Source organism: Anaerotruncus colihominis, from assembly GCF_010206195.1.
Lineage (GTDB): Bacteria > Bacillota > Clostridia > Oscillospirales > Ruminococcaceae > Anaerotruncus > Anaerotruncus colihominis_A.
Map to the genome: position 1 here is coordinate 57,672 of NZ_VIQT01000018.1, position 51,912 is coordinate 109,583.

Sequence of the window (51,912 nt, forward strand, 5' to 3'; positions counted from 1 at the left end):
ATTCTGGGCGGAGGCGATGAGCGGGGTCCATTTCGCGCGGGAAAAGCTGTTGCCGTTCGGCGTCGAGCTTGCGGTCGAAACGGTTTCTACCTACTCCTTCCGTGATCAGAAGGAGGCGCTTCTCCAGCTGCTTTCACAGGGGGTGAACGCCCTTGTGCTGCTGCCGGTGCAGGGGCGTGAATCTCAGCTTGACGAGCTGATCCCCCCCGAAATCCCGTATGCGACTGTGATTGAGGATGTGCCGAATTCGCGCCGCCTGTTTCACGTTGGCCCTGACGATTATGCGATGGGGCTGCTTGCGGGGCGCCTGGCTCTGCTCTATAAGGGACCCGGCATCCGGTGCGTCGTGCTGGCGGCCAATCAAATGTTTTATGGCACGCAGCAGCGTGTCGCGGGGTTTGAGGACTTTTTGAAAAAGCACGACCCCACGGCAAAAATCCTTGAGGTCTGCGATATACCAATCGAATCGGAACGCATCGCCTATCAAAGCATCTACGAAATCGCTGAACAGCAGATGCAGGCGCACGCGGATATGAACGTTTTTTATGTCACCAACGGCTTGACACAGTGGGCGGCGGCGGCCGTCAAAAATAACCACCGCGTCGGTTCGACCCTTGTCTTTGGCTATGAGCGCACGGAAATGACGTATACCTATATCCGTGAGGGAATCATCGGCGCAGCCATCTGGCAGGGTCCCGCCCAGCAGTGGTACAACGCGATCAACCTGATGAACGAATATCTCGCCGGAGAACGGACCATGGACGAACCTATCTTTACCGCCGAGTGCCGTATCCTGATCGAGGAAAGCCTGCCCTTCGTGCGTTTTGACAGCATTTCGGATATGTAAGTCACAGACGGATCAGCGTGGTAATATTGACTCCTTCCACGGCCGGACGGGCCAAGGCCCGTCCGGCCGTTTATATAAAGCCGCTATCCGTGTCGAAAGCCGTTTTGCCGGCCCTCCAAACAGTTGTTTCTATACTTTATATCGTACAATTTTTTTGTCAAGAGCCGATCGTACCTGGATAATAATTCTACTTGCTTTTACAATAGAATTAACAATTTCGAGGAGGAATCACTGTGGAATCAAAAGACATTCTGGCGAACAATCTGCTTTGTTTCCGCTCTGACAACAATCTGTCCCAGGAAGAATTGGCTTGGAAAAGCGGATTAAGCGTAAGCGGCTACACCAAGATAGAGCGTGCGGAGATCCAATCCTCCCTTAAAACGCTTGATAAGCTCAGTCGAGGGACCGGATTACCCGCCATGGACTTGCTTACCCCTCACATCTAGCAGATGGTCTGCGTTGCAGCAATTTTAAGCATGTCATTGCTGTTTCCTGCGCCCTTGTGAAGAAGCAGCCCCGCTATGCGCAGCCGGATAGGCTGCGCATAGCGGGGCTGCTTCGATTGGGCCAGTACGCGTCGGGCGTATCCGTATTTTCCCAGCCCTTGGGCAGGTTTGTTCTGATAATCTACAGCGTCGCTCCACCAGTACGCCCCCCAGTCAAGCTCCATGGCCAGCACTGCGGGCAGGTATTTTTGATGAAACGTCCCCATCTCCCAAAGGCCCTGCCTGGCCTTTATGATCACAAAACGGACGCTGGCCGCTTCCACGCGCTCAAAATCAGTCTCTCCCTGATGCGACGAGATATCGATGCCTTTAATCTCCATGCTTTATTACTCCCTTCTGCATAAAAAACCGCCGACCGTTTCCGATCAGCGGTTTATACAAATTTGGAAATTCTCGATCGTATCAGTCGTGAAACAGGCATGACGCCCACCCAACTATTGACGCCCTTCTATCAAAGCATTCCCCTGGCTTCCAATCAATAAGCCGCGGGCCAAAGGCCAGCGGCTTGACAGATAAAATCGCGAGCAACAACTCAACCATACATATTACGATATCCAAAGAATGGCCATAAAAGCATATAAACCCCCGCAGGCAGCTAAACAAGCTGTTTGCGGGGGTTTGTTCTGGCAAACCTGCCCAGCTTGGAACCACTCCGGACGCGGGCATTTGCTTTGGACATAAGAAAAAGCCTGGAGCGCGAAATGGCTCCAGGCCCTTGCCTGGTGGCTGGGCCAGTAGGATTCGAACCTACGAATGCAGCAGTCAAAGTGCTGTGTCTTACCGCTTGACGATGGCCCAATAGATACGGCGCGCAGGCCGCTTTGAAAAAATCCCCGCCCGCTGCGCGGCCGGGGACGATCCGTCTGGTGGGGTGGGTAATGAGATTCGAACTCACGGCCTCCAGAGCCACAATCTGGCGCTCTAACCAACTGAGCTATACCCACCATCTCGGCATTTATAAAAACCCATCCGCGCCGGCCTAAAAAACTGGCGCGCCAGGAGGGACTCGAACCCCCGACCTACTGCTTAGAAGGCAGTTGCTCTATCCGGTTGAGCTACTGGCGCAAAGCGGCCGCGCGCCGGAAGCGAGGGCTTGGAGCGGGTGATGGGAATCGAACCCACGTGTTCAGCTTGGAAGGCTGACATTCTACCATTGAACTACACCCGCAGGCTTTAAACGACGCATTTTATTCTAACAAATTTCCCCTGCATTGTCAATACCATCAGGCTATTTTCACGACAATAATTTACGCAATACGAGCAGGCCGCTTTGTGTGAAAACGTTAACGACCTGTGAATTCTGTCATGCCGGGGCCGATTTCCTTGCAATCCACGACACGTTACGATATAATATGAGGGCAAACGCAATTCGCCCGCGCGGCTGGCAGAGGACGCCGCGCACCTGGGAGGTTATGAATATGATGAAAATTGCCCCATCTATCCTCGCCTGTGACTTTGCCGCGCTTGGAGCCGAGGTCGCCGCCATGCACAACGCGGGAGCCGATCTCATCCATGTCGATGTGATGGACGGCCATTTTGTCCCGAATATTTCGCTCGGGCTTCCGGTTGTCGCGTCGCTGCGCAAGGCAACAGACGCCGTGCTCGACGTACACCTGATGATCAGCGATCCGCTGACCTATGCGCCGCAGTTCTGCGACAAGGGAGCCGACATTGTCGTATTCCACGTGGAAAGCGGCAGCGAACCGCAGGCCGTCATTGACGCCATCCGCGCAAAAGGCAAAAAATGTGGTATTTCGATCAAGCCTAAAACGCCTGCCGACGCTGTTTTTCCTTATCTTGGCCAGCTTGACATGGTGCTCGTTATGACTGTGGAGCCTGGCTTCGGCGGCCAGAAGTTTATGGAGGATATGTGCCCGAAGATCGAAGCTATCCGCCGTGAGTGCGACCGGCGCGGCCTTTCAACCGACATCGAGGTTGACGGCGGCATCGATCTGCCGACCATCGGCAAAACAGCACGCGCAGGCGCGAATGTTTTTGTCGCCGGCAGCGCGCTGTTCAATAAGCCCGATTACGCCGTGGCCGTGCGCGATTTGCGCGCCGAAGCGCAGCGGGGCTGATCTCTCATCCGAAATACGCGCAGAGCAGCCCGACCGCGTTATCGTCGACAACGGTCTGGGCGTGTTCGCTCAGCCACGCCTTGGCAAGCGCGCCCTCGCCGCAGCGCTGTGCGAATTCGTCAAGCAGCATCAGCGTGTCGTCCTGCCGTTCCTGTTCCGGATAAATGGCCAGCACCCAGTTTTTTCCGGTATGGTAAAGCGCGCTTTTTTGGATGCGCTGGGCGCAGCGGCCAAACAGCTTGACAGCGCATGCTATCAGTGTATTCACATCGTCAAACGCGTAGATCACCGGAAGCTGCGTGCAACGTTTGACACGCCATCGCCGCGCCGCGCCGACGCTGCCCGAAAATTCGATCCGGCATCCCCCGCTTTCGTCGGGATATGCCTCCACCAGCACACGGCCGGCCGGTTCAAACCCAGTGTCCACACAGGCTTTTTCCAGGAGGGAAAAGAGCAGCGCGCGTGTACGCGCGCTGCTGTAATCGAGCGTATCGTAGCTGAGTCCCATTGTGTCAAGTTCATCCCGCGACAGGTTAATCCGCACCCGACGTGGGCCGAGCTTTCTGAATTCCATCCCCAACACCCCCACCCCTACTATATGTGCACAGCCATTTTTTGATTATCGGAGGTCCCACATGGCAGGATTTTTATATAAAGGAATACTGCTCCAGCAGCACAAGGAACCGGCGCTTTCGCGCGATCTGCGCGAATTTCTCAATGCCGACACCATCGGCGTGCTGATGGACCGCCCCGCCGTCGAGGACCCGGACGCACTGACGCCGGATGATATTATCGCAATCGCGCGCGACGCGCACATTATCGACGAGCGCGACGGCCGGTCGCTCCATGAGAAGCTTGAGGGATTCCGTGCCGCGCCGGCGCGCCTGCTTGTCGCTGACGCAATCGACGACGAACCGTATATTTCCAGCCAATTAAATCCTATGCTAAAAAATTCTGCGCAAAGCGTCAGCGGCCTGCGCCTCGCCCAGAAAGCGACCGGCGCGGCCAAGGCGCAGTTCGCCGTATATAAAAATCTGACCGATCTCGACATCCGTATCCCCAGAAAGCTCGGCGGAGTCCGCGTCCAGCGCATCCGCGGCCGTTATCCGGCCGAGTATCAGGCGTCGATGTTTTTTGCTGCTAAGGAAGATGTCGCGATGGTCGGCGTCGGCGCGTTGATCCATCTTGCGCGGGCGGTCGCGTTCAATAAGCCTCAGACCACCACTTTTATCACCGTCGCCGGCGACTGCATCGGCAATCCCACCAATCTTGAGGTTTCGCTCGGTATGACGGTCGGCCAGGTGCTTGAGCGGTGCGGACTCATTGAGGACCCCGCGCGCGTCGTTGTCGGCGGCTCCATGACTGGATTTTCCGTCATGGATACCGACAATACGCTTGTCACACCGGCCACCCGCGCCATTTTAGCGTTTCATGAGGATTTCAAGAGCCTCAATATCGGCTGTATTGGCTGTTCCCGCTGCGCGCACGCATGTCCCAAAGGGCTGAACCCCTTCTATCTCTACCGCAGCATTCAGAACCGCCGGTATGGCCTGTTTCGCGTACTCGACGCGCAGATGTGCATTGGCTGTGGGACATGCAGCTATGTCTGTCCGTCCAAGCTTGATCTTTCTGAAACCATCCAGCGGGCGGCGCGCGAATACCGGCCGATGATCGGTTCCATGCGTACGGCGTCCGCGCTCCAGGCGAAGGAAAAAACAGCCGAATATGAAAGCTATATGGCTGATTACCGCCTGCACCGCGCACAGATCACGCATCGCCGCGCGCTCAAGGCGGCGGACCGTGATCTACGGCGCAGCCAGACGCAGGCGAAGGCAGCGCATACGGCGGCTGTCGCAGCGGCAGACGGCGCACTGGCTGAAGCCCTGCGCCGCCAGCAGGCTACAAACCGTGAGATTGACGCCGCGCTCGCCGCGGCGCAGAACGCCCGCCAATCGCAGGAGCAGACCGCCGACCGTGCGCTGGCCGATGCAAACCGCGCAAAGCTTGACGCTGAAAGGGAGGCCGACCGCATCCTTGACGCAGCGGATGCGGCGCGCCGGACCGCAGAAAAGCAAGCGGACCAGCGGCTGGCAGAGGCGCTGCGCGCCAGGCAGGACGCTGAAAAAGAGGCCGGCCGCGCGCTCGGCGCGGCCGGAGCAGCGCGGCAAGGGTCCGAAAAAGCGGCCGATCAGACGTTGGCGGCGGCGTTGCGCGCCAGGCAGGACACTGAAAAGGAGGTCGACCGCTCTGTTGAACACGCGCGCAAGGCCAGAGACGCCGCTCTGCGCGAGGCTAATAAGGCTTTTGAAGCTGCGCTGAAAGCACACGAAAACGCCGAGCGCGACGCGCAGAAGGCGCTCGACCGCGTTATGAAGCAAAGCGGCGCGACCGCAGAAGCGCGCACATCCGCACAAAACGCGCTCGAGAGCATCAAGGCGGCCGGACCCGGCCGCCGGGAAAGCGCGCAGAAAGCGCGCGACGCCGCCAGACAAGCGGCGGCCAACGCACTCAAGCAGGCGGAGGACGCCGCCGGGCAGGCAAAGGAGCGCGCAGCCCGGCTTTACGAGGAAGCGCAGAAGCAGAACCGCAGCGCAAAGGTACAGGCACAGGCCGGCCTTGAGGGCGCGCAGGAGCAAAACCGCATAGCCAAGATCAAAGCGGAGGCGGCTTACGAGTCGGCGCAGGCCAAAAACCAGCAGGAAAAGTTGGATGCGCAGGGCGTCTTTGAAGCGGCGCGGGAGCAAAACCGCACAGCCAAGGCGCAGGCGCTTGCCGCGCTGGAATCAGCGCAGGAGCGCGACAAGCAGCTTCGCGTGCAGGTGATTGCCGTTTACCGGGAGGCTGAAAAAGCCGCCGCCCTGGAGCGCGCCGAAGCGCAGACCATATATGAGGCAGCGCAGGCTGTCCACGCCAAGGCGCTTACGCAGGCGCAGGCGGACTATGACGCGCGGCAGAAAGCGATTGCAGACAACGATCGCGATACCCGCGAAAAGATTGAGCAGGCGCTTGAGGACGCGCGCGTCGAGGCGCGCGTCTACCGCGGCGAGATGGAGGACGCGCGCGCGGCCGTCACCGGACGTGCTGTTTTGGTCCCGTCAATGCGGCAAAGCCCGCCGCAGGATAACGGCGCATCTGCACAGGGCATTTTCGCGGACAGACCGGACGAGCCTGTCGTAGCGGCTCCCGTGCAGGCGCCGCAGACGCAGCTCCCGGTTGAGCCCTCCACGCCTGAGCAGACGGAACCTGAACAAGCGGACAGCGGGCCGCGCCTCGATCTCGATATCGACAGCCTGTTCCGCGAGGCCATGCCCCCGCCGCCGCTGACGGCCGATATGGCGGAAGACGGCGCGGACGACGCTGTGGCGCCTGTTCTGACCTACGAGCAGGCGTCCGGCGAACCGGAGCCAGCCGCCATGCCAGAGCAGGCCGGCACGCCTGATCATGAGGATGCCGCGCGTATGGACGGCGCGGATGAACCTGCGCTCGCCGCCAGCGGACGGTATAGCTGGCAAAAAAATGATGAACCGTCTGCCGAAAAGGGGGAGGACGACCGTTGAAACTGAATCGAAGGGCAGCGCCCCACATCCGGCATCAGGAGAGCAGCCGCACCCTGATGAGCGATGTTATCTTACTGCTGCTTGTGCTGTGCGCGCTCGGATTTTTGTATTATGGACCGCGCGCGCTAATGGTCTGCGCAGCCGCCGTCGTCCCGGCTGTCATCACAGATGCAGTGTGCACGCTCCTGCGCGGGCGGACGCCAAACCCGCGCGATTTATCCCCTATTGTCACGGGACTGATCATCGCAATGATGATGCCTGCGGCCGTTCCCTATTATGTACCGGCCGCCGCGTCGGTCTTTGCGATTACAATTGTCAAACATCCATTCGGCGGGACAGGCCACAACCTGTTCAATCCCGCGGCCGCCGGCTTTTCTTTCGCGGCGATCTGCTGGCCCGGGCTTGTGTTTATGTACCCGATGCCCTTTGACCGCCTGCCTCTTTTCGGCGACGTCACAGCCACGCTTTATCAGAATCCGGCATTTGTAATCAAGCTCGGCGGCATCCCTTCAAACGACATCACCTCGATGCTGCTCGGCAACTATCCCGGACCGATGGGCGCGACCAATATCCTGGTTGTGGCCGCGTGTCTTGGATATCTTCTGTTCCGGCACACCGTGCGCTGGCAGCTTCCGGTTCCGTTTCTGGCCACCTGCGCGCTGATCGCGTTTTTATTTCCGCGCGTTGCGGGCGACGGGATACAATCCGTCATCTATGAGCTGATGTCCGGCGCTATGCTGTTTGGCGCCGTGTTCTGTATCACAGACCCAGTCACAAGCCCCAAGCGGGATACTTCGCTGGCCGTTTACGGCGTCTTTGCCGGAGCGATTACCATGCTGTTCCGCTATGTCGGTGGTTATGAGGAGAGCATGTCGTTTGCTATTTTGTTTTCAAACGCGTTCGTCTCCCTGATTGACCGCTATAATGAATCCCTGCACCGGATGGTAAGGAGGAAGCATCTTGAAGCTAGAAAGAGTAAGGGCAGTGCGAAAACGCAGCCGTTGGTTTGACGGCCTGCTGACGCGCAACCCTGTGCTTGTCGGCGGGATGGCGATACCATTTGCGGTTGTGATCACCACCAGCCTTAAAAACAGCGTCTCCATTTCGATTCTGCTGGCCTGTTCGCTAATCCCAACAGTTCTGCTCGCGTCGCTGGTCGGCGCACGTCTGCCGCGGTGGGGCGCGCCGATTCTTTACACGCTGTTTTCCCTCGCGCTTATCGTTGCCTGCGTGCCGCTGATCCTGCCGATTTCGCCGGAGGTCGCCGATTCGCTCGGCATCTTTGTGCCGCTTTTGTCGGTCAACACGCTGCTGCTGACGCTCTGTGGACGCTACGCCGGCAGACGCAGCAAGCCCTTGTTCGCGCTTGTGGACGCCGTTTCCTACAGCGTCGGCTTTGCGCTTGTCATGTGCCTGCTGGCGCTGCTGCGCGAATGGTTCGGCACGGGTACTGTCTGGGGCGTACTGGCGCACGCGCCGTTTACACTCGGCGGCGTGCAGATGACCTTTGCCGGTTTTATTCTGTTGGCGCTGCTCAGTGCGGCGGCGCGTTTTCTCCGGCGCGCGGTGCTGCTTTTGATCTATCGCAGCGACAACCCGCGCACCGCGCCACCATCCGCATAATCCGCCGCGATGCGGCGCCGCCCGCCTTTTCGCCGCGGCCTGTCAGTCTCCTTTTGAAAACAAGCCCTGCTCCACGGGAGGAACACGATGACTTATATCTCCGAATTTTTGATCGCCGCTTTTACCGCGGCCATATTACAAAACGCTGTTTTTGCCCGCGGCCTTGGCGCGAGCGGTGAAACGCTTGGGCTGAATACGCCGCGCGGCATTCTGCGGTTCGGCGCGTTTCTGACGTACATTGTAACGCTGTCCGCGGCGCTGGCGTGGCCGCTCAATCATCTGCTGCGCCTTTACCGCCTCTCTTCACGGCTCGGGATCCGTTACCTTTCAAGCATTACAACGCTGCTGTGTATCTGCCTTGTATTCGCCCTGACATATGTGATCACACGCGCCTGGCTGCCGCGCCTGCATTATGCGCTGCGGCCGCTCGCGCTTACCGCGGCGCTCAATACCGCTGTTCTTGGCGCAATCCTGCTGGCCTTTTCAGGCGGGTATGGCTATCTGAAAACCTGCGGCTTTGCCTTTGGCTCGGGCGCGGGGTATACGCTTGCCCTGCTGCTGATCAGCGAGGGACGCAAGCGTATCGCGCTTTCAGATGTACCGCGCGCTTTCCGGGGGCTGCCTGTGGCGCTTCTGTATATTGGGATCCTCTCGCTTGCAATCTATGGCCTAATCGGCCATCAGCTTCCAACATAAAATTTGCTCCCAGCCCACAATGAGAACCTGTCTTCGAACCTGTATTCACAGCCGGAGGATGCTGGGCAGGCGAGGAGTTTTATACCTGATCCAGGCGAATTTTTGCAGGAGGGCTGTCGCCTGGCAAGAAAATTTAACACCAGCGGATAAAACGAAAAGCGTAGGCAAGCCTTTGAGGATTCACGAGTATTTTTGTGAAAGATGCCGGAATAAAGCGCCGCTGTCTAGAGTGCGGCGACTTTGTCAACAGGCCCAAGGGCGCTGAAGGGGACTTCCCCGCATATACCCGCCGCATGAAGCGGCGCGAAAGATGGTGGTGAAACGATGGCAAAAAATTATAAGATAAAGCGTTACAACCATATTTACCGGGGAAAGCAGCCGCTACGCGCACGGCTGCTGCGCTGGACCGCGACGATCGCCGTTGCGGCGGTGTTTGCTTTCATCGGATGGAACGCCTATGGGCCGATCCGCGACTATTTCGCCGGTACGCTCCTGTCCGCGACGGCCGATGACGAATCTTCCTCCAGCGTGCCGGAGGAAGACGCGTCCGCAAGCAGCGGTCAGGCGGCCGCAGAGCCTGAGCCGCCCGCCGCGCCTGTGCTGCCGGCGGAGCTGCACGCCGTTTATCTGCCGGTTTCCATCATTCTTGACGAGGCGCGGCTCGATAGTATGCTCGACGCGCTTTCGCGCACGGATACAAACGCCGTTTTGTTTGATCTGAAGGACACAAACGGAACCGTGCTTTACCGCTCGCAGCTTGAATTGGTCGCCCAAGCCAAGGCACAGGCGCAAAATCCCTATGATCTTGGGCAGCTCTGTGAAAAGCTGGAGAAGAAAAGCCTCGTACCGATCGGCCGGCTCAATGCTTTTCGTGATCCGACTGCGGCCAACCGTGTTTCCGAGGCATGCGTTAAATATATGAACACCGACACCACCTGGCTTGACAATTCGCCTGAAGCGGGCGGCAAACCGTGGCTCAACCCTTACTCCGAGCTCGCGCAGGCCTATATCACGGACATTGCCGCCGAGAGCGTCTCAATGGGCGTGCGCCGCGTGATGCTGGATAATGTGAGCTTCCCCGTCGGCTACGGACTCGAGCTGGCAACGTATGGGCCGAACGCGTCCGGCAAGACGCGTTCCGACGTGCTGGCTGAATTTATCGACGCGGCTGACGCGCGCGTTGAAGCGCTTGGGGGTGAAGTCAGCGTATACATCACAGGGCTGGCCGCGCTTGGCGCAAACAACACCTATTACGGTTCCAACCCGCTCGCGCTTGCGAACGACAACGTCACAATCGGCGTGATGCCGGCCCAGTTCGGCGACGCCTTCACGCTGGAAAGCTTTGCGCTTGAGGCGCCTGTGCTTGATCCGGGCGGTACCGTCGATTCCCTGCTCAAATTTATTGCGCCCGACCTGTCCGGCAAACAGGTTACTGCCATGGTCCAGGCGTATCCGGCCGACTACACGCTGACGAATAATAAAATGTACACTGCGGAAGATATAAAAGCGCAGACCGGCGCGGCCGCCGGCAACAATGTCGGCAGCTACATTATTTACCATCCAGACGGCGCCTATCCGGCGCTGTGACAAAACTGCTTACAGGAGGTGCGGGCCATGTCCTTTAAAGTCCGCCTGTTTTCGGGCGCGCCTGATTTTGAAACTCTGCATGTTGCCAAGCTGCGCGATTATCCGCTTGAACCGCGCGACTACAAGCCCTATGCGCAGGCGCGCATTTGTTTTGCTGCGGACGGGCTGCATGTCCAGCTCCTTTCGTTCGAGTCGGAGCCGCTGCCACAAAGCGAGGCGCGCGCTGTCCTTGCGCTCACGCCCAGCGCGCCGCCGCTGATTGTTTCCCTGCGCGCCGACGGCGTTTTTTCCATCCGACGCGGCGGCGCCGATCTGTTGGACAGCGGCCGGGCCTTTGTGCATCCCTTCCAGGGTGAGGATTTACAGGGCGTTTACTGGGGTGGAAATATCCATGTGGAGCCGGCTGCATATGCCGGGGACTTTGTCCCGCATAAGGACGCCGCTTTTTTCGGGAATTTTTACAAGCTCTGCGAGCATTCAAAGCGCCCGCATTATGGCAGCTTTTATCCCGCTGACTTTTCGCAGCCGCTCGATTGTGCCGCCAACCTCGGTCCCTTTATCGTAATCGACTATTGACAGCCGGGAGAGGACCGGCAAATATGAGATGAACAGGAGATGCTCCGCACGGCGCATCTCTTTTTTTGGAAAATTTGGGGGCAATCGGTGCAAACTACAGAACAGGGAGGCCGGAGCACACATGAATGTATTTGATATCATTGGGCCGATCATGATTGGCCCGTCAAGCTCCCACACGGCGGGCGCTGCGCGGATCGGCAGGATGGCCGGCGCGCTGCTGGGCGCGCCGGCCGTGCAGGCAGAAATACGCCTGCACGGCTCGTTTGCCAAGACATATCGCGGACATGGCACCGATAAGGCGCTGATTGCGGGTATCCTTGGAATGAAACCGGACGACGCCCGTCTGCGCGACAGCCCCGCGCTTGCAAAGCAAGCAGGGCTGTCAGTCACCATCATTCCCGACCATATTGAAAGCGCACATCCAAATACAGCGCTGATTGCACTGACGGCGGCGGATGGACGCCGCGTCAGCGTACAGGGCGCATCGGTCGGCGGCGGAAACATCCTGATCACAAGGGTCAACGGCATGCCGGTGGAAATCACCGGGCAATACGCCTCACTGATCGTGCTGCACCGCGACGCGCCGGGCACCATAGCCGCCGTGACGGATTGCCTTGGCAGCTATGGCGTCAATATCTGCAATTTCAGACTGGCGCGCGAGCAGAAGGGCGGCACAGCCGTGATGACAATTGAAACGGATGGCAGTATCGACCGCGCGCTCAACGAAAAAATCCGCGCGCTGCCCAACATTATCGGCTCCACACGTCTTGAGCCTGTATGAGCAGCCGTGGAATTTTTTCAAGTTCTGCTTATGCCGTGCACCGCGGCGGAATGGGGGATTTATATGGAACTGCGATACAATAACCTTGCGGGCCTTGTCTGTGCGGCGACAGAAAGCGGCCGGCAGATTTCAGAGCTTGTGCTGGCCGATCAGGCGGAGCAGATGGAAAAGGACCCGGAATTTCTTTTTCAGGAGATGGACCGCCGGCTCACAGTGATGGATGAGGCAGCCGACCAGGGTGTACAGCCCGATCTACGCTCCACAAGCGGACTGACCGGCGGCAGCGCCTATCTGCTGCGGCTTGCCGCCGGCAGTGGAAATACGCTCTGCGGCAGCGTTTTCACACGCGCGCTGGCGCGTGCGCTTGCCGTTTCAGAGCTGAATGCCGCGATGGGGCGCATCGTAGCCGCGCCGACCGCCGGCTCCTGCGGGATTCTGCCCGCTGCTGTTCTGACCATGCTGCACGACCGCAGCGTACCGCGCCGTGCGTGTGTTATGAGTCTATTTACGGCGTCCGCTGTTGGAATGGTGATCGCCAACAACGCATGTCTTGCCGGAGCGCAGGGCGGCTGCCAGGCGGAGTGTGGTTCCGCCTCAGCGATGGCGGCCGCAGCGCTTGTGGAGCTGGCGGGCGGTTCTCCAAAAATGGCCGCGCACGCTGTCGCCATCGCGCTGAAAAATATTCTTGGGCTTGTCTGCGACCCTGTAGCGGGACTGGTGGAAATCCCCTGTATCAAACGCAATGCGTCCGGCGTTGCAAACGCTTTCACAGCCGCTGAATTGGCGTTGGCCGGCGTCACAAGCGCCATTCCTGCCGACGAGGTCATCGTCGCCATGAAGCATATCGGCGACGCGATGCCCTCCGCCCTGCGTGAAACGAGCGAGGGCGGGCTTGCGGCAACACCCACCGGCCGCCGCCTGGCCGCTGAATTATTTGGCATGTGAACAAAAAAGCCCGGCGTCACAGAAAATCCGTATCAGCGCTAAAATTTGTAACGGTACAGGCCGATTATTGAATGTGCGGGGGCGTTCATGAGGAAATCTGTCACTTAAATTCCTTTTATCTCCATTTTTCTCGCCAATTTACCATTATATGTAAAATTCATGACAAAACGGTAACAAAATAAAAAGAAAAAGTTACAAACTGGTTACAAAAACACTTGACATTTCCTTTTCGCTACGCTATAATTGGTAACAGTTAAGGGATTGGTTGGAGGACCACCCGCAACAAACCAATTTTAGAAACTGATTTTTGCAAGGAGGATATTTGCAATGAACATGAAAAAGGTTCTTTGCGCGATGCTCGCCGGCGCTACCGTCCTGAGCATGAGCGCAGTCTCCGTGTTCGCTGCCACTGTTGGGATGCGGAATGCATATGACGGCGACGGCGAGGTGAGCGATAAGGTGCCTAACGGCCTTGGCGCTTGGAACGGCCTGCTTTCCTCGACTCTGTCGATCGATCCGATCCGCCCCGGCTCCACGGTTTATATCCCGCTGTATGGGAACATGAATGATGCGCTTAGAGCCAGCGGCGGTTTCCTCGCTTATTGCGAAGACATCACCGATACGGATTACTTCAAGTACAGTCTCAAGAAGGACACCAACGGCAAGCTCATCAAGAACATCACCGTTGTCGACGACAAGAAGCTCGGCGATTATGACCGCGCCGCTTATCTGAAGATCGAGGTGGCCGACACGACCGCTACCAGCGAGAACAAGACCACTGGTACAATCGAGTTCAAGGCCAAGAACGATCTGAGCTACTATGCTAATAAGAACAATAAGCCGCGCAGCTCTGGCGCAAATTCTGGCACTATTCCCTTCAATTGGACCAAGAACGACACTCTGTCCATCAAGTACACCATGTGGGTTTCCAACGAGACCGTCGGCAACGATGACAACCCGGATACGGGCGACGGCATCGTGATGAAGCCGGATTCGAACGACACGAACGTCCTCATTTGGGGCGATGATCGTGCGGCGCTCGAGTTCGAGTCTGACGACGACGCTTCGAAGTTCTATGCGAAGCTCTCCACGAAGTCCATGGGCGACATCTACACCGAGTACGGCGATCCTGCCGATGCGGATCTGTGGTTCTATGACTTTGTCGGCAGCTCCACAATCCCGTCCACTTCCCGCGCTTGGCTGACCCTGGGTGTTCCGTGGGATGACAACGATGATTACACCCCGGATCCGGACGCTTGCTATATCTACGAGCTCAATGCTGACGGCTATCTGGTCGACGTGACCCATAAGTTCAGCTTCAGCGAGGATGCTCGCGAGATCCCTGGCTGGTCCATCCAGACCCGCACGCTCGGCACCTATATCATCTCCGACACCGAGCTTGATGTTGACAACTCCTATGTTGATCCCGGCGAGACTGGTAACAGCAATGCCCCGACCACCTCTACTCCGGACAAAAACATCCCGAACACCGGTTCCAGTGACATGGTGAACGTGGCCGTTATGGCTGGCGTCCTCTCTCTGGCCGTTGCCGGCGCTGTTGCGTTCCGCAAAGCGAAATAATCTATCCTAGTTTAGATTCTTTCTGAATAAAATCCCCGTCGGTTGCCTCCACAACCGGCGGGGATTTTATAAATGATCCGCAAAGCATAAAAGCCGCCCAAGCCAGGCGGCTTTTATGCTTTGCGGATGCTGCCCGTGCTGTGAGGCAAAACGAAAATGGCGGGGGGCGCCAAATCAATTTAATGTAAACATATCGCCTCTGTAAAACAGCCCCGCGACAATCCCAGGCTTGCCGCGGGGCTGTTTAAATGGCATTCAGCGCGCCAGCGCAGGACCAAGCGTATCCTCCAAAAGGGCGCAAACGCTCTCATCCGTTCCATCATAAGACGCAATCAAATTTCCATTGCAGTAAAATGTACTAAGCTCCGATCCATGCATATCCGATACAAACCGGCTGGCTGCTTGCGCCGCTTCGGCAGCATCTGCATATTCATACAGGGTAAGCTCTCCATTTTCGCCCAAATTAGCCTCATATCGGGTGCCGCCACCGCGCCAATGGAACACGGCCTGTCCAAGCTCACCCGAAGCAAGCAAACGCGAGGCAAGCTGTTCGGCGGTTTCACCTGTATCCGGGCTGTTGTCGGATGACCCGGACAACAGCGCCAATTCAATATAAGATGACGTCGCCGACATGTCCACATCAGATACGTCTGAAGCACATCCCACAAGAAGCAGCAGCGCCGCAAGTGACGCCGCAAAAATTATTTTACAATTCACCGGCCGATTCCCTCCCCTTTGACCGGCTGGTTAGGGCTTGTTTGAAAGCAGATGAATCACCATATTTTTCAAACAAGGCTTAGTCCAGCTGCTTAAACAGTGCGGTTTCTGTAAACAATTGCTGCATCCATATGGTAAAATTTTTCATCAAGCAAACACTTTACGAGTCCCGCATATGGCTGTACTATGTTCGCCGTACAGAAAAACAGATATGCGGCATATCTATGCCATAATAGTGCTTCACGAACATTCCGCGCGGATTCATATCCATGCGGCGCGCCACACGCTGCGAAGCAAAATTTGTGTCACGGATAATTGAAAAAACCTCGTCAAAGCCGAGCATATCAAACGCATAATTGCGGCATGCACATGCAGCCTCTGTAGCATAGCCGCAATGCCAATGGGCGCGTTCCAACAGATATCCGATCTCTGGCACATAAGCGCCGCCGCAATCCTGCATTGTAACGCCACACTGGCCGATCATTCGGCCCGAATCACGCAAAAAAACACCCCACAGCCCAAATCCATATTTCGCATACCGGGCACGCTGCCGGTCAAGCCATGCCTGTACTTCTCGGTCGTCGAATGCGTGCGCATAGGCGTACATCGTCTGTTCATCCTGTAAAACACGTTTCATCGCATGCAAATCCGTCTGCTCCAAGGTGCGCAAAAACAGGCGCGGCGTTGTAATAACCGCGCCTGAGACAGGTTGCGTCATTTCAAAAACCCTTCGATGATCTTGGCCTCCGCTTCCTCCTCGGTCAACCCGAGCGTCATCAGCTTAACAAGCTGTTCCCCGGCAATCTTGCCAATAGCCGCCTCATGGATGAGAGATGCGTCTATATTTGCGGCCGTCAACTCCGGAATGGCGCTTACAACACCCTGATCCATGATGATCGCATCACATTCCGAATGGCCCGTGCAGCGTGTATTTCCATTGATACGCGATCGAAACACCTGGCGCGACAGTCCGCGCGCAACAGAACGCGACACAAGATCAACGCCCGCGTCCTCTCCGTCGAGATCGACTGTAAAATCAGATTCAGCCGTCTGTACGCCGTGCGTCATGAGCTTTTCCCGGATTACAAGCCGTGCGCGCGGCCCCAGTGACGCCGTTGTCAAACGCTTTGTTGAATCGACGCCCTTGATCTGCGTTGTATCCATTTTCATGTAACCGTCTTCTGCAATTTGTACCTGTGTCTGTGGATTGATAATCCGCTTGCCGGTTCCTTCCCCCGTTCCAACATGCTTTTCCAGATAAAGCACACGCGCGCCTTTACCGATGAAAAAACGATGAATGCCATTGTGCTGTGCTTCCTCCTCCCCATCGCTATGCACGCCGCATCCGGCTACAATCGTTATATCGGACCCATCTCCAATATAAAAATCGTTGTACACAAGGTCATGCACGCCGGCATGTGTGACACAGGCAGGAATATAGACAGATTCCCCTGTTGTCCCGGGCAAAACCCGGATATCAATGCCCGGTTCGCTTGTTTTTGGTGTGATACGGATATGATCAGTCGATTGACGGCCGGCGCACTGCCCATCCTCCCGAATATTATAAGCGCCAGCCGGTTTGCCGGAAAGCTCCGACACAATTTCCATAAGCATCTGTGTGATCTTATTCATAACAGCCGGCCTCCTTTGTACAAAACGCACAACGTTCGCCGCCACAGACCAGGCTGGGCAAAATTTCGTCGCGCGGGCCTTGGCGGACGACCCTGCCATCGGCAAGCACAATGATGTCGTCCGCAATCTCAAGAATTCGCTCCTGATGCGAGATGACGACAATCGACCCCTTTGTCTGCGCGCGCAGCTTCTGAAAAACGTCGATCAAATTTTGAAAGCTCCACAGATCGATACCCGCTTCCGGTTCGTCGAAAATGGAAAGGCGCGCACCGCGCATCATAACCATCGCAATTTCAATGCGCTTGATTTCACCGCCGGACAAGCTCGCGTTCACCTCACGGTCAACATAGTCCCTCGCGCAAAGCCCCACATCGCTGAGCGCTGTACAGAGCCGCTGTTCACTCAAGCTTCCCCCCGCGGCAAGTTCCACAAGATCACGCACTGTTAACCCTTTAAAGCGCACAGGCTGTTGAAATGCAAATCCGATGCCGAGCCGCGCGCGGTCGGTAATCGATTTTTGTGTGATATCCTGTCCGTCAAGCAGCAGCGCGCCGGATGTGGGCACGGTAATCCCCGCGGCCACACGCGCAAGCGTCGACTTACCGCCGCCGTTCGGTCCTGTGATCGCAACAAAACGGCTGTTGCCAATTGTGAGATTGACGTTGTGCAGAATTTCATGATTGCCGTCGATATCAACGCTGATCTGCCGAAGTTCCAACATGATCAAGCACCAGCCTCTTTCCAATAAGTTAAAATCAAAATACGTTCAGCCCAGCGCAACATCCAAAACCATCATTACCACAAATCCAATCAGGACGCCAGCTGTACCAACATGCGAATGCTCGCCAAGATGCGCCTCGGGGATCAATTCCTCGACGACAACATAGATCATCGCCCCCGCTGCAAACGCAAGCAGCCATGGCATCAACGGCGCAATGGAGCCGGCCAGAAAGACGGTCAGGACGCCGCCAATTGGCTCAACAACCCCCGAAAGCGCGCCATAGATAAAGCTGCGCGTGCGCGAAAGCCCTTCCTGACGCAGCGGTAAAGAAATGGCTGCGCCTTCCGGGAAGTTTTGCAGGCCGATTCCAATGGCCAGCGCGAGCGCGCCCGCAAGCGTAGCCGCTTCGCCGTCCTGAGCCGCAAGCGCGAAGGAAAGGCCGACAGCCATCCCTTCGGGCAAATTGTGCAGCGTAACGGCGAACACAAGCATCGTCGTACGCCGCAAACGGGCCGGCAGCCCCTCCGGCTGGTCGCTGCCAGGATGCAGATGAGGCAGCAGCCGGTCAAGCGACTGCAAAAAAACCGCGCCGATCAGAAAACCTCCGGCAGCCGGCAGCCAGCCGGGTGTCCCCTGCTCCCCGGCCATCTCGATCGCCGGCATGAGCAGCGACCAGACAGACGCCGCGATCATTACCCCAGCGGCAAATCCAAGAAACGCTTGTTGAAACGCAGCCTTGATTTCACCACGAAAAAAGAACACCATTGCTGCGCCGAGAGCTGTCATCAGGCAAGTAAAGCCTGTCCCGGCCAATGCCGAAAGAGCTGGATGCATTACACTCATTCCATTCACCTGTTCCGCCGCTTCGCACCAGCACAAAACGACCGCAGAGCGACAATTATCTTACCATGCGAAGCGTAAGGTTGATAAGACGTTTTTCAATCTTGAGTCCGCCTCTCACGTCCAACTTACATGCGGCAGCGCCCTCATGCCGGTAAGGCTGCGCCATTTATGCTTTGGACTTCGCTTCGTGAATATGTTCGTTAATATGTTCCTTTAGCTTCTTAAATGTCTCCTCACTGATGTCATGCTCGACCTTGCAGGCATCCCGCGCCGCCGTATCGGGCGAGACGCCAATGCGTACAAGCCAATCCGTCATCAGCCGATGGCGTTCATAGATGCGCTCAGCAATCGCAAGGCCGGATTCCGCCAACTCGATAAAGCCGTCCGGGTCGACAGTGATATAGCCGTCGCCGCGCAAAAGGCTCATTGCGCGGCTGACACTTGGCTTGGAAAACTGCATGTGCTGTGCGATATCGATAGAACGCACAGCGCCGCGTTCATTTTTAAGAATCAAAATAGCCTCAAGATAATTTTCAGCGGATTCATGAATATTCATACAACTTCCTCTGCATTCTGACGACGCCGCGCCTGTGGATATCGTTCCCCAAAAATCGGCTTCTATTGATTGACTTTGACGCCAGACAGGCGCGGGTTATGTTTATTTTGCAACATCATGGCGCTAAGCGTATGGGATTATCTCCAGTTGGACCACATGGCCCATACCGCCCTGCGTTGTTCTATGATACAATGGCCATTGGGGCGATAGCGGACCGTGCCAGCGCATCGCCCAGGCCATAAAGGTAAAATAAGCGTCCTGCCTTTATTTTACCATAATTGTGGTGCTTTCTCAAGATGCAGGGCACAGGCGTATATACTTTTCCACAAGGTATTATTGGCAGAAATAATTTTCCAGATAATTTACCATTTTCTTCAATTGGCTACTGGTTCTATCCAATATGGTAAATATAAGCCGATTCCTGTATGCTCAAGCAAGAGGTGATGTCTATGAAGCTACACCGTATGCTGGGAAAGAACATTCGATTCTGGCGGGAAGCGCGAGGCTTCACACAGGAAGAGCTGGCCTTTCGAGCGCAAACCAGCTCATCTTATATCAGTAAGATGGAGTTGGGAAAAGAGAATCCGACGATCACAGTCCTAGAACGAATCGCAAAAGCCTTGATGGTGGAACCGTGTATGTTGTTGTTGAATACATGCCGCCTCGCCGAAAACGCAAAGAAAAAACAGACATGTGATCAGCAGCCAGCCTTGACGGATTATCAGGAGGCGCTTGATCGTGCGCCTCCCGAAGTTCAGTACGCCGCATATACATTGTTGGAGGAGGTATGTAAAAAGGATTCGTATGGAACAGTCAAACCGGGCAGCTGTCCTTAGAACCTGTATTCACAGTCGGAGGATGCTGGGCGGGCGAGGAATCTTGTACCCGATCAAGGCAAATTTTTGCAGGCGGGCTGTCGCCCGGCAAGAAAATTTAACGTGGAGCGGGGGCAAAAGACCCGCCTGAGCAGCGTATGGCGACTGTGAATACAGGTTCTTAACAAAAACCACTAAGGCCTTTGCCTTGGTGGTTTTTTGCTGCCTAAAGCAGCATATACTCAACCTCACACATGCATCCCGCCCAAGGGATTCTTTATTTTCTGCGTTAGAAGCATATATGAAACAAGCACATAATATAGGCTGTAAAATTTATATTTCTAAATATATAATACTAATTTACAAGAAAAGAAATTGTGATATAATAAATTTTATGTTCAGTATAGTAATGCTAGTTGGATAGATATAACAAATTTATAAAACACAGACAAAAAGCGGGGAACACGGCAGTGATGACCGGATGGAAGGCAGCAAAGTTCGAGCTTCGGCTTTAGACAATAAAAGAAAGGATTGACAGAAACATATGAGCCAGACCATCTATGGGTATGCGAGGGTATCGACCAGAAGTCAATATGAGGACCGCCAAATGCTGTCCCTCAACAGCCAATTTGAAATTCTTCCAAAGAATATCTTTGTAGATAAACAAAGCGGCAGCCATTTTGAACGCCCGGCCTATATGCGTCTGCTGAAAAAATTGCAAAAGGGTGATTTGCTTGTCATATGCAGCCTGGACCGTCTGGGACGCAATTATCAGGAAATCCAAGAACAATGGCGTCACCTGACGCATAAACTGATGATTGACATCGTGGTTCTCGATATGCCCCTGCTTGATACCCGCGGCCGGCGCGACCTGCTTGGCACACTGATCTCAGACCTGGTATTGCAGCTACTTTCCTTTATGGCGCAAAATGAACGTGAAAACATTCATCAACGTCAATCCGAGGGGATACGGGCCGCGCGGCTGCGCGGCGTCAAATTCGGCAGGCCGACGAAATTTCTGGCGGGCGACCGCGCCCGTGCACAAATCATTCAGGAGTGGCTCGCGCACCGGATCACCGCAGCGCAGGCCGGCGCCGCGCTCGGCGTTAGCACACGCACGCTTTACCGATGGCTTGACAAGGGCATTCTGATACCGTCAAACAAGCAGTTGAAATAAAGTTGTGGTATTTTTCACAGATCTGCACGAAATTATTTATGAATATTTTACGTTTGATTTTTTACAAAATTCAAAACATTTAGTTGCAAAATATCATATTTTCAAGTATCATTATATTGAACTATATAGTTTTATCGCCAATTGAAAAGAGGGATTTATAATTTTGATAAACTCAATTAAAAAAGCCGTTTGGCTGCGTGTTGCTGTGATCTTTTTTGCGCTGGTTATCAGCGGGGTTGGTACAATTGGCGGATTGTCTACAATCAATCGATATAATGATTCTACTATCCAGGCCATCGATCTCTATAGCATGGCGCTTGACGCGCAAAAAGCGCATTATGGCTGGGTGGAAAACCTCAGTTCGGCGATCAGTTTCGACACCGAGTTTACCGGCAGTACAAATTACACGTCCTGTTCACTTGGAAACTGGCTGTACAATACTGATACGTCAACCATTCAGGATGCCCGGATCATATCGCTGATGGAAGAAATGAAGCCGCTCCACCAGAGCATCCACGAATCGGCGACAACTATCCTGCAAACGAATAAAACCGACCCTCAGGCCGCTGCCAAAACATTTTTAAACGAGACGAAGGTCAGTGTCAGCGCCCTTGTTTCCAAATTGGATGAGGTTGTTTCCATCTCCAAGGATCTGCTCGTCTATAATGAACAGCAGCTTGGTCAAGCGATCCTCGTCACACAGGTTATTTCTATCCTGACAATCCTTTTGATTGTGATCGCAAGCTATCTGTTGGTGCGCTATATCATCCGGAAAATTGTGCATCCTATCGTTGAAATCACAGAATCCAGCCGCAAGCTCTCACAGGGAAATTTGAGCTTCCAGATCGACATACGCAGTCAGAATGAAATCGGCGTTTTAGCCCAGAGCCTGAATTCTTCTGTGGCCACGCTTAAGCGTTATGTCACTGACATCTCGGAGCACTTGGGTGAAATTGCAAACGGCAACCTGACGCGTGAAAACAATGTGGAATATATCGGCGAATTTATCGCCATTAAACATTCTATCGAACTGATTTTAAAGCATTTGAATGACACGATGTCTCAGATTCAATGCTCTGCTGGTGAAGTTACAAACGAGTCGCAGCAGGTGTCCATCGGCGCGCAGACCCTGGCACAGGGTTCCACGGAACAGGCCTCAGAGCTTGACCACCTGGTTGCAAGGGTCAACGACATTTCCGAGCAGATCAACAGCAATGCAAAAGAAGCTGCAATCACCCGCGATATTACAATCGATGTGGGCAACCAGATTGAAGACTGTAATCGGCAGATGAGCGAAATGGCACAGGCCATGTACCAGATCAGTGAAAGCTCACAGGAAATCGGCAACATTATCAAAACGATTGACGATATCGCATTTCAGACCAATATCCTTGCGCTCAATGCGGCTGTAGAAGCCGCGCGCGCTGGCGTTGCCGGCAAAGGGTTCGCCGTTGTGGCGGATGAGGTGCGCAATCTTGCCGCCAAGAGTGCTGAAGCAGCCAGTAACACCACCGCTTTGATCGAGCGGTCGCTCACGGCCGTTACCAATGGCGTGAATTTGACAGATTCGACGCAGCAGTCGCTCGGCAGTATTGTGGAGGGCGCGCAGGCTGTCGCTGAGAAGATCAAGACGATTTCAGATGTATCTGCCGACCAGGCGGAGGCAATCGCCGGTATCACGGAGGGGATATCGCAGATTTCCGCTGTTGTACAGACGAATTCGGCAACCTCCGAGGAGAGCGCCGCTTCCGCCGAACAGCTTGCCAGCCAGGCGCAGGTTCTTACACAGCTTGTCAGTCAATTTACGATCAAGCAATCTGTTTGTGCCCAAAGATCTGCCTCCTCCATTTAAGGGTGCGATCCTGGCAATCACATATATCAAGCAAAATTCAAGCAGGGGGCTGCGCAATCAGCGCAGTCCCCTGCTTCCTTTTATTTCAGGCATTTCCTTTTCTGCCAACACCTCTGCACACGGTATAATCTGCTTTTGCGCAGCGCCTGCCCCGCTGTTCGCGGCACAGCCTGTAAAAATGCCGGGAGCTACCCCACTGTTCGCGGCACAGCCGACTAAAGTTTTTTGGCATACCTTTTTTTCAAAAAAGGTATGAAGTTTTTTGCCGAGGCTTTTTTCAAAAAAGCCGGAAAGCTTTTTTGAAAAAAGCGGAAAAAAAGCCGAAAATGCTAAACAATCCAAAGGCCACAACATTGACGGCGACGACCGAGGCGCCAGCAGGCATGGACCATACAAACGACGCGAGCATTCCAAAAAAGAAGCACACAACAGAAACCGCCGCCGAGATCAGCACCACACCCCGGAAGCTGCTACAGACGCGCATGGATGTCAGAGCGGGAAAAATAATCAGGCTGGAAATGAGCATCGCGCCCATTACACGCATGCCCACTACAATTGTCAGCGCCGTCAGCAGCGCAATCAGCATACTGTAAAAGCGCGTGTTGGTACCCGTCGCGCGGGCGAACGATTCATCGAATGTGATTGCAAAAATCTTGTTGTAAAACAGAACAAACAGACAAATCACAATCACAGAAAGCACAATACTCAACAGCACATCCCCCTCGCTCATAGCGAGGATGCTTCCAAACAGATAGCCGTATACGTCGACATTCATCCCAGTTGTCAGCGATGTGACGATGACGCCGGCCGCCAAAGAACCTGATGAAATCAATGCGATCGCCGAATCGCCGCGGATGGCGCTTGACTCGCTGATCCGCAGCAATAAAAACGCCGCTGCGACCACGACCGGCACCGATACGGCCAGCGGCGCAACACCGGCCGCCACAGCGACCGACAGCGCGCCAAAGCCAACATGCGACAACCCGTCGCCGATCATGGAATACCGCTTGAGTACCAGACTTACGCCAAGCAGTGCAGCGCACAGCGAAACAAGGACCCCGACGACGACGGCGCGCAGCATGAAGGAATAGGAAAACAGATGGCGCAGCAGATCAAACATGGCCGTCACCTCCGATGAATTTGCGACAAAGCTCGCTTTTTGCATAGCCGGCGGCTGTTCCATAAAACAACACGCGCGTGTCCATATGCAAGATTTTTCCAGCGTTATGCACCGAACAATTGATATCGTGGCTAACCATCACAATGGTTACGCCCTCCTCGTTGAGACGTCGGAGCAATGCATATAGCTCCGCTGTGACAACCGGATCAAGCCCCGTCACCGGTTCGTCGAGCAGAAGCAGCTTTTCCGTCGCGCACAGCGCCCGCGCCAGCAACACGCGCTGCTGCTGGCCGCCGGAAAGCGCGCGGTACGATTTTTTGACCAGCGCGCCGATCCCCAGCTTTTCGATATTTGCACGCGCAATCCGCCGTTCGGCGGGGGTATAGAAAGGGCGCAGGCCGCGCCGATTGAGGCAGCCAGAGAGCACCACCTCCCAAACAGATGCGGGAAAATCGCGCTGTACAACTGTCTGCTGCGGCAGATAGCCGATCATATTTTGGCAAAGCCCGTCCCCATAGACGATTTCGCCGGAACGCGGCGCTTTCAGGCCAAGCAAGCCTTTGAGCAGCGTGCTCTTGCCTGAACCGTTTTCCCCGACGATGCACACGTAATCGCCCGGTGCAATGTCAAAGCTAACATCATCGACAGCCACCCGGTTTTCATAACGCATGGTCACGTTCCGGCAGGAAATCAGCGCCATCCGTTAAGCCCCCTTTTCAAATTTTCCGCATTTTGTTCCATCAGGGACAGGTACGTTTCACCCGCCGCAAGCTCGTCCTTTGATACATTGTGGCATGAGTGCAGCAGCAGCGGCTGCGCACCCGCCTCCTGAGCAATGGCGCGCGCGACCTTGGGGTCGGTCAGCTCCTCATAATAGATCACAGGGATGTGGTTTTTTTGGATGTTGTCGATGATCTGCGCCACAGCGCGCACACTCGGCTCTGTTTCGCCCGAGCACGAATCGAACGCCGCCGACCAGGCAAGTCCATAATGTTCAGCGAAATAGCGCATGGCAAACCGCCCGCCAAACACAATCTCACGATGCTCCGACATCTGGACAATCTCCATGATTATCCCATCAAGCTCATCAAGCCGCGCCTTATAATCGGCCGCGTTTGTCATAAACAGCCCCGAATCCGCCGGATCGGCCGCAGACAACGCGGCGGCAATATTGTCCACCATCACCTTTGCATTCTGTGGGTTGGTCCAGATATGCGGATCAAAGCCGCCGTGCCCGTTATGCCCGTCCCCCTCGTGGTCATGGGCTTCCTCCTCAAGCGGCACATGCGCCGACACATCGACAACCTGCACATCCCCGTCAAGCCCTTCAATCAGCTTTTGTGCCCACGGTTCCATATGCGCGCCTGTATATAGAAAAATGTCGGCCTGATTGATACGGATAATATCAGCAGGCGTCGGTTCATAAGCATGGCTTTCAACGCCGGGAGGCAAAAGCAGCGTCACATCGGCGCGATCCCCCGCGATCTGCCGCGCAAAATCATATTGTGGAAACAGCGTCGCCACCACCTCTACCCGTTCACTTTCAGGCGACGGCGGCTGCGCGCCGCATCCCGCCAGCAGAGCCGCCGCGCACAGCACAGCAGCCGCCCGTTTTAAAAAACCGGTCACTGTGGTCCCTCCATTTCCTTCTGTTTTGCAGCGCAGCCGGCGCAAAGTCCATACAGTACGGTTTTTGTATGGTCAACCTGAAAGCAGTGGTGCTCCAGCACATGCGCGGCAATCTCGTCCAGACGCTCGCATGACACATGGAAAAGCTGCCCGCAGCCAATACATTTTAAATGGAAATGCTCACGGCAGGCGCCCTGCCCGTCTACATACTGGTAACACGCGCGCGCGCCGTCTCCCAAAAAATAGCGGCGCGCGCGGCCCTGGCTCACGAGCCGGTCAAGACAGCGGTACACCGTCGATTTCCCGACGGGCGACTGCTGCGCGCGCAGGTAATCAAAGACCTCATCCGCAGAGAGATGGCGTTCGCGGTTGTCAGAAAGAAATTGCAGGATCAGCGCGCGCTGCCGCGTTTTATATTCATTTTCCATGCAGTCCTCCGGGGATATAATTTGAAATTGAATTTCAATTTCAAATTATATCCCCTTTTTAATTTTTGTCAAGCGCCTTGGATATTTCACATGCGGCGCACGGGTATCCAGATGCGGGGATATTCTATCGCGTATTATTTCTCCTCATTATTTGGCAATTTGTATAAATATTATTCGGAAAATTCATGCAATCAGATTTAGATGTGAAGATATTCAATGAAACAGGAAAGAATATTTGATAGTAACACGCCCCGCTCCAAATTATAATAAGGACAGTGAACATCACAAGGAAATAATTTTACAGTCTGTTCACAAAACGCACACAAGACTTAGGAGGAATGAAATGATGAAGAAAGCTCTGTCTCTTGCATTTGCATCTTTGATGGTCATGTCTCTGGCAGCTTGCTCAAGTAGCGGCGGCACGGCCTCGACACCGGCTGAATCCACCCCTGCGGCGTCCACACCGGCCGCTCCGGCCGAATCGGCGCCTGCTGCGTCCACGCCCTCCGGCGAGGCTGCCGGCGGCGTTCAGATCAACGCTCCCGACGATGTAAGTATCGGCGTCTGCATTTACAAATTCGACGATACCTTCATGACCGGCGTGCGCAACAACATGCTGCTCGCAGCTGAGGCGCTGGGCATCCCGGCTCCGGAAATCGTGGACTCGCAGAACAAGCAGGCCACACAGAACGACCAGGTCGACACCTATATTACAAAAGGCGTCACCGCGCTGGCTGTCAACCCGGTTGACCTGACCGCCGCCGGCCCGATCATTGACAAGGCGATGACTGAAGGGCTGCCGATCGTGTTCCTCAACCGCCAGCCGTCCGAGGAGGACATGAACAAGTATGACAAGGCCTGGTACGTCGGCGCTCGCGCTGAGGAATCCGGCACAATGTCCGGCGAGATCATCCTTGATTACTTCAAGGCGCATCCGGAAGCAGACAAGAACGGCGACGGCAAAATCCAGTACGTTATGCTCCAGGGCGAACCTGGCCATCAAGACGCAACCCTGCGCAGCCAGTACTGCATTGAGGCTGTCACCAATGACGGCACTTTCGGCGTCGAGGAGCTTGCGGCTGACACCGCTATGTGGGATAAGGTCAAGGCGACCGACCTGATGAAAACATTCATCGCCTCCCACGGAACTGATAAGATCGAGGCTGTCTTCGCCAACAACGACGACATGGCGCTCGGCGCGATTGAAGCTTTGAAGGCGGAAGGCTACAACACCGGCGATCCTGAAAAGTTCATCCCTGTGGTTGGCGTCGACGCGACGGCTCCGGCGCTTGAATCCATGAGCAAGGGCGAGCTGCTCGGCACAGTCCTCAACGACGGCGAAAACCAGGGCAAAGCGTCCATCAACATCGCTGCTGTCGCCGCTGACGGCCAGGAAGTCACCTCCGAGACAATCGGCTACGAAGTGACCGACGGCAAGTATGTCTGGATTCCGTACGTCAAGGTAACGGTTGACAACTATCAGGATTTCATGTAAGCAGCCAACAGCAACTGATTTGAAACCTAAATAGGCAGGCGGCGGGGAACGCGGAACAGCAGGCGCTTTCCGCAGTCTCCGCCGCCTTTTTTCACCGGTTTTTGGGCGGCCGGTTTTGCGGCGCGCGGCGTTTTGCCGCGTGATTTTAAGATAGAAGGAGGAGGACTGTATGGGCGAATATATGCTGGAAATGAACAATATCGTCAAAACATTTCCAGGCGTCACAGCCTTGGACGGCGTCACCTTAAAGGTACGGCCAGGTACCGTGCACGCCCTCATGGGCGAAAACGGCGCCGGAAAGTCCACATTGATGAAATGCCTGTTTGGTATTTATCATGAGGACAGCGGCGAAATTATTCTGGACGGAAAACGTGAAATCATCAACACCTCCAAGCAGGCGCTCGATCTGGGCGTCTCCATGATTCATCAGGAGCTGCACCCCATCCGATTCAGGCCCGTTATGGAAAACATCTGGCTTGGCCGTTTTCCGATGAAGGGCATCGCGGTCGACCGCAGGGCCATGATCCGCATGACAAAGGAACTGTTTGAAAAGGTCGACCTGGATATCAACCCTGAAACAATCGCCGGCGAGCTTTCCGCGTCGACGCTCCAGCTTGTGGAGATCGCGCGCGCCGTCAGCTATAATTCGAAGATAATTATCATGGATGAGCCTACCTCATCCCTTACAGATAATGAAACGGAACATCTGTTCAAGATCATCAATCAGCTTCGCAGCGAGGGACGTTCGATCATCTACATCTCGCACAAGATGGAGGAAATCCTGCGTATCTCCGATGAAGTGACCATCATGCGCGACGGCCAGTATGTCGGTACCTGGCCCGCCAGTGAGCTGACGACCGATCTGATCATCAACCGCATGGTTGGACGCGACATGACAAACCGTTTCCCGGTACGTGATTTCCCGATGCCGCCGCGTGAGACGGTCCTGCGCGTGAAGGATCTGTGTTCCCCGCTGCCCAAATCATTCCAGAACGTCAGCTTCCATCTGCACCGCGGCGAGATTCTCGGTATCGGCGGGCTTGTCGGCGCACAGCGCACCGAGCTGGTCGAGGCGCTGTTCGGGCTGCGCGCGATCGCTTCCGGCATCGTGGAAAAGGAGGGCAAGCCGGCTATCGTCAAAAATGTGCGCGACGCCAAGAGGTTGAAAATTGCGCTGCTCACAGAGGAGCGCCGCGCGACTGGCGTATTCGGCTGTTTGTCCGTACTCGACAACACAGTGATCGCGAGCCAGAAAAACTACGCCAATCACGGCGTTCTCAACCAGAAGAAACGCTATCAGGCGGCACACGACGCTGATAAACAGCTCAATGTAAAGACGCCCACCCTTGAGGCGCTTATGCAGAACCTCTCCGGCGGCAATCAGCAGAAAGTCCTGATCGCGCGCTGGCTGCTCACCGAACCGGATATCCTGATCCTGGACGAACCGACCCGCGGCATCGACGTAGGCGCGAAATATGAAATCTACATGATCATGCTTGAACTGGTCAAAGCCGGCAAAAGCATCATCATGATTTCCTCCGAAATGCCCGAACTGCTCGGCATGTCGGACCGCGTCATGGTCATGTGCGAGGGTAAGGTTTCCGGGTTCCTTGAAAAGGACCAGTTCGACCAGGTTGAGGTCATGCGGCTTGCAACGCAGTTCATGAAATGAGTTCGGAAAGTGAGGTACCAGGTATGCAAAAAGGCAACACGATCTCCCGCGCTACCTATGCGGTCTATTTCTTCATTGTGGCCGCTGTCCTGGTCGTGCTCGGCATTGTGCTGACAATTGCCAATATCAAGGCAATTTACGACCTGCCGGTTATCGTTATCGGCATTGGCGTCATCGTCGCCTTCTATGCTTTGTCGCAGTATATGCGCCGCGACTCCCTCGGCGATGTGACCATCTCCTCGAAAACGGCGAAAACGTTTTTGACAAACAACGCGATCATTCTCGCGCTGCTTGTGCTCGTCGTGATTATCTGTATCAAAGAGCGCAAATTCATGCAGGTGCGCGTTGTGCTCGATATCCTGACACAGTCGTCCACCAAGCTGATCATCGCGCTTGGCATCTGCTTTACGCTGCTGATCGCAGGTACGGACCTCTCGGCCGGACGTATGGTCGGTCTGGCGTCGGTCATCTCCTGCTCCATGCTCCAGACAGCTACCTATGCAAACCGCTTTTTCCCGGACCTGCCGCAGGTCCCGATCATCCTGCCGGTCGCGCTGTCCATCCTCGCCTGCATGATGTTCGGCGGGCTTAATGGGTTCCTTGTCGCCAAATACGATATGCATCCGTTCATCGCAACGCTGGCTACACAGGTTATCATCTACGGCGCGTGTTCGCTCTACTTCGACATGCCCCCCAACAACTCGCAGCCCATCGGCGGCGTGCGCGACGACTTCGCCTTGCTTGGCCAGTTTAAAATCGGCGCCAAAGCGTTTGGCACCAAGTTCCCCGGCATCTCCATCCTTGTCCCGATCGCGCTGGTTGTTCTGGTCGCAATCTGGTTTGTCCTCAACAAGACGGTGTTCGGTAAAAATGTCTACGCCATCGGCGGCAACCGCGAAGCTGCGGTCGTCTCCGGCGTCAACGTATTCCGCACCACCATGGGCATCTTCATTCTGGCCGGCGGTCTGTACGGCTTCGCGGGCGTTCTGGAAGGTGCGAGGACTGCGGGCGCGACAAACAACTACGGCAACGGTTATGAGCTTGACGCGATCGCCGCATGCGTCGTCGGCGGTGTTTCGCTCAACGGCGGTATCGGTAAGGTCGGCGGCATCCTCTCCGGCGTTCTGATCTTCACCGTCATCCAGTACGGGCTTCAGTTCATCAATGTCTCCCCGATGTGGCAGCAGGTCATCAAGGGTATCATCATTGCGGTCGCGGTTGCGATCGATCTGGCGAAGTACAGGAAGAAATAACCAAACAAATGATACAAAAGGGCTGGTTTTATAAAAAACCAGCCCTTTTCTTTTTTGTGGAAAAGTGCTATAATACCATCGATGTTATGATGTCAAATTGATTCAGTATACAAGGAGGGGTCTTTCTGTACAGCATTATGCTTGTCGACGACGAAGCGGAAATCCGCGACGGCATTCAGCGTAAAATCGACTGGGCCGGCAGCGGCTTTACATTTGTCGGCTCGGCCGAAAACGGCCAGGAAGCTCTGGAGCTTGCCGAATCGCTGCATCCCGACGTTGTCATGACTGACATCAAGATGCCGTTTATGGACGGCCTGACGCTTGGACGCCATCTGACCGAACGCTTCCCCGGCGTCAAGCTTGTGTTCTTTTCGGGCTTTGACGATTTTGAATACGCGCAAAAGGCCATTCAGATCGGCGCGGCCGAATATATTCTAAAACCCGTAAGCGCCGCCGAGCTGACCGAAGTGCTGCAAAAACTGCGCGGGCAGCTTGACGCGGAATTTGCTGAAAAGCGTGATATTGAACGGCTTCGCTCGTACTACGAGCGAAGCCTGCCCGCGCTGCGCGGGCAGTTTGTGGCCGGCCTGCTTGACGGGCGCATTCCGCGCGGGCAGATTGCCGAGCAGGCCGCTCTGTACGGTGTGCAGCTTGTTGGAACACAGTTCGCGGCTGCGCTGGCCGGATTTGAATCGGATATTCCCGAGGACGCGCCGATCCGTCAGCGGGAGCTGCTCCAGTTCTCGGTCAAGCAGTTGATGGAGGAGGCGCTCGGCCGTCATTTCAGGGGGATTACAGAACTGTATAACGGCTCTGTCGCCGTGATCGCCGGATTTGACGATCCGGGCGGCGTCCTGGAATTCATCAGCAGCCTGGACCAGGCGTGCAAGCTGGCACGCCGTTTTTTACAATTGACGCTGACAGTCGGTGTAGGGACCGTGTGCGATACGCTTTTTGATCTTCATTACAGTATGGATGGCGCGCGCGGCGCGCTTGACTACCGCGTGCTTGTCGGCACAGGCCGCGCCATCTACATAGACGATATTGAGCCGGACGCCGCTGCGCAGATACCTTTCGACGAGCAGGACAAACGGGAGCTGCTTTCGGCGATTAAGCTTGGCGCGCCTGACACAATCCGTCAGTCGATCGACCGGTTCGTCGGGCGCTTTTATGAAACGCGCCTGCCTATCGGGCAATATCAGCTCTATCTGATGGAACTGACTGCGGAGCTTGTCCGTCTGGCACGCGCCTATCAGCTTGATACGGCCGATGTGTTCGGCCCCGATTTCGCCGCCAGCCTGCGGCTGGAGGCTTTCGACTCGCTTGACGAATTAAAGGCGCGTTTATCCGAATTGTGCCTGCGCATCAGCGAACTGATCCGCCGTGAGCGTTCAAATTCGACGCGCGGCATCGCAGAAGGCGCCAAGCAGTTCATTGCGGAGCATTTCAGCGATCCCGATATTTCGGTCGAAATGCTCTGTGGCCATCTGCACGTCTCCCCCGCCTACTTTTCAACACTCTTTAAAAAGGAAACCGGCATGAGCTTTGTAGCCTGGCTGACAAATGTACGCATGGATGAAGCGGTCAAACTGCTCTCCACAACTGAAGATAAAACATATGAAATCTCGTTGAAGATCGGCTATACCGAACCGAATTATTTCAGCTATGTTTTTAAAAAGCAGTTTGGCATGTCGCCAACAAAATACCGCGGCAGCCGGGACGCCGTTCATGCGTAAGGCGGCGGGAGGATGGCTGGCACGCGCAACCAATTATTACCGCCGGCGCAGCATTCAGTTCATGATCTCGCTTTCCTTCTCCATCGCGGCAATGGCCGGAATGCTCTTTCTCGGCTTTGCGCTGTACCTGCGGTTCGCCGCCTCCACTGAGGCGATGGTCCGCGAGGAAAACAAGCGCGTGATCGATCAGGTCAATATCAACCTTGATGTCTACCTGCGCAATATGATGCGCGCATCGGATGCGATGTACTACCGTGTGATCAAAAACGCCGATCTCGCCGATGAATCGATCCACCAGCAGATGGATCTGCTCTATGAGACGAACCGCGACCTGCTTGTCAGCATTGTCGTGGTTGGGGAAGACGGCTCGCTTATCGGCGCTGCGCCTGTCTCCATGCTCAAGCCGACGGTCGATCCCCCTGAACAGGAATGGTTTATCCGTGCCATAGACCGGATTGAAAACCTTCATTTCTCCACGCCGCACGTGCAGAACCTGTTCATCGATCCGGGTTACAATTACCGGTGGGTCGTTTCTCTTTCGCGCGCTGTCGAGCTGACGCGCGCCGGCGCCGTGACACGAGGCGTTTTGCTTGTGGATATGAATTATTCCGGTATCGAGCAGCTCTTTAAAAATGTCAACCTGGGCGGCTCCGGTTATGTCTATCTCGTTGACAGCGCCGGCGAGATCATTTACCACCCGCGCCAGCAGCTTCTTTACTCCGATCTTCTTTCCGAAAATAACCGTGCCGCCGTCGGCTATGACGATGGCAGCCATGTGGAAACCTTCGACGGTCAGGAACGGATTGTCACCATCAAAACGGTTGGTTACACTGGCTGGAAGATTGTCGGTGTCACACCGATGCAGGACGCAGTATCCGACTCCTACGCCATCCGCACCTTCGCTGTGTTCATCATTCTGTTTACCATCTTCCTGATGATCTTTGTCAATCTGTTTATATCCTCGCGCATCGCCAACCCGATCAAGCGTCTGGAACGCTCCGTAAAGGGATTGGAGGGCGGCAATTGGGATACGGAAATTGCAGTCGGCGGTTCCTACGAGATAGCGCATCTCGGCAAGACGATCCGCACAATGGTCGCTCAGATGCGCAGGCTGATGGACGATATTGTGGCCGAGCAGGAATCGAAGCGCAAAAGCGAATTCGATGCGCTGCAAAGCCAGATCAACCCGCATTTTCTCTACAATACGCTTGATTCCATCGTTTGGATGATTGAGAATGAGCGTTATCCCGAAGCCGTCACAATGGTTACAGCGCTGGCGCGCCTGTTTCGGATCAGCCTGTCCAAGGGCAAAACAATCATATCGGTTTCAGACGAGCTTGGGCATGCACGCAACTATCTGACCATCCAGACCATGCGCTATAAAAACAAATTCACTGTATCGGTCGATGCCCAGCCGGAAACGCTTGGACTTTCGACCATCAAGCTGATCATTCAACCGCTTTTGGAAAACGCGATCTATCATGGCATGGAATTTGCCGACGGGGATGGGGAGATCTGCGTGCGCGCCTATCTGGCGGATGGTGACCTAATCATCGATGTCACAGACAACGGCTGCGGCATTCCCGCTGATGTATGTGCCACGCTGCTGACCGACGAGACGCGGGTGCCCTCCAAAGGCTCCGGTATCGGGCTTCGCAATGTACACCAGCGCATCCGCCTGTATTACGGCGAACCATATGGCCTGACGGTCATCAGCGAACCGGATGTTGGTACAACAATCCGTGTGTGTCTGCCTCAGTTTGCGTATGGCGGCGCGCAGCCATTAAAGGAGGGGGCCGTATGACAAAGCGCAGGGCGCTTGCTTTCCTGCTTCTGTTCTGTATGTTTGGACTCGGCTTTTTGCTGTTGGCTTTTGACGCTTTCGGGCAGGACCCCCCGACTGAAATTTACCGGATTTCTGTCATTGTGCGCGGACGCGCCGGAGACAGTTGGGAATCCATCCGGCAGGGCGCTGATCAGGCCGCCAGTGAAATGAATGTCGATTTGAGCTTTATTACGTTGTCCGAGGAAAACAACAGCACCGAACAGATTGCGCTTTTGCAGCGCGAAATTGACGCCGGCGCGGATGCAATTGTTTTGTCCGCGGCGGACAGCGCGGCTCTGGCCGCGCCGGTCGAACGGGCCGCGGAAAAAGCGCCTGTCATCTGCATTGAAACGGGCGTTGACAGCGGGTCTGTCTCCTCATATATTTCGGCCGACAACTATGAAATGGGATTGCAGCTCGGTGAGGAAATTATCTCCAGCGGAAACGCGCGCAAACGGCTGGTTGTGGTAGACAGCAGCCTGCAATGCGCCAGCGTCGCGCAGCGCCGCGCCGGACTGATGCATGTTCTCGGGCGTATCGGCGGCGAAATTGAGGTTTGGACTCTGCCGGACGGAGATCCCTCTGAAGCGTCGCGTGTGCTTGCCTCACACATCGGCAAAAAGACGACCGATGTGATTGTCACACTTGATACAAGTGCGCTTGAACTGACTGCCCAGGCAGTCAGCGATATGCGGGCGCACTATCTCGACCTGTTTGGAATTGGTTCAACCGGGAAAATTGCCTCGTTTATTGAAAACGACATTGTCACCGCCACAGTCGTGCAAAATGATTTTGCAGTTGGCTATCTTGGCGTCAAGGCTGCGGTTGACAGCATCCGGGGCCATATCCCGGAATCAGACACCATTGTTGGGCACCAGGTTGTCAACTGGTCTAATATGTATGATCCCGAGGTGCAGCGGCTGTTATTCCCATTTATCCGTTGATGAACCGCAGATGCAAGGAGGCATTGTTTATGAAAACTCGTCTCAAAGCCACGGCGCTGCTTGCCGGCGCGTTCTGCTGCCTGCTGCTTCCAGGCGGCTGCGCGGACAAACCATCCGAGTCCATGGCGCCCGACCCCATCCGCATTGGCGTAACGCTCTACCGGCAGAGCGATACGTTTATTTCGCTGCTTGCTTCCAATCTGCTTGACTGTGCCAAGGCGCGCGAAGCGCAGGACAATGTAAAAATTACGCTCAATATTTTGGATGGTACCGGAAACCAGGGGACCCAAAACGAACAGGTCGACCGTTTTCTGGCGCAGGGGTATGACGCAATCTGTGTCAATGAAGTCGACCGAACCGCCGCTTCCGTCATCATCGACAAAGCGCGTGCAGCCGATATTCCTGTCATCTTTTTCAACCGCGAGCCGGTCGGCGAGGATATGCAGCGGTGGCAAAATGTCTATTATGTCGGTTCCGATCCGCGCGAAGCAGGCGGTATGCAGGGACGCATCGTCGTGGACCTTTACGATGAGAATCCTGCGTCCGTTGACCGCAACGGCGACGGACGAATCCAATATGTCATACTGGAAGGCGAACCGGGCCATCAGGACGCAACCCTACGAACTGAAAGCTGCATTGCCGCGCTGACTTCCGCCGGCGTCGACATTGAAAAGCTTGCCAGCGAACCTGCCAACTGGCAGCGCGCGCAGGCCTCGGCGAAAATGGCGCAATGGCTTACTGATGCGCAGCTACGCGACCGCATTGAGGTCGTATTCTGCAACAACGACGACATGGCGCTCGGCGCGATCGACGCCTACCGCGCCGCTGAAATCCCTGAGCTTCCTGTCATTGTCGGCATCGACGCCACACCGCCGGCGCTTTTGGCAATCCAGGACGGTTCTCTGGCTGGCACGGTGCGAAACGATGCCCAAGGGCAGGCGCAGGCGATTTTCGATCTGGCCTATGCGCTTTCCACCGGCGCAAACCCCCAGGAGGCGGTACCCATGCTGGATGGGCAGTATGTCTGGGCGCCGCATTCGATTGTGACCATCGGCAATGTGATGCAGGAATACGGCTGAACGTCTGTTTCTTGTAAAAATACCCCTTTACAAGCTTCCGAAAACATGCTATAATATTTGCATTGATCTCGGGAGCATAGCTCAGCTGGTTAGAGTGCCTGCATCACACGCAGGAAGTCCAGGGTTCGAGTCCCCGTGTTCCCACCAAAAAAGCGGCATGTTTTTAACATGCCGCTTTTTAATATATCTGTTCCGGATTTTTCTTCGGACTTTCTCGGAGGACGCCATGAAACCATTCAAACAGGAACAGCTCCAGGAGCTTCTGACATACTATGAATCCATCCGTGAATCAGGCGGACAGGAACTGCTCATCGCGCTGCTGCGTGAAATCCAGGCTCTCTGCGGCTGCGTACCGCCAGACGCGCAGGCTGCCGCCGCCACCGCCATGAAAACCGCCCCAGCCGCCGTGGCGGCACTTGTGAAACGCCTGCCCGGACTGAACGCCGCGCCCTATGCGCACCGTATTGTTGTCTGTACAGGTCCGCGCTGCGCGGCCAAGGGCGGCGCGGCTGTGCTCAAGGCGTTCGAGGAGGCGCTTGGCGTCAAAGCAGGCCAGGTCACTGACGATGGCCGTTTCCTGCTGGATACACAAAATTGCCTCAAGCAATGCGGCAGCGCCCCCAATACACGCATCGACGGCGACCTGTTTAAACAGGTCGCTCCCGCTCTTGTGCCGGACATCCTTGCACGGTATCCGTAATGCCGGCAAACGCTAGCCAGTTAAAAGCCCCGTTTTAATTTGCCTGTTTGGCAGTCCGGGGCTTCTCTTTTAAGTAAAAAGGAGGCGCGACCATGCCCTTTGAAGGATTTGATTTTACCGGATTTTGGGACGACTGTGACTATGCGCTCAAGGCGTATGTCTGTGACCCGCCCACGGACCAGCTGATCGCTGAAATTGAACAGGAGCTGGGCTACAAGCTGCCCGCGTCCTATATCTGGCTGATGAAACAGCACAATGGCGGCATCCCTGCAAATACTTGCTTCCCGACCGGCACACCCACAAGCTGGGCGGAGGATCATGTGGCTATCTCTGGTATTTTCGGTATTGGACGGGACAAAAACTTCTCCTTGTGTGGAGGTTTGGGCAGCCAGTTCATGATTGATGAATGGGAATACCCCGCAATCGGCGTCGCCATCTGTACCTGCCCCTCCGCCGGGCACGACATGATCTTTCTGGATTACCGCGGCTGCGGGCCCCAGGGGGAGCCTGCGGTGGTACATATCGATCAGGAGAGCGACTATCAGATTACGCCGCTTGCAGACAGCTTTGAGGATTTTATCCGCGGCTTGGCAAGCGAGGACGAATATGCAGAGGACCCGGACGAGCGTAAAAGCGAGGAGCTTACAAAGGTACTCGGCGCGCCCTTCTCGCCTCTTTTGCTGAAGCTGTGTCAAAAAAGCGGCGATCCGGATGCGGTCAAGCAGTGGATTCGCGACCTTGCGGCCCAAATCGTGGAGGAAAAGGGCTTTTTCGCCCTCCACGGCGATGAACCTTCCTATGTCCTCTATGATATTCAATTCTGGTTGTATGAAAATGCCCATCCAGGTGTGACACAGTCGGAATTTCTTGACGCTTATCCCCGGATTATCCAATTGGCAAGCGGCTTCAGCACGGGCGGCTATGCGCCCGGTTTTATTGCCGAATGGCTAAAGGAACGCAAACGATCGGGCGCGATCCTGGAGCGCGACGGCGCGCTCTCCCTGTCAGACGGCGCCAAGGCCGCCTTGGCAGAACAGCTTGAAAGGAACTCCGCCCAGCCCAACCGCCCCGACGCCTGCGCAGCCGAGACGCTCGGAGATGAGCGGGAACAGGACTTTATTATGGATGGTGCAATTGCACATCTGGAAAATATCAAGGAAAAAAATCTGCCTGTTGACGAGATTACGGCGTATAATCATTTGGCCATTTATCTGCGCTGGTGCATGGAGCATGATCTGATGAGCGCCGGTTTTTTGCAATGCTATGGCATGATTGCCGGACAGGCCAAGGCGCATCCGGAAAAAGTGCTCCTGCGCGAATTTTTGCGCGATGTGCTGGATGGGCTGCTGTTGCGCTCTTACTTCAACGAGCAGGGCGCCGCGTTCGCCGATTATTACTATGGCGAAGGGGGCGCCCCCTATTTCCCCGCGGATATCGACGATTATGCATTGACATACTTTGGCCAAGCGCGCTATCACTCCGATGAATTCCAGGATGAGGCGTATCTGTTCGTCCCGTTTGACGAAGATTACTACCAAGGTATGGCCCGCGTCATCGGCCGGCGCTGGTCGGTCTGGCAGCAGAATGGGCAAGTTTTAGAGGACGCCGAACCGTCTGATTTGGCAAAGGCTATGATGGCGTATCTCGACTGCCCCTGCCAGTATTTTCCGCCCATGACGGACGACGACCCGATTACGGCCGCTTACGGCTATGCCAGGCGGCGCGGCCAGAGCGAAGGATACATCCCGGTGTTGGTCACGGTAGACGACACCTTGTGGGAATGCCTGATTATGAATTCCGACCCGGACAGCGATGGGGCGGACGGTTTTTCCTTTGATCCTATCCGGGTGAGCCAGTATCGCCAGGCTATCCTTGCCCGGCCGGTCGAGGATGGCAAGGCTGTCCTTGACCAATTGATTGTGGAGCGCCGGGAGGAAGCCGAGGACGACGATATGGATTGGCCGGCTGAGATTCTGGGCGAGATCGGCGGCGGCGAGAAAAATGACCGCTTTTTAAGCTATTGGTCCTATTCCACAGGCAAAACGCTGCCGCTGATTCTGGCGAAGATCCCGGCGCGGCATCCGTGGGAGGTCTTTGCCTATCTGCCCTTTGGCGGATGGAACGAATGCCCCAACACGCCTGAATTGATGGCGATTGCAAAGCATTGGTACAAGCAGCACGGTGCTGTTCCCGCTGCAATGACACACGATGAACTTGAATTCAGCCTGCCCGCCCCTGTTCCCCGGGAGCAAGCCATACAGTTGGCGCTGGAGCAGTACGGCTTCTGCCCCGATGTGGTCGATCAAGGTGGGGAGGACGCTACGGTGGGCACGCTGGCCGACACGCTCTCGCGCTCTGCGGCCTGGTATTTCTGGTGGGATTGACGCGGGGATATCACAGCAGGCGGTAATGTGGCGTCTCCTCGTCAAACCAGCGCCAGCGCAGCCAGTCGTCTAGCAGGATAGCGGGCAGCGACAGCAAAAACCACAGGTTCATATACAAAAGGCACACCTGACCAAGCAGATTATACGGCAGATCCGAATAGTCCCAAATGCCAAGCCCCAGCCAGACGTTCAGCACCAGGCCGGCGGCAAGCTCCATCAACGTGACAATGACTGCCGACAGCACCATTTGGGAAAGCAGGGAGACGCAGCTTGGACAGTCCTCATTGATTCGTCCGATCAACAGAAAACAACAGCCTCCAAGCGCTGCCATTGAAACGTGTGTATGCCCCCGCCATACGAGCTCTGTCAGGCAGTAGAGGGCGCCGCCTGTCAAAAATAATAAAATATGCTTCACTGGTTTATGCAGATCGTACATACTTTCACCCCTTTGACGCTCTATAGCAACATATGCACGGGCAGGTTGTACAAAGAAGCAGCTTGAATCTTGTAAAAAGGGCTGTGCCGCAATCGCGGCACAGCCCTTTTTATTGATCGAAGCATTTCCTTTCAAACGGAACGTTTATTTTAGGACAGCGCTGCTCAGGATATAAAATTCCTCCTGGCTTGGCTGCTCCTTCTTTTCCATATATTCCAAAGCGGCGTCGAACTGCTGTGCCTGCGCCTCGTCAATGTGCATGGCGGGGCTGCCATGATAGACCCATTTTCTTCCATCGAGCGCGCCCGGCTTCAGCTCTTTTGCCATCATCGCAGCCGGGAACGTCCCATCCTCCATGCAGATGTTGTATTTTTTGCAGCTTTTAAAGCCGCGTCCCACATAGTTACCCGGATTGCCAAAGATGACGATTGTATCATAGCCAAGCGCAGCCGCCCGCTCAAAGGAATGCTCCATCATCCGTTTTCCGTATCCCTTTCGCTGATACGCCGGCAAAATGCTGACCGGCCCAAAGGTCAGGATTCCTTTTTCCTGCCCGGACTCATCCATCAGCTTCGCTTTTGTATACATGATGTTTCCGATCACCTGTCCGCCGATTTCAACCACAAAGTCAAGCTCCGGCAAAAAATCCGCGTGGCCGCGCATGACATGCGCCAAATAGTGCTCCACACAGCCGGGAATATATAAATTCCAAAACGCTTTCCTTGTGATTTCTTCGACCCTCTGATAATCCGTTTCTCTTTCATTTCGAATTAAAATCTGATCATTCATTCACAATCTTCCTTTGCGCCAACAGACAGGGGCAGACGTTGTCTGCCCCTGTCTGTTGACGGTATCATTCGATCAAAAGGAATCAACGGACCAGCTTGTCAAGCAGCGCCGCGATCTCCCCGATTTTTTCGTCCGCGCTGCCGCTGTCAACAGCTTCGCGCACACAGCCCTCCAGATGCGCGCGCAGCACCTCGCGGTTGGCGCGCCCTAGAATGGATTCCGCAGCCATAATCTGGTTGGATACGTCGATACAATACCGATCCTCCTCCACCATGCGCAGAATCCCGTCGATCTGACCGCGCGCAGTTTTCAGCAGGCGCGCGACCTGTTCACGGTCGGCCCGCATCAGCCCAGCGAAACAACGTCATAGCCCGCGTCGGTCACGGCGGCGCGGAGCTGTTCGTCGCTTACACGGCCTTCCGTTTCGATCGCAGCCGTTTTAGCCTCCAGATCGACCTTGGCCGCCACGCCATCGAGCGCGTTGAGCGCCTTTTCTACGCGTGCCGAGCAATGCCCGCAGCTCATACCTTCAATTACCATTGTCTTTTTCATCGCCGGTACCTCCGTTTTTTCGTTGATTTTTTCTTCGATATTACTATTTGTATTTAAAGCCGCTGCATGGCGCGGTTTAAACAGCTTCAGCCGCAGGGCGTTCGAAACGACGCACACGGAGCTTAAACTCATCGCTGCCGCGCCGAACATGGGATTAAGCTTCCAGCCGAGAAGCGAATAGAACACGCCGGCTGCCAGAGGGATGCCGATGGTGTTGTAGAAAAACGCCCAGAACAGATTCTGGCGGATGTTGCGGATGACGGCGCGCGACAATTCCACAGCCGTCACAGCGTCGAGCAGGTCGCTTTTCATCAGCACAACGTCGGCCGATTCAATCGCGACGTCCGTGCCCGCGCCAATTGCAATGCCGACATCGGCGCGGGTCAGGGCTGGGGCGTCGTTGATGCCGTCGCCGACCATCGCGACCTTTTTGCCCTGCTCCTGAAGCGACGCGACCTCGCGTTCCTTGTCCTGCGGCAGCACTTCGGCCACGACGCGCCCGATCCCAAGCGTCCGGCGGATCGCCTCGGCAGTACGGCGGTTGTCGCCGGTCAGCATCACCACGTCAACGCCCATCGATTTAAACGCGTCGATTGCCGCGCGGCTCGTCGGCTTGACGGTGTCCGCCACGGCTACAACGCCGATCACTCGGGTCTCATCCGCAAAGTAGAGCGGCGTTTTCCCCTGCTCCGACAGGGATTCTCCCTGTTCCCGAAAGCCGCCCATATCAATGCCGTTCTCCTCCATCATACGCGGATTTCCCGCAAAATACAAGTCCCCATTGACACGCGCGCAGATCCCTTGTCCCGCGACCGCTTTAAAATCGGTCACACTGTCCATACGCAGGCCGCGCGCCTCGGCCTCGGTGACAACCGCGCCGGAAAGCGGATGCTCCGACGGCTTTTCAATCGAAGCGGCAAGCGTCAAAAGGCCCTCCTCTGTCAGGCCGGAGGCTGTCAGCACATCTGTGACGCGCGGCCGTCCCTCCGTGACCGTGCCTGTTTTGTCAAGCACAACAGTATCGACCGTGTGCAGCGTCTCAAGCGATTCTGCCGATTTGATCAGGATGCCGTTTTCCGCACCCTTGCCGGTACCGACCATAATGGCGACTGGTGTTGCCAGGCCAAGCGCGCACGGGCAGGAGATAACCAGCACCGCGATCCCGATCGACAGCGCGAATTCCACCGAATATCCAAGCACAAGCCAGACGATGGCCGCCAGCACCGCGATCCCGATGACAACGGGTACAAAGACGCCGCTCACGCGGTCAGCAAGCTTAGCAATCGGCGCTTTTGAATTCGCAGCGTCCTCCACCAGCCGGATAATCTGCGCGAGCGTCGTGTCCGCACCAACCTTGGTGGCGCGGAATTTAAACCAGCCGGTCTTATTGATGGTCGCGGCTACAACGCGGTCGCCCGGGTGCTTTTCCACCGGGATGCTCTCGCCCGTGATCGCTGATTCATCGATCGCGGCGCCGCCCTCGACCAGTTCGCCGTCGACCGGGACGCTTTGGCCGGGACGCACAACGATGAGATCGCCGACGGCGACCTGTTCGACAGGTACCTCCATCTCCACACCGTCGCGTTCAACAACAGCAGTTTTTGGCGCGAGATCCATTAATTTTGTGATCGCCTCGGAAGTCTTGCCCTTGGATCGCGTCTCCAAAAACTTTCCGAGTGTGATCAGCGCCAGGATCATACCGGCCGATTCAAAATAGAGGTCCATCGAATACTGTGCAACAAGGTCCATATCGCTGTGTCCCAGGCCCCAGCCGATCATATAAATCGCCACGACGCCGTAGACGAGCGCAGCTGTCGAACCGATTGCGATCAGTGAATCCATATTCGGCGCGCCGCGCAGCAACGTTTTATAACCAACCTGATAGTATTTGCGGTTGACATAAACGATCGGCAGCGTCAAAAGAAGCTGCGTGAACGCAAACGAAAGCGCGTTTGCATTGCCATGAAGGAAATGCGGGAGCGGCAGCCCCATCATATGCCCCATTGAAATGTAAAACAATGGAATCAAAAACAGAAACGATACAATCAAACGGCGTTTCATATTTTTGATTTCATCTTTCATCGGAGCGGCGCCCTCACGCGGCGCGCTGTGCGCCGCCGTTTGCGCCGCCGTGCGCGCCGAGGCCCCATAGCCAGCGTGCTCAACCGCAGTGATGATCGCCGCGTCATCGACGGCGCTTTCATCGTAATCGACCGCCATATTATTGGAGAGAAGATTGACGGTGACAGAGCGCACGCCCGCTACCTTCGCCACGCTCTTTTCCACGTGTGCTGAACATGCCGAGCATGTCATGCCGGTTACATCAAATGTTTGTTTCATGCTGTTCACCCTTTCACCCCCGGGGGGAGGGGGTGTTTAGATTGTATACCCAATCGATCTCTTTGTCAAGTATTTTTCTGACATTTGATCACAGAATAAGCTCTGCCGGCGGCAGAGCAGGCGGCCGGTTTACAAGGGTTGTCCAATGCGCTATAATACAGACTGTTCAATTATTTGTTTTCCATCCGCCGTCAAGCCGGCTGTCGAGCTGCCCATGGCCGGGCCTGTATGAACAGTGTTCCCGCCTGTGCGCCGCTTATTGATAAACTTGCATCAGGAAAGGCCCGGTTATTTATGATCATCGATTTTCATACGCATATCTTCCCCGATTCGCTCGCCCCGCGCACACTGCCGCATCTGTCCAAAATCGCACACGGTATTCCCTATTACACCGACGGCACGCAGGCCGGCGCGCTTGACGCCATGCGCCGGTGGAACGTCGATTATTCCGTCGTGCTGCATATCGCGACAAAACCGGGGCAGGCCCGCCGCATCAACGCTTTCGCCGCCGGTGTACAGGCGGCGCATCCGCAGCTTCTTTGCTTTGGAAGCCTGCATCCCGCTGACGAGGACGCACCCGCTATCGCGGCGGAAATTTCCAAAGCTGGTTTGTACGGGGTAAAGCTCCATCCGGCGTATCAAAATTTTCAGTTCGGCGACGAACAATACTTCCCTGTCTATCAGGCGGTCTGCGACTACGGGCTGCCGCTTTTGCTGCACGCCGGATCCGATCCCGTCGCGCCAGGCGTCAACCGCGCGCCCGCCGCGGAGATCGCGCGTGTGGCGCGCGCGTTCCCGGAACTGACAATCATCGCTGCCCACATGGGCGCGCTCGGCGACTGCACCGGCGCCTCGAAGCACCTGTGCGGGTTGGACAACGTCTATTTCGATACGGCCATGAGCGCCCCACTGCTTGACCCCGATGCGTTCCGCGCGCTTTTGTATAAACGCGGTGCTGATCATGTGTTGTTTGGCACCGACTGCCCCTGGAGCACCGCGCCCGATGAGCTGGCGCTGCTGCGCCGTGTGGGCGTGGCTGGCAGCGATCTTGAGAAAATTCTTTGGAAAAACGCCGCGCGCCTGTTAAAGCTGCCGCTTTGAATCCCCTCTTTTTTTCGACATCCGGCAATATCCGATTGCCTTTTGCGCATAATTTGACTATAATGGAAAAAACAAACCGCTGGCGCAAAACGCCAAGCGGCAAAAGCTGCGCCCGGCAGGGCGCGGCGTTTGACAGGAAAGGACGGAACGGTTTACTTTTATGGAGCAGCTGATGCAGCAAATTTTTGACTTTTTTTCGGGAGCCGGGCGCGAAGCCGCGCTGCTGATCGTCTCCATGATCCCATTGATCGAGCTGCGCGGCTCGATCCCGCTCGGCGCGGCGCTCGGTATGGAGTGGCCCGTCGTATTTCTGATCTCGATTATCGGCAATCTGCTGCCAGTACCCTTTATCCTGCTGTTTGGACGGCCGCTGTTCAAGTGGCTCAAATCGACGCACCTGCTTTCCGGCATTACCGCCAAATATGAGGCGAAGCTGATGTCAAAAGCGGACAAGGTCACGCGCTATGAAACCATCGGGCTGTGCCTGTTTGTCGGTATCCCGCTGCCCGGTACGGGCGCATGGTCGGGCGCGGCGCTCGCCGCGCTGCTTGGCCTGCGTATGAAAAACGCGCTTTTGGCGATCACGACCGGCGTGCTGATTGCCGGCGTCATTATGACGGCGGGTGCTTACGGGCTGCTTGGATTTTTGCAGCTGTTCTGACAAATATCGCAAGCGGGCGGGATATCCCGACAAACACATAGGGAGGCGGCGACCTGGACAAGTATAAAAAGCTCATCTCCAATACGCTGGTCTTTGCAATCGGCACCTTCAGCTCGAAGGTGCTTGTTTTTCTGCTTGTCCCCTTTTATACGCGCGTCCTTACGACCGACCAGTTGGGCACAGGCGACCTGATTGTGAAAACAGCCAACCTGATCATCCCGCTCGCGTCGATCGGCATGTCAAACGCGATCATCCGGTTCGGGCTTGACCGCGCCAACGATAAGCGCGATGTATTCACCGGCGCGCTGACGGCGATCGGCAGCGGCTATCTGATTTTCCTGCTGCTCTACCCCGCGCTTGCGCGCTTTGATCTGCTCGATGGAAACGCCTATCTTGTCTATATCTATGTGCTGACCGCATGCCTGCGGTCGCTCTGCTCGCAGTTTGTGCGTGCGCGGCAGCTTGTGCGGCTGTATGCCTTTGACGGCGTTATGGCCACGGTGACGGTCATTTTATTCAATGTGATTTTTCTTGTCGTATTTAAGCTCGGCATGACCGGCTATGTGCTCGCCACAATCCTTTCGGACCTGCTGTCGGCGTTGTTCCTCTTTACCATCGCCAGCCTGCGCAGATATATCCGTTTTTTCGGTTGCGACTGGTCGGTCGCCGCGTCGATGGTGCGTTATGCGCTGCCGCTGATCCCGACAAATATCTTCTGGTGGATCACAAACGCATCCGACGCCTTTTTTATCGCCCATTACCTTGGGCAGGGGGCCAACGGCCTGCTCACCGTCGCGTACAAAGTGCCGACCATCATCAACCTGCTTGCGGGGATCTTCTCCGACGCCTGGCAGCTTTCCGCCTTTACAGAGAACCGGCAGGGACGCACCCGCTTTTTCAGCAACGTATTTGCATCGTATCAGGCGTTGATCTTCACTTCCGCGTCCGGGCTGATCCTGTTCTGCAAATGGATCAACCGCATATTGGCATACGGCGAGTACTATGAATCCTGGAGATTCATCCCTGTTTTATTGCTGGCCACATCGTTTTCCTGCCTTGTATCCTTTCTTGGGAGCATCTATATGCTCGAGAAAAAAAGCCTCGCAACGCTTGTCACAACGGCGCTCGGCGCCGGAATCAATATCATCCTCAATATGACGCTGATTCCCCATTTCGGCGTACAGGGCGGTGTTGTGGCCACGCTGGCCGGTTATCTTGTCGTATTCACTGTACGCATCATCGATACACGGCGGATTATTCCCCTGCATTGGAATCCATTCAAGCTGCTTTTAAACCTGGCGCTGCTCGGCGCGCAGACCTATATTCTGCTGACGTTTGAAACCGGATGGCTGCTGCCTGAAATTGGGCTGTGCCTTGTTGTGACCGCGCTCAATTTCCGCCTTCTGCTGCAAAACGTTCAGCGGCTATTGATGAGACGCCGCGCATAGTGCAAAATGTGATATCTGATTTCTATTAAGTCCATCTGATGCAATTGTGCATAATATCTAAAAAATTTATATTTTGAAATAATAAAATAATTTTAATTACCGAACACCTCTTGCGCTTTACCAAATTCTTGCTATAATAATAGTAATACTTTTGTCTATCAGACAAATGGCAATGGGAGGAATGTCCAAATGGTAAAGCTTTTCAGAAAACTTGTGGCGGCAGTATTGACTGGCGTCATGGTCTTCGGCACATCGGCAGCCGTTCTGGCCTTTGAACCAGGCGGCAAGGTTACAGTTACTGTGCTTCAAACAAGCGACCTGCATGGCATGGTAAATCCTTTTGATTACGCCTCAAATGCACAAACCCAATCCAGCCTGGCGCATGTTGCCTCCATTGTGGAAAATGAGCGCAAAACAGATCCTGACCTGCTCCTGATTGATACTGGGGACAGCCTTCAGGCCAATTATATTCAGGAGTTCCGCAATGACGTCCCCAACCCGATGATCGCGGCTCTGAACTATCTCCAATATGACGCGTGGGTTCTGGGTAATCATGAGTTCAACTTTGAATTCAGCAGCTTGGAAAAAGCTATCTCGGAATTTGAAGGCGTTACGTTGGCAGGAAACATCTATAAGGCGGACGGTTCACGGTATCAAAGCGCATATCAGATTTTTGATGTAAAAGGCGTCAAAGTCGCCATATTCGGGATTGACGCTCCGCACGTTCCGCAATGGGAAAAATCCGATCCCACCCATTACAACAATATGAAGTTTACCGATCCGATTGATGAAACTGGAAAAATCCTGAACGAGCTGGAGGGCAAGGCGGATATTGTCATCGGCGCGATCCATTATGGGCTGGAGGGCGAATACGGCAGCGCCGGCGTGGAAGCGATTGCCGCCAAGTATGCCGACCGTCTGGACGCACTCCTCATCGGGCACGCTCATGCGGCAGTGGAAGAAACGATCGCCGGCGTTCCAGTGCTGGAACCCGCCAATAACGGCCAGTATGTCGGTAAGCTGGTATTGGAGGTTGAAAATAAAGATGGAAAGTGGGTCGTGAACAACGCCGCCACAAAGGCGGCCCTGTTGGATGCGTCCGCTGTCACCCCCAACGCTGCTTTCCTAGCTGCATTTAAAGATCTGGACACCAAGAGCCAGAATCTCGCTGGCAAAAAAGTGGGGGAAGTTGGAAAAACCTTTATGGATCCGGTTGAAATCCTTCCTGGAATCCCAGCCGCTATTGTACAGGATAATTCCATCACAGATCTTGTCAATATTGTGCAAATGAAAGAGTCCGGAGCCGATGTCTCTCTCGCCGCTCTGTTCGACGCCTCCTCCAACCTGACCGCTGGTCCATTTTTACATCGGGACAGCGTAAAAATATATAAATATGATAATACGCTCTTCGCGGTGAAGGTAACAGGCGCGCAACTGAAAAAAATCATGGAGCAACAAGCAGGAAACTTTTTCAATCAATATCAACCCGGCGACGTTACCATCAGTTTCAATCCTGACATCCGTATGTACAACTACGACATGTTCGCGGGGGTCAATTACGAAATTGATATTTCCAAGCCGGAAGGCTCCCGGATTGTCAACGTCACTTATCAGGGCGAGCCTCTGCGCGACGACCAATCTCTGGTGCTCGCATTAAATAACTATCGGTACGGTGGCCTCGTTTCATCGGGACTGATCCGGGAATCCGACGTTGTCTATGAGGGCGGCGCAGTTCGCGACATGATCACTGAATATGTCGCGGGCCTTTCAGGTCCGCTGATGCCAGTCTGTGACAACAACTGGAAAATCATCGGCGCACCGCTGGATGACCCGCAGAAGGATTTGATTTATGAAAAAGTCCGGTCCGGTGAGATTCAAATCCCCACCTCCGAGGACGGCCGTACCCCGAATGTTGCTTCTCTCAACGGCCCGGCGCTTCGCGCGGAGGGTAAACTCCCGGCCTTGGATACCAGCGAAAGCGAAACTGTGAATGCTTCAGGACCTGATACGCAGCCGGATGTTTCCACCGGTTCCAATTCTGCCGGTACTGCTTCTTCAGGAAAAAATTACACAGTAAAAACAAACGATTGTCTGTGGAATATCGCGCAAAGCCAATTGGGTGATGGATTCCGGTGGGTGGAAATTTATGAATTGAATAAAGCGCAAATCATCGATCCCAATCTGATTGAAACAGGCCAGGTGTTCATTATGCCGGCGGCTTAACGCTACATACGATTAAACAGAGAACCGGCAGGCTAACGCCTGCCGGTTCTCTGTTTATAAAACGCTTATTTGATTCAGATGCGCTTCTTATCCTCAGCCAGATCGTTGAACGCAACCATGACAGCGCGATTGATCATGTCGCTGGCGCCCGTGGACGGGTTGTTCTTGTTCTCCTCAGGAGCGGTCGTCGTACCGTTGGAATCCGTCACGTCATCCTTGGAAACAACCGTGCCATCCTCGATGAACTTGTTCGTAACGAAGAAGTTGTCGAGCTTGTTCGTGCGGAAGGTCAGGGTGTTCTCATCGCCATCAAAGGTCGCGTTGATGCGATAGATGGTGCCGTTCGCATAGCGGTAGGTGTACATTTTCTCAAAATCGTCAACGATATCGTCAACGTTGAGCGCCATACGGCCGGTCGCCGAGAAGGACGGCTTACCAGGGAAGGAGAAGAATTTGAAGTCCTGATCCGGGTACGCAGCCAGGACAGCCTTGATGCCCGCATTGTTGTGAACCATGTTCTTGGTGGTTTCATCGGTCACGTTGACCGTGAACTCCCAGTCGTTGCCGGCCAGGGTGACGTTCTTGTAGTTGTTGAGCTTGGCGATCTTATCAAACATCGTGCCGGTGATGACCGGGTTGTTGTTGTTGATTTCAACGACATCGCCCTCGTCGAGGCCGTTGATGTAATCGCTGTCAGCCTCGTCATAGCCGTACTGGAACTTGACTTCCTGCGTGAACACGGACAGGTTGTTCGATTTGCGCACCAGCTTGACGTTGTACTTGACATCAACCGGCTTGGTCCCGACAGTGTCGCGCGCCTCAACGTACAGGTAGTACTGGCCCTTGTACTCCTCGATCTCAAAACGGCTCATGCCCTTGGCAGAGATCTTGGAATAGCTGAACTTGTAGCCATCCATCAGCTTGTCCGTGATCTTAACGACTTTGCCGCCCACGGTCAGGCTGACCGGGAACTTGTACTCCTTGCCAGGCTCGAGGATATCGTCGCCGAGCACAACGCCGTCTTCGTCAGCGCCGATGTTGACATCAGTCGCGTTCTCGAGAGAAACGTCGCTGGACTCATCCTCGGACGAGCTGGAGGAATTGTCGCTCGAGGCATCGCTCGAGGAGCTGCTGGAAGAATTGTCGCTCGAGGTGTCGCTGGAAGCGTCGCTTGAGGAGCTGCCCGGATTACCGGAATCGAGAATCAGGTCGGCATAGCTGGAAACAACGGCGGTACCGTTGCCGATTTCGTCATTCGCAAAAGCTGTCACGCCGATCGACATGGTCGTGGCGGCCGCAAGCATAACTGCAAGCACTTTTTTCATAGTTGAGTTCCTCCTGAAAAATCGGTTTGCCCTTCGGTCCGGCGTATCCGAACCGCTTGGAACGAGACTCAGTATATCGGATTTTATACGCTTTATCAACAGGATTTCGTTACCATATTGTCATTATTTTTGTTTATTATATATATTTGTATCGATAAAATGATATTTTATTTTGTTCATTTTATCAAAATTCCAGAATGTTGTATTTGGTTTTGGATACATCTGTGAGGTTCTCCTTCCAATATCCTGACACACCCTGTTTCACCGTTTCATCCCTATATAAACAGGACCGCCGGCCCAACCGGGCCGGCGGTCCCATCCTGATCATTCGCGGGGGTATCCCTGCGCGGATGCAGATTCTTATTTGGAGCGCTTCTTCGCAGCCAGAGCGCCGACACCGGCCAGACCAGCGAACGCAGCCGCAACAGCAGCGTTGATCATGTCGCTGGCGCCCGTGGACGGGTTGCCCTTGTTCTCCTCAGGAGCGGTCGTCGTATCGTCGGAATCCGTCACGTCATCCTTGGAAACAACCGTGCCATCCTCGATGAACTTGTTCGTAACGAAGAAGTTGTCGAGCCTGTTCGTGCGGAAGTTCAGCGTATTTTCCTCACCGTCAAAGGTCGCATTGATGCGGTAGATGGTGCCGTTCGCATAGCGGTAGGTGTACATCTTCTCGAAATCGTCAACGATATCGTCAACATCGAGCGCCATACGGCCGGTCGCAGCGAAGGACGGCTTACCAGGGAAGGAGAAGAACTTGAAGTCCTGATCCGGATACTTGGCAAGAATCTCTTTGATGCCCGCATTGTTGTGAACCATGTTCTTGGTGCTCTCGTCAGTCACGTTGACCGTGAACTCCCAGCCGCTACCAGCCAGGGTGACGTTTTTGTAATCATTGATCTTCGCGATTTTGTCGAACTGCGTGTCAGTGATGACCGGACGGTCATTGTTGATCTCAATGACGTCGCCCTTGTCCAGGCCGCTGATGTAATCGCCGTTCGCTTCTTCGTAACCGTACTGGAACTTGACTTCCTGCGTGAACACGGACAGGTTGTTCGATTTGCGCACCAGCTTGACGTTGTATTTCACGTCAACCGGCTTGGTCACAACAGTGTCGCGCGCCTCAACATACAGGTAGTACTGGCCCTTGTACTCCTCGATCTCAAAACGGCTCATGCCCTTGGAGGAGATCTTGGAATAGTTGAACTTGTAGCCGTTCATCAGGTCCTCTGTGATCTTGGTGTCTTTGCCGTCAACCGTCAGGCTGACCGGGAACTTGTACTCCTTGCCGGGCTCGAGGATATCGTCGCCGAGCACAACGCCGTCTTCGTCAGCRCCGATCTTCACATCGGTCGCGTTCTCGAGGGAGATGGACTCGTCTTCGGAAGAAGAACCGCTCGAGGAGCTGTTGTCCTCCGCGTCGCTCGATGTGTCGCCCGGATTGCCGGAATCGAGAAGCAGGTCGGCATAGCTGGAAACAACGGCGGTACCGTTGCCGATTTCGTCATTCGCAAAAGCTGTCACGCCAACAGACATGGTGGTGGCGGCGGCAAGCATAACTGCAAGCATTTTTTTCATAATTGGGGTTCCTCCTGAAAAATCGTTTTGCCCTCCGGCCCGGCGCATCCGAGCCGCTTGGAACGAGTCTTAGTATATCTGCAAAACAAGCTTTTTTCAAGAGG

The 51,912-nt window shown here is 55.1% G+C and carries 45 protein-coding genes, 5 tRNA genes and 1 pseudogene (1 of these 51 cut by a window edge); 29 read left to right on the forward strand and 22 right to left on the reverse strand.

Annotated features, from left to right (window positions below):
• Positions 1–847, forward strand: the 3' portion of a protein-coding gene (locus tag FMM72_RS12685) for a LacI family DNA-binding transcriptional regulator (protein ID WP_160210981.1). 227 nt of this gene lie to the left of the window's left edge; only the last 847 of its 1,074 coding nucleotides appear in the window; the start codon falls outside the window, past its left edge; it ends in the stop codon at positions 845–847.
• A 233-nt stretch (positions 848–1,080) separates the two neighbouring features.
• Positions 1,081–1,293 carry a helix-turn-helix transcriptional regulator gene (locus FMM72_RS12690; RefSeq protein WP_160210982.1) on the forward strand — a complete coding sequence of 71 codons (213 nt, stop codon included), beginning with the start codon at positions 1,081–1,083 and terminating at the stop codon, positions 1,291–1,293.
• On the opposite strand, the gene FMM72_RS17210 is transcribed toward FMM72_RS12690, so the two are convergent.
• The 5 genes from FMM72_RS17210 to FMM72_RS12715 all read right to left on the reverse strand — a co-directional run bounded on the left by FMM72_RS17210 (position 1,290) and on the right by FMM72_RS12715 (position 2,521).
• A complete protein-coding gene (locus FMM72_RS17210; protein WP_243157810.1) occupies positions 1,290–1,673 on the reverse strand; it encodes a GH25 family lysozyme in 384 nt (127 codons plus the stop codon). The genes FMM72_RS12690 and FMM72_RS17210 overlap by 4 nt on opposite strands.
• A gap of 403 nt (positions 1,674–2,076) precedes the next feature.
• Positions 2,077–2,151 (reverse strand) — tRNA-Gln (locus tag FMM72_RS12700).
• A 69-nt stretch (positions 2,152–2,220) separates the two neighbouring features.
• A tRNA-His gene (locus tag FMM72_RS12705) sits at positions 2,221–2,297 on the reverse strand.
• 44 nt (positions 2,298–2,341) lie between these two features.
• A tRNA-Arg gene (locus FMM72_RS12710) sits at positions 2,342–2,418 on the reverse strand.
• A gap of 29 nt (positions 2,419–2,447) precedes the next feature.
• Positions 2,448–2,521: transfer RNA gene (locus FMM72_RS12715), tRNA-Gly, on the reverse strand.
• 250 nt (positions 2,522–2,771) lie between these two features.
• Here FMM72_RS12715 and rpe point away from each other — a divergent pair.
• Positions 2,772–3,431: a ribulose-phosphate 3-epimerase gene (gene rpe / locus FMM72_RS12720; protein ID WP_162221639.1), complete on the forward strand. Its 660-nt coding sequence runs from the start codon at positions 2,772–2,774 to the stop codon at positions 3,429–3,431.
• Between the two features lie 4 nt (positions 3,432–3,435).
• Here the strand turns inward: rpe and FMM72_RS12725 are convergent, their stop codons facing one another.
• Positions 3,436–4,005, reverse strand: a complete 570-nt coding sequence (locus tag FMM72_RS12725; RefSeq protein ID WP_160208935.1) for an adaptor protein MecA — start codon at positions 4,003–4,005, stop codon at positions 3,436–3,438.
• A 61-nt stretch (positions 4,006–4,066) separates the two neighbouring features.
• Here FMM72_RS12725 and FMM72_RS12730 point away from each other — a divergent pair, with 61 nt between their 5' ends.
• The 9 genes from FMM72_RS12730 (at position 4,067) to FMM72_RS12770 (ending at position 14,777) form a co-directional block, all read left to right on the forward strand.
• Positions 4,067–6,988 (forward strand): 4Fe-4S dicluster domain-containing protein, encoded by a 2,922-nt coding sequence (locus tag FMM72_RS12730; protein WP_162221640.1) that lies wholly within the window; start codon positions 4,067–4,069, stop codon positions 6,986–6,988.
• Positions 6,985–7,998 (forward strand): RnfABCDGE type electron transport complex subunit D, encoded by a 1,014-nt coding sequence (locus FMM72_RS12735; RefSeq protein WP_162221641.1) that lies wholly within the window; start codon positions 6,985–6,987, stop codon positions 7,996–7,998. The genes FMM72_RS12730 and FMM72_RS12735 overlap by 4 nt, the downstream gene beginning before the upstream one ends.
• The gene (locus tag FMM72_RS12740; RefSeq protein WP_162221642.1) at positions 7,949–8,611 is read left to right on the forward strand and encodes an Rnf-Nqr domain containing protein; all 663 of its coding nucleotides are present in this window, start codon (positions 7,949–7,951) and stop codon (positions 8,609–8,611) included. Before FMM72_RS12735 ends, FMM72_RS12740 begins: the two co-directional genes overlap by 50 nt.
• An 87-nt stretch (positions 8,612–8,698) precedes the next feature.
• On the forward strand, positions 8,699–9,307 hold the full coding sequence (locus FMM72_RS12745; protein ID WP_160208931.1) for an Rnf-Nqr domain containing protein: 609 nt from the start codon (positions 8,699–8,701) through the stop codon (positions 9,305–9,307).
• 324 nt (positions 9,308–9,631) lie between these two features.
• A complete protein-coding gene (locus tag FMM72_RS12750; protein ID WP_162221643.1) occupies positions 9,632–10,894 on the forward strand; it encodes a putative glycoside hydrolase in 1,263 nt (420 codons plus the stop codon).
• A 27-nt stretch (positions 10,895–10,921) separates the two neighbouring features.
• Positions 10,922–11,470, forward strand: a complete 549-nt coding sequence (locus FMM72_RS12755; RefSeq protein WP_162221644.1) for a hypothetical protein — start codon at positions 10,922–10,924, stop codon at positions 11,468–11,470.
• Positions 11,471–11,591: 121 nt separating this feature from the next.
• Positions 11,592–12,251 (forward strand): L-serine ammonia-lyase, iron-sulfur-dependent subunit beta, encoded by a 660-nt coding sequence (sdaAB, locus tag FMM72_RS12760; RefSeq protein WP_162221645.1) that lies wholly within the window; start codon positions 11,592–11,594, stop codon positions 12,249–12,251.
• Between the two features lie 63 nt (positions 12,252–12,314).
• Positions 12,315–13,196 (forward strand): L-serine ammonia-lyase, iron-sulfur-dependent, subunit alpha, encoded by an 882-nt coding sequence (gene sdaAA / locus FMM72_RS12765; protein WP_160208927.1) that lies wholly within the window; start codon positions 12,315–12,317, stop codon positions 13,194–13,196.
• A gap of 327 nt (positions 13,197–13,523) precedes the next feature.
• Positions 13,524–14,777: an LPXTG cell wall anchor domain-containing protein gene (locus FMM72_RS12770; RefSeq protein WP_162221646.1), complete on the forward strand. Its 1,254-nt coding sequence runs from the start codon at positions 13,524–13,526 to the stop codon at positions 14,775–14,777.
• A gap of 255 nt (positions 14,778–15,032) precedes the next feature.
• On the opposite strand, the gene FMM72_RS12775 is transcribed toward FMM72_RS12770, so the two are convergent.
• From FMM72_RS12775 to FMM72_RS12800, 6 genes are all read right to left on the reverse strand, one after another.
• Positions 15,033–15,494, reverse strand: coding sequence for a hypothetical protein (locus FMM72_RS12775; RefSeq protein WP_160208925.1), 462 nt, complete (start codon positions 15,492–15,494; stop codon positions 15,033–15,035).
• A 184-nt stretch (positions 15,495–15,678) separates the two neighbouring features.
• A complete protein-coding gene (locus FMM72_RS12780; protein WP_160208924.1) occupies positions 15,679–16,212 on the reverse strand; it encodes a GNAT family N-acetyltransferase in 534 nt (177 codons plus the stop codon).
• Positions 16,209–17,126, reverse strand: coding sequence for a SufB/SufD family protein (locus tag FMM72_RS12785; RefSeq protein WP_160208923.1), 918 nt, complete (start codon positions 17,124–17,126; stop codon positions 16,209–16,211). Before FMM72_RS12785 ends, FMM72_RS12780 begins: the two co-directional genes overlap by 4 nt.
• Positions 17,119–17,847: an ABC transporter ATP-binding protein gene (locus FMM72_RS12790; protein WP_162221661.1), complete on the reverse strand. Its 729-nt coding sequence runs from the start codon at positions 17,845–17,847 to the stop codon at positions 17,119–17,121. Before FMM72_RS12790 ends, FMM72_RS12785 begins: the two co-directional genes overlap by 8 nt.
• 45 nt (positions 17,848–17,892) lie before the next feature.
• Entirely contained in the window at positions 17,893–18,690 is a 798-nt protein-coding gene (locus FMM72_RS12795; RefSeq protein WP_162221647.1) for a ZIP family metal transporter, read from the reverse strand.
• A 166-nt stretch (positions 18,691–18,856) separates the two neighbouring features.
• Positions 18,857–19,246, reverse strand: a complete 390-nt coding sequence (locus FMM72_RS12800) for a metal-dependent transcriptional regulator (RefSeq protein ID WP_160208921.1) — start codon at positions 19,244–19,246, stop codon at positions 18,857–18,859.
• A gap of 449 nt (positions 19,247–19,695) precedes the next feature.
• Here FMM72_RS12800 and FMM72_RS12805 point away from each other — a divergent pair, with 449 nt between their 5' ends.
• The 3 genes from FMM72_RS12805 to FMM72_RS12815 all read left to right on the forward strand — a co-directional run bounded on the left by FMM72_RS12805 (position 19,696) and on the right by FMM72_RS12815 (position 23,090).
• Positions 19,696–20,082, forward strand: a complete 387-nt coding sequence (locus FMM72_RS12805; RefSeq protein WP_160208920.1) for a helix-turn-helix domain-containing protein — start codon at positions 19,696–19,698, stop codon at positions 20,080–20,082.
• A gap of 523 nt (positions 20,083–20,605) precedes the next feature.
• Positions 20,606–21,238: a recombinase family protein gene (locus tag FMM72_RS12810; RefSeq protein WP_160208919.1), complete on the forward strand. Its 633-nt coding sequence runs from the start codon at positions 20,606–20,608 to the stop codon at positions 21,236–21,238.
• A 163-nt stretch (positions 21,239–21,401) separates the two neighbouring features.
• Positions 21,402–23,090, forward strand: coding sequence for a methyl-accepting chemotaxis protein (locus FMM72_RS12815; protein ID WP_162221648.1), 1,689 nt, complete (start codon positions 21,402–21,404; stop codon positions 23,088–23,090).
• Positions 23,091–23,367: 277 nt separating this feature from the next.
• Here FMM72_RS12815 and FMM72_RS12820 read toward each other — a convergent pair whose 3' ends face one another.
• From FMM72_RS12820 to FMM72_RS12835, 4 genes are read right to left on the reverse strand one after another with little or no spacing between them, the layout of a single operon-like run.
• A complete protein-coding gene (locus FMM72_RS12820; RefSeq protein ID WP_162221649.1) occupies positions 23,368–24,210 on the reverse strand; it encodes a metal ABC transporter permease in 843 nt (280 codons plus the stop codon).
• Positions 24,203–24,910, reverse strand: coding sequence for a metal ABC transporter ATP-binding protein (locus FMM72_RS12825; protein WP_160208916.1), 708 nt, complete (start codon positions 24,908–24,910; stop codon positions 24,203–24,205). The genes FMM72_RS12820 and FMM72_RS12825 overlap by 8 nt, the downstream gene beginning before the upstream one ends.
• Positions 24,901–25,839 (reverse strand): metal ABC transporter solute-binding protein, Zn/Mn family, encoded by a 939-nt coding sequence (locus tag FMM72_RS12830; protein WP_162221650.1) that lies wholly within the window; start codon positions 25,837–25,839, stop codon positions 24,901–24,903. Before FMM72_RS12830 ends, FMM72_RS12825 begins: the two co-directional genes overlap by 10 nt.
• Complete coding sequence (locus FMM72_RS12835) at positions 25,836–26,267, reverse strand: Fur family transcriptional regulator (RefSeq protein WP_160208914.1); 432 nt, start codon at positions 26,265–26,267, stop codon at positions 25,836–25,838. Before FMM72_RS12835 ends, FMM72_RS12830 begins: the two co-directional genes overlap by 4 nt.
• Positions 26,268–26,610: 343 nt before the next feature.
• Between FMM72_RS12835 and FMM72_RS12840 the strand changes: the two genes are divergently transcribed.
• From FMM72_RS12840 to FMM72_RS17215, 10 genes and pseudogenes are all read left to right on the forward strand, one after another.
• The gene (locus FMM72_RS12840; protein WP_162221651.1) at positions 26,611–27,762 is read left to right on the forward strand and encodes a galactose ABC transporter substrate-binding protein; all 1,152 of its coding nucleotides are present in this window, start codon (positions 26,611–26,613) and stop codon (positions 27,760–27,762) included.
• 169 nt (positions 27,763–27,931) lie between these two features.
• A complete protein-coding gene (locus FMM72_RS12845) occupies positions 27,932–29,434 on the forward strand; it encodes a sugar ABC transporter ATP-binding protein (protein WP_160208912.1) in 1,503 nt (500 codons plus the stop codon).
• A 23-nt stretch (positions 29,435–29,457) separates the two neighbouring features.
• Positions 29,458–30,687 (forward strand): galactose/methyl galactoside ABC transporter permease MglC, encoded by a 1,230-nt coding sequence (mglC, locus tag FMM72_RS12850; protein WP_160208911.1) that lies wholly within the window; start codon positions 29,458–29,460, stop codon positions 30,685–30,687.
• Between the two features lie 137 nt (positions 30,688–30,824).
• Positions 30,825–32,423 carry a response regulator gene (locus tag FMM72_RS12855; RefSeq protein WP_162221652.1) on the forward strand — a complete coding sequence of 533 codons (1,599 nt, stop codon included), beginning with the start codon at positions 30,825–30,827 and terminating at the stop codon, positions 32,421–32,423.
• On the forward strand, positions 32,416–34,227 hold the full coding sequence (locus tag FMM72_RS12860; RefSeq protein ID WP_162221653.1) for a cache domain-containing sensor histidine kinase: 1,812 nt from the start codon (positions 32,416–32,418) through the stop codon (positions 34,225–34,227). The genes FMM72_RS12855 and FMM72_RS12860 overlap by 8 nt, the downstream gene beginning before the upstream one ends.
• Positions 34,224–35,192: a substrate-binding domain-containing protein gene (locus FMM72_RS12865; RefSeq protein WP_160208908.1), complete on the forward strand. Its 969-nt coding sequence runs from the start codon at positions 34,224–34,226 to the stop codon at positions 35,190–35,192. The genes FMM72_RS12860 and FMM72_RS12865 overlap by 4 nt, the downstream gene beginning before the upstream one ends.
• Positions 35,193–35,221: 29 nt before the next feature.
• Positions 35,222–36,271 carry a galactose ABC transporter substrate-binding protein gene (locus FMM72_RS12870; protein WP_180322927.1) on the forward strand — a complete coding sequence of 350 codons (1,050 nt, stop codon included), beginning with the start codon at positions 35,222–35,224 and terminating at the stop codon, positions 36,269–36,271.
• A 70-nt stretch (positions 36,272–36,341) separates the two neighbouring features.
• Positions 36,342–36,418: transfer RNA gene (locus FMM72_RS12875), tRNA-Val, on the forward strand.
• 79 nt (positions 36,419–36,497) lie between these two features.
• The gene (locus FMM72_RS12880) at positions 36,498–36,971 is read left to right on the forward strand and encodes an NAD(P)H-dependent oxidoreductase subunit E (protein ID WP_160208906.1); all 474 of its coding nucleotides are present in this window, start codon (positions 36,498–36,500) and stop codon (positions 36,969–36,971) included.
• Positions 36,972–37,066: 95 nt separating this feature from the next.
• Positions 37,067–39,355: pseudogene (locus FMM72_RS17215) on the forward strand (DUF4253 domain-containing protein); the annotation flags it as partial.
• A 10-nt stretch (positions 39,356–39,365) separates the two neighbouring features.
• Here the strand turns inward: FMM72_RS17215 and FMM72_RS12895 are convergent.
• The 4 genes from FMM72_RS12895 to FMM72_RS12910 all read right to left on the reverse strand — a co-directional run bounded on the left by FMM72_RS12895 (position 39,366) and on the right by FMM72_RS12910 (position 43,472).
• Entirely contained in the window at positions 39,366–39,791 is a 426-nt protein-coding gene (locus tag FMM72_RS12895) for a putative ABC transporter permease (RefSeq protein WP_160208905.1), read from the reverse strand.
• 144 nt (positions 39,792–39,935) lie between these two features.
• On the reverse strand, positions 39,936–40,580 hold the full coding sequence (locus tag FMM72_RS12900; protein ID WP_162221655.1) for a GNAT family N-acetyltransferase: 645 nt from the start codon (positions 40,578–40,580) through the stop codon (positions 39,936–39,938).
• A gap of 82 nt (positions 40,581–40,662) precedes the next feature.
• Entirely contained in the window at positions 40,663–40,926 is a 264-nt protein-coding gene (locus FMM72_RS12905; RefSeq protein ID WP_087216459.1) for a metal-sensing transcriptional repressor, read from the reverse strand.
• On the reverse strand, positions 40,926–43,472 hold the full coding sequence (locus FMM72_RS12910) for a heavy metal translocating P-type ATPase (protein ID WP_162221656.1): 2,547 nt from the start codon (positions 43,470–43,472) through the stop codon (positions 40,926–40,928). The genes FMM72_RS12905 and FMM72_RS12910 overlap by 1 nt, the downstream gene beginning before the upstream one ends.
• A gap of 228 nt (positions 43,473–43,700) precedes the next feature.
• Between FMM72_RS12910 and FMM72_RS12915 the strand changes: the two genes are divergently transcribed.
• From FMM72_RS12915 to FMM72_RS12930, 4 genes are all read left to right on the forward strand, one after another.
• Positions 43,701–44,573, forward strand: a complete 873-nt coding sequence (locus FMM72_RS12915; RefSeq protein WP_162221657.1) for an amidohydrolase family protein — start codon at positions 43,701–43,703, stop codon at positions 44,571–44,573.
• Positions 44,574–44,745: 172 nt separating this feature from the next.
• Positions 44,746–45,234, forward strand: a complete 489-nt coding sequence (locus tag FMM72_RS12920) for a COG2426 family protein (RefSeq protein ID WP_243157811.1) — start codon at positions 44,746–44,748, stop codon at positions 45,232–45,234.
• A gap of 86 nt (positions 45,235–45,320) precedes the next feature.
• A complete protein-coding gene (locus FMM72_RS12925; protein ID WP_257431476.1) occupies positions 45,321–46,682 on the forward strand; it encodes a polysaccharide biosynthesis C-terminal domain-containing protein in 1,362 nt (453 codons plus the stop codon).
• A gap of 189 nt (positions 46,683–46,871) precedes the next feature.
• The gene (locus tag FMM72_RS12930; protein WP_162221659.1) at positions 46,872–48,905 is read left to right on the forward strand and encodes a 5'-nucleotidase C-terminal domain-containing protein; all 2,034 of its coding nucleotides are present in this window, start codon (positions 46,872–46,874) and stop codon (positions 48,903–48,905) included.
• A 74-nt stretch (positions 48,906–48,979) separates the two neighbouring features.
• On the opposite strand, the gene FMM72_RS12935 is transcribed toward FMM72_RS12930, so the two are convergent.
• Positions 48,980–50,230, reverse strand: a complete 1,251-nt coding sequence (locus FMM72_RS12935) for a hypothetical protein (RefSeq protein ID WP_162221660.1) — start codon at positions 50,228–50,230, stop codon at positions 48,980–48,982.
• A gap of 360 nt (positions 50,231–50,590) precedes the next feature.
• Positions 50,591–51,808 carry a hypothetical protein gene (locus tag FMM72_RS12940; protein ID WP_160208897.1) on the reverse strand — a complete coding sequence of 406 codons (1,218 nt, stop codon included), beginning with the start codon at positions 51,806–51,808 and terminating at the stop codon, positions 50,591–50,593.
• Between the last annotated feature and the right edge of the window lie 104 nt (positions 51,809–51,912).

What these genes read in the sequence shown, in the direction of transcription:
- FMM72_RS17210 (WP_243157810.1), bottom strand. Translation starts at nt 1,673, where the DNA reads ATGGAGATTAAAGGCATCGATATCTCGTCGCATCAGGGAGAGACTGAT.
- rpe (WP_162221639.1), top strand. Translation starts at nt 2,772, where the DNA reads ATGATGAAAATTGCCCCATCTATCCTCGCCTGTGACTTTGCCGCGCTT.
- FMM72_RS12725 (WP_160208935.1), bottom strand. Translation starts at nt 4,005, where the DNA reads ATGGAATTCAGAAAGCTCGGCCCACGTCGGGTGCGGATTAACCTGTCG.
- FMM72_RS12730 (WP_162221640.1), top strand. Translation starts at nt 4,067, where the DNA reads ATGGCAGGATTTTTATATAAAGGAATACTGCTCCAGCAGCACAAGGAA.
- FMM72_RS12745 (WP_160208931.1), top strand. Translation starts at nt 8,699, where the DNA reads ATGACTTATATCTCCGAATTTTTGATCGCCGCTTTTACCGCGGCCATA.
- FMM72_RS12750 (WP_162221643.1), top strand. Translation starts at nt 9,632, where the DNA reads ATGGCAAAAAATTATAAGATAAAGCGTTACAACCATATTTACCGGGGA.
- FMM72_RS12755 (WP_162221644.1), top strand. Translation starts at nt 10,922, where the DNA reads ATGTCCTTTAAAGTCCGCCTGTTTTCGGGCGCGCCTGATTTTGAAACT.
- sdaAB (WP_162221645.1), top strand. Translation starts at nt 11,592, where the DNA reads ATGAATGTATTTGATATCATTGGGCCGATCATGATTGGCCCGTCAAGC.
- sdaAA (WP_160208927.1), top strand. Translation starts at nt 12,315, where the DNA reads ATGGAACTGCGATACAATAACCTTGCGGGCCTTGTCTGTGCGGCGACA.
- FMM72_RS12770 (WP_162221646.1), top strand. Translation starts at nt 13,524, where the DNA reads ATGAACATGAAAAAGGTTCTTTGCGCGATGCTCGCCGGCGCTACCGTC.
- FMM72_RS12780 (WP_160208924.1), bottom strand. Translation starts at nt 16,212, where the DNA reads ATGACGCAACCTGTCTCAGGCGCGGTTATTACAACGCCGCGCCTGTTT.
- FMM72_RS12785 (WP_160208923.1), bottom strand. Translation starts at nt 17,126, where the DNA reads ATGAATAAGATCACACAGATGCTTATGGAAATTGTGTCGGAGCTTTCC.
- FMM72_RS12790 (WP_162221661.1), bottom strand. Translation starts at nt 17,847, where the DNA reads ATGTTGGAACTTCGGCAGATCAGCGTTGATATCGACGGCAATCATGAA.
- FMM72_RS12795 (WP_162221647.1), bottom strand. Translation starts at nt 18,690, where the DNA reads ATGAGTGTAATGCATCCAGCTCTTTCGGCATTGGCCGGGACAGGCTTT.
- FMM72_RS12800 (WP_160208921.1), bottom strand. Translation starts at nt 19,246, where the DNA reads ATGAATATTCATGAATCCGCTGAAAATTATCTTGAGGCTATTTTGATT.
- FMM72_RS12805 (WP_160208920.1), top strand. Translation starts at nt 19,696, where the DNA reads ATGAAGCTACACCGTATGCTGGGAAAGAACATTCGATTCTGGCGGGAA.
- FMM72_RS12810 (WP_160208919.1), top strand. Translation starts at nt 20,606, where the DNA reads ATGAGCCAGACCATCTATGGGTATGCGAGGGTATCGACCAGAAGTCAA.
- FMM72_RS12820 (WP_162221649.1), bottom strand. Translation starts at nt 24,210, where the DNA reads ATGTTTGATCTGCTGCGCCATCTGTTTTCCTATTCCTTCATGCTGCGC.
- FMM72_RS12825 (WP_160208916.1), bottom strand. Translation starts at nt 24,910, where the DNA reads ATGGCGCTGATTTCCTGCCGGAACGTGACCATGCGTTATGAAAACCGG.
- FMM72_RS12835 (WP_160208914.1), bottom strand. Translation starts at nt 26,267, where the DNA reads ATGGAAAATGAATATAAAACGCGGCAGCGCGCGCTGATCCTGCAATTT.
- FMM72_RS12840 (WP_162221651.1), top strand. Translation starts at nt 26,611, where the DNA reads ATGATGAAGAAAGCTCTGTCTCTTGCATTTGCATCTTTGATGGTCATG.
- FMM72_RS12845 (WP_160208912.1), top strand. Translation starts at nt 27,932, where the DNA reads ATGGGCGAATATATGCTGGAAATGAACAATATCGTCAAAACATTTCCA.
- mglC (WP_160208911.1), top strand. Translation starts at nt 29,458, where the DNA reads ATGCAAAAAGGCAACACGATCTCCCGCGCTACCTATGCGGTCTATTTC.
- FMM72_RS12855 (WP_162221652.1), top strand. Translation starts at nt 30,825, where the DNA reads ATGCTTGTCGACGACGAAGCGGAAATCCGCGACGGCATTCAGCGTAAA.
- FMM72_RS12860 (WP_162221653.1), top strand. Translation starts at nt 32,416, where the DNA reads ATGCGTAAGGCGGCGGGAGGATGGCTGGCACGCGCAACCAATTATTAC.
- FMM72_RS12865 (WP_160208908.1), top strand. Translation starts at nt 34,224, where the DNA reads ATGACAAAGCGCAGGGCGCTTGCTTTCCTGCTTCTGTTCTGTATGTTT.
- FMM72_RS12870 (WP_180322927.1), top strand. Translation starts at nt 35,222, where the DNA reads ATGAAAACTCGTCTCAAAGCCACGGCGCTGCTTGCCGGCGCGTTCTGC.
- FMM72_RS12880 (WP_160208906.1), top strand. Translation starts at nt 36,498, where the DNA reads ATGAAACCATTCAAACAGGAACAGCTCCAGGAGCTTCTGACATACTAT.
- FMM72_RS12895 (WP_160208905.1), bottom strand. Translation starts at nt 39,791, where the DNA reads ATGTACGATCTGCATAAACCAGTGAAGCATATTTTATTATTTTTGACA.
- FMM72_RS12900 (WP_162221655.1), bottom strand. Translation starts at nt 40,580, where the DNA reads ATGAATGATCAGATTTTAATTCGAAATGAAAGAGAAACGGATTATCAG.
- FMM72_RS12905 (WP_087216459.1), bottom strand. Translation starts at nt 40,926, where the DNA reads ATGCGGGCCGACCGTGAACAGGTCGCGCGCCTGCTGAAAACTGCGCGC.
- FMM72_RS12910 (WP_162221656.1), bottom strand. Translation starts at nt 43,472, where the DNA reads ATGAAACAAACATTTGATGTAACCGGCATGACATGCTCGGCATGTTCA.
- FMM72_RS12915 (WP_162221657.1), top strand. Translation starts at nt 43,701, where the DNA reads ATGAACAGTGTTCCCGCCTGTGCGCCGCTTATTGATAAACTTGCATCA.
- FMM72_RS12920 (WP_243157811.1), top strand. Translation starts at nt 44,746, where the DNA reads ATGCAGCAAATTTTTGACTTTTTTTCGGGAGCCGGGCGCGAAGCCGCG.
- FMM72_RS12930 (WP_162221659.1), top strand. Translation starts at nt 46,872, where the DNA reads ATGGTAAAGCTTTTCAGAAAACTTGTGGCGGCAGTATTGACTGGCGTC.
- FMM72_RS12935 (WP_162221660.1), bottom strand. Translation starts at nt 50,230, where the DNA reads ATGAAAAAAGTGCTTGCAGTTATGCTTGCGGCCGCCACGACCATGTCG.